Origin of the sequence: Asanoa siamensis, from assembly GCF_016862555.1 — a bacterium.
Taxonomy (GTDB): domain Bacteria; phylum Actinomycetota; class Actinomycetes; order Mycobacteriales; family Micromonosporaceae; genus Asanoa; species Asanoa siamensis.
Map to the genome: position 1 here is coordinate 1 of NZ_BONE01000028.1, position 57,671 is coordinate 57,671.

A 57,671-nucleotide genomic window follows, 5' to 3' on the forward strand; every position below is an offset into this window, starting at 1 on the left:
GGCGGCTGACCTGGCTGCGCCGCAGCCAGGTCAGCCGCCCCTTGGCACCTCGTCTGCCAAGGACCTTCTTGTGGCTGGTCCTCGGGATGAAGGTGGGCGTGTGGTGGGAGGGCCACGAACGCCACCTCACCCGCGTTCGGTTGGTTCACGGCGCGAGTCGCGCCGGAGCGCGGCATGGCCGCTGTCCGGCGTGGCGGGCTGGTTGGCCCGCGCCTTGATCCGAGCCTTGAGCGCGCTCGCGATCGTGTCGACTTCGAGCGTCTCGCCGATGGCGGCCTGCGCCTCGGCGCGCAGCGGGACGGGCCAGTCCGGGTCGTCGGCAATGGCGGCCAGTCGGGCGGCGACGGCGACTGGGTCGGCTTCGAAGCGCAGCGGGCGGGAAACGTACCGCGACCACCCGTACCTCGTGGGTCCGCGGCCACAGCCGCCGCGGTGAGCAGGTCGGGTTGGTCGCGGCCGACTGGGGGCGGCGTCGATTACTGGCCGAAGAGCAAGAGTTGATCCGGGTTCAGTCGCGACCGGTGGGCGCGGCGCAGGAGCGCGGGAGCGAGATGAACCGGCTCTGCGGGGTGTTGGCCGTTGGTGCGGTCGCGCGCGCAGGCGCGGACGGCATCTAGGGCTTCCTCGCGCCAGTGCAGGGCGTAGGCGAAACAGTTTCGGCAGTCCGTCGGGCGGCGTACGCCCGTGACGGCGTCGGGCCGGCTGAGGTGGTTGCAGCCCGGCAGCATGAGGTGTTCGTCGCGAGCGGTCTTCGACCATGCCTGGCTGTCCGCGCTGTTGAGCAGGTGACCTGCGATCCGCAACGCGTTCTGGGAAATCCCGAAGCCGTGCATGTCCAGGCCCAGGCCCAGTTCGGTGAGGGTGCCCAGGACGCGGGCCACGCCTTTTTGGGAGCCGCGGCGGCAGATGCTGCCGACGCCGACCCTGCGGCCGGTGAGGTCGACGCCGGCGCGCTGGTACATCTCGACGTGCTCGACGTATTCCCACGGCCACCAGCCCTGCAGCGTCGGTAGCCAGTCGATCATCGGGAACTCTTCGGCGAGGTAGAGGTAGGACTCCACGGTGAGTTCCTGGTGCTCGCGCACCGTCTTCCCGGTCCGCTTCAACACGGCGGGTTCGCACGGCCAGTCCTGCACGCCGACGAAGTCGGGCATCAGATCTCGGGACGAGTGACCGACTGCCTCGGCGAAGCGGACCCACATCGCGCCGTAGTCGGCGGGCCACAGGTACCAGGGGTGGTCGCGGCGGCCGCGGGTGTTGAGCATCAGGGCCGCGTAGGCGCCAGAGTCTCCGGCCCAGGGCGTGCCGAACGTCTGCACGGGCCAGTCGTCGCCCTGCTGCTCGTACCGGCTCACGTAGCGGGCCAGGGTGGTCGCGGAGATGAATAGCGGCACGGGGGAGTGGCGCAGGTGGTGAGGGTGCCCGACCCCGAGGTAGAAGGTCATCCGGCGAGCGGGGTCGGGGTGGAACTCGCTGCGGGTGTAGGGGGTGACCGGCCCCCACTGGGTGTGCCAGCGGTCGGGGCCGAGGCCGTACCGGGCGACGTGCGCGTCCCAGCGGGCGCGGCGCTGCTCGACGGTCGGCGGCGGCGGCCACTCGGTCACGCCCCGGCGGCGCATCAACTCGAGGAGCCGCGCGGCGCGCTGCGGGTCAACACCGTACGCGGCGATGGTGCGGCGCCGGATCGCGTCCAGGTCCTTGACGATCACGCCGGCACCTCGTGAGCGTCGAAGAGCGCGAGCTGCTCAACCGGCGGGCGAAGGGCCGGGATGATCTCGGCGAGGACCCGGCCCATCGCGAAGCGCAAGGCCTCGGGATTGAGGTCGCCGCCCAGAAAGCGGCGCCCTTCGGACAGGCAGGTGACCAGCGTCGTGCCGGATCCGAGGAAGGGGTCGCAGACCAGGTCGCCACGGCGGGTGGTGGATCGGACCAGGCGGGACACCAGGGCCGGGTGCAGGGCGTTGTCGTAGCGCAGCAGGCCGGGCCGGCGCTCGTCCGGGATGTCGGTCCAGACGTCGACGGCGTAGATCTGGCCGGTCCGGCCGCGCGGCATCTCGGTCGGTCGGTCGAAGACCCGCTGCGGCGAGTCGAGCGGGCCGCGGGTCATCAGGGTGACCCGGTGGTGGGCGTGAACGTAGCGGCGGGTGCTGTAGAGGCCGAACGGCCGTTTGACGGCGATGGAGTTGACGTAGGTCAGGCCGGCGATGTCCTCGGCGGCGACCTGGACTCGAGCCGCCTGCTGGGCGCCGGTGATCACGGCGAGGTAGCCGCCGGGGCGTAGCGCGGCGCCGGCGGCGGCGATCCATTCGGCGGTCCAGTCGGCGTACGCGGCCGGGTCGACGTCGATGTAGCCGCCGAGCACCTGGGAGTGGTCGCGGCCGTAGGTGCGCCGGTACGCCGAGCGGTGCTCGCCGCGCCCGAGCGCGTACGGCGGGTCCGCCACGATCAGGTCGATCGGCTCGTCGGCCTGGGCCAGCACGGTGGCCGCGGCGCCGAGCACGAGCTCGGCCTGACCCGGGTCGCCGGACAGCCACAGCAGCAGCGCCCGGTGCGGCCGGGCGGTGGTGCCCTCGATCAGCCAGGCCGCGCGCTGGTCGTCGTCCTGACGGGCGCGGCCCTGGCGGCGCAGGGACTGTAGGGCTGAGCGGATCCGCCGCTTGTACTGCTCCTGCCCGTCCTGGATGATGCGGCGTCCGTCGGCCCGGTCGGCCAGCCCCGCCCGCTCGGCGAGCTGGTACAGCTCCGGGAGGGTGTAGCAGCCGGAGTCCAGTGTGCGCAGCAGGTCCGCCGCCGTGCGCAGCTCGCGGACCCCGGTGCCTGGCTGCCTGGTCACAGCGGCACGCCCATCGCGGCGAACAGGTCTGGCGAGGGCTTGGGGTACCGGGACGGGTCGCGGTGGGCCCGCACCGCCCGGCCGTTGCGGTCGCGCTTGTAGACCTTGACGTCCTTACGCAGCGGCATGGCGTAGCGGTGCTTGCCGGGCGTGCGGCGGCGGGTCACCTTCACGTCGAGCAGGGCCTGCCGCAGCCATTCGTGCGGCTTTTCTCCGGCCCGCATCGGCCGCGCCCCGAACGACACCAGCCGCCGCTCCGCGGCCGCATGTCCGCGCTCCTGCGCGCGGATCTTTTGCATCGTGCGCTCGTCGAGGCACGTGCCGTCGGGCAACCAGATGGTGGTCGTGGTCTTGCTGGTGCCGAGGTAGATGCAGTTGAACGCCTGGTAGATGATGCCGACGTGCCCCCAGGCCGGGTCGGCGAAGGTGATCACGGCGTGCAGGCCCTCGTCGAGCAGCAGGGCCCGACACTGCCCGAGCGTCCAGGTCTCGGCGTTGCCCTCGGTCGGGCCCAGCACCAGCCGTTGCAGCACCAGCGACTGCGTGTAGGGCTCCAGGTCGGGCAGCGGGTTGGTCAGCACCTTGTCCTGCGCTGGGTTTCCGTACACCGCAACGCCGATCAGCTCGCCGTGGCGGAACAGGCCGAACTGGTGGACGGCGGCCGGGTACGAGCGAAGGTAGTGGCGACTGGTGACGAACGGCTTTGCGACGGCCTCGGCGATCGGCTGGACCTCGTAGCCGCGCGGGCTGAACCGCTCGGAGGGGTCGGCGTACGACCAGGCCGGCATCGGCTGTCCTGGCTGGGATGGGTCGCGTTCGGGCCAGCGCTGGCACCAGCGCGACGCGGTCATCGGGCCACGCCCCGGGTGTGGGCCGCGGATGGGATCATGTCCGGCTCCTCGATGAGGGCTTGGAGGCCGGCGGCCCGCGCGGGATCTGTGATCACGCACGCGGTCAGCCGGGGCCTGAGGTGGTGGTCGGGCTTCTGGTCTGGAGTCCGGGTGCCGACCCTCGCTCCGCCTATAATGATACCTTGTATCTATTGTGGACGGTAGATGAGACGTGAATTTGCCTGGGAAAACAGCTCTGCCCGACCTCCGTCGCTGCGAAGGTCGGGCAGGGGTGAGCGGGTGGGCGGTCAGCTATCGCGCTGCGCGGGCGGGTCGCCGTCGTGAGGGGTGGAGGACGCCGCCGCGTCTGCGGGGTCCTCGGCGGCTAGGTCGTAGCCGCCGAACGGGGTCCGGCCCGGCACGTGCCGGGTGGCCAGGCCGCTGCGGCGGGTGCGGATCGGACCGCCGTCGGTGAGCCATTTCGTCGGGTAGTGAGTGGCGACGCGGTCCACCCAGGCGCCGTGGCGCTTGCGGTCCTCGGGCACGCGGGGAACCACCGGCAGGTCGCGCCAGCCCGGCCACGCGTGGTCGCAGGCGTCCTCGACGGCCGCGTTCTCCTGGTTGCGCGGCTCGCCCTCCCAGTCGCACCCGCGGCACGCCCCGCGATACAGCAGGTCGCCGACGCAGCAGCAGTTGTCGAGGCAGTCGCAGCGCAGATCCGCGCTCAGCACGGTGGGTTGGCAGCGCGCGGTCGGCGTGTCGGGGCAGGTGATGTGCACCTCCCAGGCATGCGAGCGGCGGATCGAGCTCCAGTTGCCGTAGCGGGCGCGCCACGCCTCGACCTCGGCCGTACGGGCCACCAGGCCACGTGAAGGCGAGTCGTAGAGACTCGGCGCCGCCGTCTGAGGCCCGGGCAGCGGGGCTACCTCGGCGTCCAGGTCATCGAAGAGGGAGAGTTGCCCGGGAAGAACCTTGGTCATCGGGTTACCTGCCAGTCCTGTGACGTGCCGACCGGTGCGCGGATTCGGGTTCATGCCGGCTCTCTCCGAGCAGGTCCAGCCGACGGGGTGCGCTGGCCTGGCCGGCCCGCCCGAAGTCCATTGTATAATGATACCTTGTGTCTACTGTGGACGGAAGCGTTGAGAGGATCTGAGTAGCGGAAGTGGTCACCCCGCCCGAGGGTCGTTGGCTCCGGCTCGGGAGGGGTGGACAGGTGCGCTCGCGGGTTACCGGCGTGCGGCGAGGGCGTATGGGTGCAACCCCAGACCCGGTGGTTGCGGGGATCGGGCCGTGGCCTGTGCTTCTCGGCCGGCGATGACCAACTCGGCGGACGGCGAGCCGGGTGGTGGGGGTGTGCAGCAGGACCGGGCGCCGGTCTCGGCGAACGGTGCGGCAGCGGCCAGGCGCGCCGCCGAGACCGACAGTGGCGGCGCGTCCGGCTTGGTCAGCCAGCTCGCGTCCTGCGCACCAGGGAGAAGGTGAACGGCCGCTGCCCGCGCGGCGTGCTTACCGCTGGTCGTCCTGCTGGAGCCGCAGGTACCAGCGGTGCATCAGGTCCCAGGTCAGAGCTACGGCGAGCAGCGCGGCGCAGAACGAGGCGAGCAGATACAGCGCCATGCCGGGGATGGCGGCGTCACCGGCGCAGTAGATCCCTTCTTGCCAGCTGAGGCGGCACCCGTTCGGCGGCCGCCACAGGCACAGGCCGATCAACGTGCCGCAAAACGTGTTCCAGATCAGGAAGATCCAGGCCCAGACAAGGGCTTGCGAAAACGATCTCTTCACTGGTGCCGCCCCGAGGAGGTCATCGCCCGGAGCCGGTCGGCGATCTCCTGCGCGATCGCTTCCGGCTGCATGTCCGCAGGCGGGGTCCATGGCTCGGCGGCACGGCAGGTCCAGCCGTCCGGCGCCATGATCTTCAGCTCGCCGGGGTACCAGAGCCAGTTGTCGTCGTTGATGTGAACCGGCCCGGCGACCAGCCGGTGCTGGCCGGTCTCGAGCAGCGTCCCCAGGTTGATGACACCCTGGCCCTCGTCGCCCTCGTCGACCTCCGCGTACTGGCCGTGGCCGGTCAGTGCGTCAATCAGCTCGTCGGTCTGGAAGCATTCGCCGAGCGCGTGGGCTAGGTGCAGCTCACGCGCGCATTCGAAGTTGTCATCGTCGCCGATGGGGAAGTTGCCGGGCGCGTCATCGCACGCGGGCAGGTGCCTTTCGCCGTCGAGGACGAAGAGGGCCAGCTCGGCTGCGGCGATGGCGTCCTGCACGGGCGTGGGGTCGAGCAGGTCGCGGGTGCAACCGTCGGTCTGGCACTCGTGCTCACCGTCCTCGAACTCGGTGGACTCGCAGTGCCACAGAACCTCGTCGTCCGGGCCGAGCACCAGGTGCAGCCACACGTTGAAGGCCATCTTCCCGTCGGCGGGCCAGACGTCGATGACCGCTCGGCGCGCGGTCGGGAACGCCCGCCGGATCAGCCGGGCGGCCTCCTCCGTCTTCACCTCGGCAAAGGCGACGCCGGCCGAATGCCACGCCGAGATCGCGCGGTCGAAGCGGACGTCGAAATCGATCCGGTTGGTCAATGTCTTCTCCTCTCGTCTGGCCGGGTGGCCACCGTGCCGGCACGCGCGGGTCGTGCCGGCCGGAAGGTCAGCGGTCAGTCGGTGCGGGCGACAGCCCATGCGTCAGACAGCGGAGCGAAATTGCTCAGCGCCTTGTTCAGGTCCTCGAAGCCGCCGACGATTGCGAGCACGTCGGCGGGCCGAGTCGAACGGTTCAGGCGGCCAGCGCGTACTCGCGTTCGAGTTGCGCACCGGTCATGCACTCGACGAGCGCGGAGACGATCAGCTCGGCGCAGGCCGCCACGACGGCGTTGCCGTACAGGCGGACCCGGGCGCGCTGCGTCTTGGCCTCGTTGCGGTAGGAGGGGTGGAACCCCATCAGCTTGCCGATCTCGTAGTCCAGCAGCATCCGGAAGTAGATGTCGGCGAGGTCGGGCAGCTCGGTGAGGACCTCCTGTGGCGGCAGGGCTAGGCCGTACCGGTCGCGGGTGGTCAGCGCTCCGGACGGTCCGGCGGCGGGGATCGCCGACTCGGCGGCGCCGTAGTAGGGCACCAGGAGGGCGTCCTGCCAGGTCACCAGCGACTGGTGGCCCGCGGTGGTGACCGTGCGAGCCGGTTCGTCGACGGGTGTGCACATCTCGGCGCCGCCGGTGTTGTTGCGCATCAGGAACGCGGGCGGCAGAACCAGGCCGTGGTGGTTGCCCGAGGCGGTGACCGTCCCGGCCGGCTGCGTCACCGGGTACGACGCGGTCTTTGACCCGCCTCCCCGCAACGGCGTGATGAACGGCATGGCGACGCCGGTCTCCGCGCGGGTGGTCTGGGTGCGCATCGGGCCGGTCGCCGGTGCGGCCGTCTTGTCCGGGCGGCCCTCGACCGGCACCAGCAGCGGCGGCAGGTCGACGCTGTCGGACTCGCGGGTGGTCCGGGGGAGTGTCGGGGTGGTCAGCGGTACGGCGCCCTGGTCGCCGTGCCCGCGCCGGCTGGCGCCGGTCGGCACGAGTAGCGGACCCCAGTGGCGGACCTTTCCGGCCTCGATGCGTGAAGTGGTGGCGGGTTGCAGAGCCTTCATCCCTCGGGCCTCGCGGTCGCCGATGCGCACGCCCGGGTTGGACAGGTCGATCGCGCTCAGCGCGGGCACGACCTCGGGGAAGACCTCCCGGCCCCGGCAGCGCAGTTGCGGGCACTGGTAGATGTACTGGCGGCCGTAGCTGCCCATGTCCACGCCCGGCTTCTTGAACACCTGCACCGCGTCGACGATCTGGACGCAGTTGTCGCACCAGGCTTTGGGCCGCAGCCACTTGTCCCAGTCGGGGTGGCGGCCCAGCGAGCGGTGCCAGAAGCCGACGAACAGCCGGTTGCGGGACTGTCCGGCCCACGGCGCGCGGACCGGGCGGGCGTGCATCGCGTTGAACGCGATGAGCCGCACGTAGTAGCCCAGGTTGCGCAGTTCGAGGATCCAGCGGTCCCACTCGGCCCACAGACGGCACTGGACGACGTTCTCCATCATGCCGATGAGCACCGGCTCGCGTGGGTTGCGTTCGATCATGGCGCGCAGGTAGCGCGGGATCTCGTTCATCAGCAGCCGCGACCGCTTGTACTGCTTGATCCGGCGCTGCAACTGCGGGTCGTCCTGTTTGGCACCGGGCATCTCGAACAGCGCGGTCTGCTCGGCGTTGGCCTTGTCGAAGTCACGCTTGATGCCCCTCGAATCGGTCCAGCCAGGGCAAGCGGGGGAGCTGGTGAACAGGTCGACCCGCGGCATGGTCGTCATGTCGAGCTTGGTGACGTCCTGCTGGTAGTGCCGAGCGTTGGGGAAGTTCAGCTCGTGCTGTTCACAGGCGTCCGCGTCGTGGTTCGCGGCGTCGGTCGTCTCGATCCACGTGCGGAACCGATCGCCGAACCCGTCGCCGATGAAGTGGACGCCGTGGTCGGTGCCACCGAGGCCGGAGAACTCGGAATAGTGGGTGATCATCGCTGCCTTCTGTCGACGGACTTCTGGAACGTCGAGGCGGGTGCCGACCCAACCTCTGCATATAATGATACCCCTTCTAGGTTTCATTCGTCTACTGTGGACGGACTCCCACGGCCCGTGCTTTCGTTGTTAACCAACCGATAGCGGGCGGGCCAGGCGGAGATGTCGGGCGTTGCCGTGTCTGCGCCTGGCCGGCTGCGTCACCGGACTGCGAGGTCCGGGCCGAACAGGTCCAACTGCTGCTCCTCGTCGGGGGAGCCATGGGTCGGCTCGGCGCCGTCGGGGGAGGCATGCCGGACGCGCTTCGCGCCGCGGACGCCGGCGCGCACGCCGGGGGTGATGCCCAGCGAGCGGCGCAGCGCCTCGTACTCGCCGTAGCCGCCGTCGTCCAGGGCCTTGCTGAAGGCGTCGACGACCGGGATTCCCTCCGGTGTCACCATGCTCGCGAGGCCGGGGACGTTCTCCATGACGAACGCCCGTGGCCTGATCTCGCAGATCAGCCGGGCGAACTCGAAGACCAACGAGTTGCGGGGGTCCATGACGTCGCGCGCGCCGGCCATCGAGAAGCCCTGGCACGGCGGCCCGCCGGTGACCAGCGCGACGTCGCCGACGTCCAGGCCGAGCGCGTCGAGGACCTGCGCGCCGGTCAGGTTCCGCACGTCGGCGACGAAGAACTGCTCGCAGCCGTACGGGTGGGCCGGCGGACGGTTCGTGTCGGCGAGGTAGTCGTTCGGGTAGCTGCCCGGGTCGTGTGGCCGGCCGTACCCGGAGATCCAGCCGCTTCCGGCCAGCGGGCCACGGTGAACGTATCCCTCGGGAGCGACGAGATTGCCGTCGCCGTCGAGCTTGAGGCCCATCGCCTTGGCCAGGTGCCGCTCGAATGCCTCTTCCCGCTCGGGGCGGTCGAAGTGCACCTTTACCCCGGGCACGGCGAGGTTGACCATGTAGGTGGTGGCCGCGATGAGGTCCATCTCCACCGCGGCGGCCACGTGGAAGCCAGCCTGGTGCAGGCCGCAGCCGAAACCACCGGCCCCGGCGAACAACTCGACCGCCACCGGCAGCTCGTAGCGCCGGCGCGGTCGCGGCGGGACGAGCAGGCCCAGCGGGGACTTGGTCCATCCGGCGACCCGGTCGCTGCCGGGTGGTAGCGGCGATGGCGCGCCCGGCCCTCGGTGGTTGGTCGTGTGCACGATCGTGGGTCCTTTCCAGTCGTCGGACTCTGGCCCTGACTCGAGTGGCCTTGGACGCGGCGGTACGGGCCGATGAGGCGGCCGATTCGGTGTGGGCTGCTACGTCGAGTACGAGCCCGGTGCCGGGTCGCGCACGACGCGTGGGTTCGGTCGGCGGAACGCTGCGCGTCCGGCGGCGGCCCTGTCGGCACGCCGCCGGACGGCTTCCGAGCGGTCTAGGTGGTCGCGCCTGTGCGTGGCGCGGCGGCGACGCGGCTGAGTTCTGCGGTGATCCGCTTCGGGATCCGGGCCTTCTCGTAGTGGAAGTCGTCGGTCCGGCCGGGCGTGGACTCCGCGTAGTACCTGGCCCGGCAGACGACCTGGTACCAGAGGTAGGTCAGCTCGCGCGCGGCGATCGCGTTCTCCCGCCCGGCGTGCGGGCAGGCGTCGAACGCCCGCCGCCACGCGTCGGAGACCCCGCTGCGGCGGTTGAACAGCCCGCGATGCAGGGCGGGGGCGAGCGCGGCGAGGGTGTATCGCTCGGGCAGCTCGAAGTCGGGCAGCGGCAGGCAGGCCGCCGCGTCAGGGTGAACCGCGTCGATCGCGTCGCGGATCTGCTGACGCAGCGCCAGCAGGGTCGGTCGGATGTGGGTGAAGCGCGTCTGCCGGGTTGCCGCATCAACGGGCACGGGTGCCTCCAAGCTCGGACCTCTGGTGAAGAGGACGGATGCCGCCCGCCCTTTCCTCTATAATGATACCCCTTCTAAGGGTTTGAAGGTAGCTCTCGACGGCGAGGATTTGTTGAGCCAGGGCCAGGTTGGTCAACGATCAGGTCCAGCAGATCGAGCTGGACGGCGCGGGGCGCAGCGGGAACGACCTCGTGCGTCGTGGCGGCGGGCAGCGCGTCGACGACGGAGTCGTCGGTATCGGCCCCGGCGGCCGGCGGCGTCCATGCCCGGCGCGCCACCGGGAGCGCCTTGTCGACCAGGTCGCCGTCGTTGCCGCACTCCACGCACAGGACAGCCGGGTCGCCCTCCATGCCGTGGCTGTCCGGGAGCAGCGGCCAGCAGTAGGTGTGCAGCCCGAACACACCCCGGGCGTCGTTGTCGCCGTCGGCGTAGCCCCAGACCAGGCGGGGGCAGAGCATGCACCGGCCGGCGAACCGCACGAGCCGGTCCGAGCCGTGCCACGCGTCGTAGCGCACCTGCACCGGCATGGCCCGGCCCGCGCCCAGGCTGGTCTGCGGCTGCTGCACCCGCGCCGGCACCTCGTCGCCGGTGTAGCGGCGCAGCAGCCAGGTTGGCCGGTTGTCGCCGGCCGGGGGCTTGTCCAGCCACAGAACACCCACGCCGATTCCGATCCCGGGAAAGTCCGTGGAGGTCAGCGGGCGGAAGCCGCCGTGGTCGGCGGCGAGCGCGCGCACCGCCCGGAACCGTGGGCCCCGTCGGTCGGTGAATCCGGCGGGGACGATCGCGACCAGCCGGGCGCCCGGCGCCAGCAGCCCGTAGGCCAGTGTGACGTGCTCGATCCAGATCGAGTCTGCGCCAGTGATGTTGAACGGCGGGTTCATCACCACGGCGTCGAACCGGATGGGACGCTGCTCCGCGTACTCCTCCAGCGTGGTCCGTCGGCAGCTTGCGCCGGTGTCGAGCAGCGTCTCGTAGCGGGCTGCGTCCGGCTCCAGCGCCAGGACGTCCAACTCGCGGCCTGCCCGCCGGATTTCGCGCACGAGCGAGCCGTCGCCGGCTGAGGGCTCGAGTATCCGGGCGCCGGCCGGTAGCGACGCCAGGTCGGCGAACTCCGGCCCGCAGACTCGTCTGGCGAGCGCCGCCGGGGTCGGCACGTAGCCCTCGCTGTGCCGGTTGGCGATCGCCTGGCCATCGGCGAGGATGCGCCGCACGACGGGTGCGGCCGGGCCGGGAAACAGCCATCCGGACTTGCGTGGGATGTAGGTGCCCCCAGCGGTTTCCAGCACCTGTTTCGTCGCCGCCCAGGCCGGGCCGGCGATGCGCTGGGTCAGCAGCACGGCGTTGCCATCGACGGTGGCGCCGTCGAGGGCGGCGCGGGCCGCCGCGGTCAGGGTTACCGGTCTGCCACCGGGCATGGGACGTCCTCGTCTCCGCGTGCGGGCTTGTGGCCGGAGCTCGGATTGCCGTCCCTGGCTCCGTGATCCCCCGCCTGCCGCGAGGGGATGACCCGGCATCGGCCCGCCGGGTAGGGCGAAGCCGCCCGGAACCGGCAGGAGGCGGCCCGGGCGGGCTGTGCTAGTCGCCGTGGGTGACCTGCCGCCAACGTCGATGGCGGCTCGTGGTCAGCGGGTCGGTTCGTCGACCAACGGTTGACCCGCACCGCGCACCGGGTCCGGCGCCAGCAGCTCCCGGTCGCCGTCAGCGGTGCGGTGCACCAGTCGCACGGTGTGCAGGACGTTCGACGGGGCGTGGGCGGCCAGTGCGGCCACCTCCGCCGTGACGTGGGCGATCGGGGCGGCGTCGTCCATGCGCCCAGCCGAGTCGATGAAGGTCGTCGCCTCCGTCGGCTGCCCGCCGTCGCGCCGCGCGGTCTGGAGCACGATGTAGCCGGTGGTCGGCAAAGTGACCCGGGTCAGGCCCGGAGCCCCAGCCGGTCGCGGCAGCGCCTCCCACCGCTCGCCGGTCCAGACCTGGATCGCGTGCGCGTCCGGGCACTGCCGCCACATCCGAGCGGCGACCGCCGCGCGGTCGTCCGCCGTGGCGCCGGGCACGCCGTAGTACGCGTTGGCGAACGTGTCCACCACCTCGTCATCCCCGCCGGTGATGGCCGCGAAGGTGCGGACCGGCAGCGTGCCGGCCCGCACGAACCGGGCGACGTCGCCCGCGGCGCGCGCCTCTTCGAAAAGCCAGGCCAGCACGAACTCCTCGTGCATCGTCTCGCCGTGCTCGTCTCGGCAGGCGGCGACGAACGCGTCCATCTGGGCGCGGTTGAGAACGTCGCGGTCGTACCCGTACCAAACGGTGGGGCCGCCCTGGCCGCCGTTCTCGATCGAGCCGGCCGGCGTGCCGTCCCAGAGCAGTTCCGCCGTGTACGCCTCGCCATCGGAGGTGTTCATCGCCTTGAGCTTGCGCAGCGTCATCCGGGCGTGCGGCACGGTCATGCCGGTGTGCGGCAGCACGATCGGTCCGGTCTGGACCCGGCCCGCGTGCCAGTCCAGGATGGCCAGCCGGCGCAGGCCGACGCTGACGGCGTCACGCTTGATCCGGTGCCAGGACGGGTACACGATGTCCGGCAGGGTCAGGCGCCAGACGCCCGACTCCCCGTACGGCATCTCAGCCCGAGGCCGCTTCTCCACACCGATCCGGCTGTCGCGCTCGGGGATAGGCGTCTCGGCCGGTGCGACCCGCTCCGGGCCGCAATACCGGACGGGGAGACCGCCCGTACCGACCCCGAACTTCAACTGGGTGAACGTCGGGTTGTCACCCGGGCCGCCGTAGATGACGGGGCTGTCGTCGTACCACGAGATGACCGTGGCGCCAACGGCGACGCCGGCCGGTTGAGCGTCCCCCGGCGCGGTCGCTTCCCCGGTGACGGGTGGGTTGGATTGGTTGGACATGCACACTCCTTGGCTCGCGGACTTCCGGTCGGGAGGTCGGGTGCCGCCCCTAACCCCTGCCTATAATGATACCTCTTGTCCTGTGTGGACGGTAGCCGGAAGCAGCTCAGACTTGGAGAGGCGGCACGTCAGAACGCCGAAACGCCGCCCGGCCCGCGGTCGGTCGGGCGGCGTTCGGCGCGCGTGGCTTAAGCGGCGCGGGCGCTGGGCCGCTGTGCTCCGTATGGTCGGCGGCGCCGGATGGGCCGGCCGGTGGGCACGTGGGTGATCTCGGTGGCGCTGCCGGCGTCCTCGACCACCAGGGTGAGTGTCTCGTCGGTGTTGATCCGCCAGATCCGGGCAGCGAAGACGCCGTAGCAGGCGTCGAGGCAGTCGGCCAGGCTGACCGGTCGCCCGTCGCGCCACCGCTCGTAGAACTGGTTGCCCCAACTGAAGCAGTAGAGGCCGCTGGCCCCGTCCTGGCGATCGGCGGTCATCGGGCCAGCTCCGCGTGCGGCGCGGCGGCCGCGGCGGCGTACCGGGTGGTGCGGGTCTCCTCGTAGCTCAGACCGAGGTCGCGGACGTGCTGGATCACCTGGTCGAGGCCTGCGTCGGTGACGCAGCTCCATTGGCCGTTGTCCAGGCTGATGTCACGCAGCTCGCCGGGTGCGCCCTTCCATCGCCCGAACCAGGACGCCCGCAGGCCGAGCAGCGGACCCAACCCCCGGAACTGGTCCTCGCTCATGCCCAGGACCAGCAGGCCGCGCTCGGTCGTGACACCCCCGATCGGCAGGCGCTCCCAGGTCTCACCGTCGGGCCAGTGTCCAGGCCCGCTGGCGTCGACCCCGACGGCGGGGCGGCCGTCGACCAGCACGGTCAGGGTGTCATCGCCGACCACCACGAGCCGATCGGGTTGCCGCCCGGGCACCTCGATGACTACCTCCCGCCCGATGCCCGGTGAAGGGGTGTACGCGAGCGCGGCGTTGACCGCCGAGGCAATATCCAGCGCGACCAGGCGCGCGGGCGGATCGTCAGTATCGCGAGGGTCCATGGTGGAGTGCCGGAACGCGGAGCGGTCGAGGTCGGCGGGAACCAGGATCACCTGGTCGAGGGCGATCTCGATGCGGTCGCCGAGGTTGCGCGTGGCCGAGCCGCCCACGGCGTCCAGCGCTAGGGCCTCGGGCGTGTCGGCGAGCAGGTCGCCGAACCACAGCAGCTCGCCGGCCGGGCCGCGTACCGCCTCAAGGCTCACGCCCAGCCGGTCGCCGTCGAGGTCCCACGCAAAGAATATGGTCTGCGCGCCCGGCACGGCCTGCGCGACCAGGCGCGCGGCCCGGCCGGCGGCGAGGGTGAACGCCCGGTCCGTCGCGTGGGCGATCGTGGTGTGCTCACGGGCGATTGCCAAGTCGAGGGCGTCGACCGGGTCGACTCCGGGGACGGTGTCGAGTTGGGGCATGGCGCTCCTTCCACGTAGGGACTTCTGGGTGCAGCGGGTCCGGTTGCCGACCAGACCGTGCATCAATAATGATACCCCTAATCTATTGTGGACGGTAGTCGGGCCCGGCACGCAACCTGCGAAAACGGTTGCCAAGAAACGGCCGAACGCCGCCCAATCGGGGGCGGCGTTCGGTTGGGTGTCGCGGTAGCCGGTCGGCTCGGTTACTCCCGCCAGGGCTCCTCGTCCTCGCCTTCCTCGCGTGGCTTCGGGAGCCGCACGCCTGCCGTAGCGAACGCGGCGAGAATTTCCTCCCAGCCTCGCGCGGCGGCGTGGCCGGGGTTCGGGTCGTCGTCGTCGAGGGCCTGCTCGACAATGTCGAGGATCCGCTCGGTCAGGTGGGTGCGGGCATCGACCCTCAGCGCGCGCAGCGAGCGCTGGGCGTCGGTTCGGGCGGGCTTGGGCTGGTAGGGCACGGTGATCAGTCCTCCTTGTTGTTGGTCGAGGTGAAGGTCACGCCGGCGCCGGCGAAGACCCTGTCGAGGTCCTGCCAGCGGTCCGGGTTCCACTCGGTGCCAGGCTCGCCTTCGCCGTCGATGTCGCCGAACTCCATCGCCATGTAGACCCGGTCCAGCATGCGCAGCCGCACGGCGAACGGCAGGCGGGCCAACGCGCGTTGTCCATCGGTGCGGCCCGGGGGCGGCTCGTAGCCGTTCGCGTCGACGGCGGCCGGCCAGGTGGTCGCGGGCAGGTAGACGTGGGCGCGGCCGTCGACCACGGCGATCCGGTAGACGAACGGGTCGCCGTTGCCGGTGTACTCGCCGTGCAGATACCCGTCGAAGGTCCGCCGCTGCCCATCGGGAGTGGTCCCAAACGCGTCGACAATTTCCTGCACTGCCGCCGCGAGGTCGGCCGAACCGCCCTCGGTCCACCCGTCGGTGCCGACTGCGATCGCGATGCCGTGCCCGGCCGGACCGTCGCTGACGCCTAGGTTGTTCGCCGTGCCGGATGCGACCGCCAGGTAGACACCGCTGCGCATCGCGTCGCTACGGGGTCGCACCTCGGCGCACATGTCGATGTCACGCTCGGGCAAGGCAGTGATCTCGGCGGGTGTGATCGGCGGCGCGATCGTCAACTCGCCGATGATCGCGTGCGGGTCGTTCATGAAGAGGGTCCTCCTCGTCATCGATGGAGCCCGGGCTGTCCGGGCATCCTGCGGGGCGCTGCGGGTCTTTGCCGTCGTCGTCAGGTCAGGCGGCGGCGTGCCGCGTCGGCTTCCGTGTCGTCTTGTTGTCGGTCGTCGTCGGCTGGTGCTTGTTCCTTCAGAACAGGCAGCCCTGCGGGTCAGCCTGTTCGGCGACGGTGCCGCCGAAGCTTCGGTTGCAGTCCGGGCAGGCGTCGCTGCGCTTGACACGGCCCTTGCTGTCGAGCCGGACCGCGCCGGCTGCGTCGCCCAGCAGCCCGTCCGCGGTCGGTCGGTACAGGTCCCAGGCGCGATCCCACGCGGCGCACACCTTGAAGACGGCGCCGCACCTGCACGCCCACACGGGCAGCGCCCGTTCGTATTCACACTGCCACCAGCCCATGAAGTGATGGGCCAGCTCCTTCCAGTTCCAGACCGGGCAGTCTTCGCACGGTCCCGCCCGCCACAGCACGATGAGCTCGGCGAGAACCCAGTCCGGCCACTCGTCCGCCTCCGGGTCGAGGTAGCTGTGCCGAACAGCCAGGTGCTCGGCGGCAGCGTCCACAACCTCCCCGAGCGGGGTAAGCGCGTCGCTGACGGTGAGCAGTCCTGCCGGCGACGCGGTCACCGGGTTGAGGCACACGCCGGCATGAAAACGCCCGCACAGCTCGCATCCAGCCGGGCTCACCCACTCGTGAGGCACCGACAGCGGTGCGCCACTGCGAACGCGTTCGGTCCGGGACATGGTTCTCCTCCGTGCCGGTGGGCTTCCTGGATGCCGTGCCTGGGGTGGACGGCTAGATCGGTGAGTAGTCCCGGAACGCGCTCCCGATCGGCGCCTCCAGCACGATGATGTCCTCGTCAGGGTCGAGGAAGTCGCGTTCGGCGCGGGTGTGGTCGCAGTGGCGCTGCCAGGCGGCCATCATGGCGTCGCGCGCCTCTTTCTCGGTGGCTCCGGTCGTCACGAAGCGGTAGTGGCTCGTGAAGACGAGGGCCACGGCTACGGTCGGCTGGTCGGTCATGCCTCAGATCCCCTTCGCGGGCGATGTCGGCTGGTCGGGCGTGCACCGCACGGTCCGGGCCCTGGCTGATCCAAGGTCCGGGCCGCACGGATGGCGCCCGGTCAGCGCGCTGTAGGCCGGCGCCGTGGCTGGTTGCGCAGGGTTGAGTCAAAGCCGAGCGCGTCCAACTCGTCGCCGGATAGCGGCTGCGAGGGGTCGGCGCGTTGTGCCTGGGCGTCGACCAGGTCGTCGATGTCAGCAGGGGTGAGCGGCTGAAGGCCGGTGAAGGTGCCCGCGTTGGTGAGGACCGCCCGGGCCGCCTCTCGCTGAGCGGTGGTGGGCCGGCTCATCGCAGGTACGCCGTGGCGACGGTGATGGCCGCGTCGAAGACCGGGGTACCTCGGTCCTCGTTCTCGTAGATGCCGTCCAGGAGGTTCGCCAGCCGGATCAGGTTGTGGGAGACGGCGTCGGCTGCGGTCGCCTCTTGCATCGCGGCCCAGAGCGCGTTCGCCTCTTCGGCCACGTCCTCGCAGACCCGGTCGTCACCCTTGACCGCCTCGACCAACTTCTGGACCGCTGTGGCGACCTCGGCGCCGATGGGGGGTGGGGTGCCGAGGCAGCTCTCGCGGATCTCTTCCGCTGCTTGGGCGATTCCCGGCTCGGCGGTGTCGAGCTTCGGGGCCACTGCGCTGTGTTCGTCGGCCCCGAGGCCTGCTTGAGGTAGGTCCTGGGCCAAGTTCGGGTTCGCCACCTGTCGTCTCCTTCGCTCGTCCGACCGTTCACATAAAGGGTATCATTATAGGCCGCCTGCGTCGACCCCCTCCAAGAGCCGCAAAATGCCGGCTCGCTTCCCAGATGCCGGTGTGCCGGTGACTCTCAGACCCCGGGTCCGCGGCGACGATCGCGAGCACGTCTTGGATCGGGCGCGCTGAGGCCCGCTCGCGTTGGTGGCCCCCCCCGCTCGCGGCCGCGCGAGGCCAGGCGCCTCCCGCGTCGTCAATCCCGGCGGACACAGCGCTCCGCAGTGGCATGCCTCCCCAGGACCACGTGCTGCGTCACCGCTTCGAGCAACCCGCCCACGCGGTCCAGGGCCGACTCCCTGATCCGGAAGCTGCGTGAGTCCCCTGTGGTCCGTGCACCAGCGGCCTGGAGCGTCTCCCGGCTCGACCGGCTGGGGCCGGTCGCGGCGCGTCAAGATCAACCAGGCGACCGGCCCGGCTCCGCCGGCGAGCTCTCAGACTGGCCACTACTGCGGTGGCCGCCCCCATCCATCGACCCGGCTGGGCCGGGGAGCAAGTTATAGCTCCTGTAACAGGAGCTGGTCCGACCGGGCGCGGTCGGAGCCTGGAAGAGCGTGGCGCTCGTGGACCGTCAGCGAGTCCGCTAACGGTGGCAGCAACCGGTGACGACAACGCTCGGCGACATGGCGCATGGCGACACTCGAGTGCGGGAGGGTCGTGGCCGTGACCGGACCCACCTGTATCCGGGCCGGCCGCGGCGGATCGCTCCGAGCTTCACCGAACAGGAGATGGCCGACGTCCAGAAGGCGGCGGAAGACGCCGGTCTGACGCCGACCGGGTTTTTGGCCGAGGCGGGCTTGGCCGCCGCCCGGGGAACCCCGCCCGCGTCGCTCGACCGCGGCCGCGAGGGCCTGGCGCAGCTGCAGGCCGAGTTGTTCGACGCGCGTGTCGCCGTCGGTCGGATTGGCACCAACCTCAACCAGGCCGTGGCCGCCCTGAACGCCACCGGGGCGGCCCCGGACTGGTTGATACAAGCCGTCGCGATGTGCGAGCGCAGGATGCAGGCCCTCGATGAGGTGATCTCGATGGTCGACCGGCGGCTCCAGTGATCCCATCGATCCACAAGCGCGGTACCCGGGTCGGCGGGCTCATCCGCTACCTGTACGGGCCCGGTCGTCGAGAAGAACACCGCGACCCCCGGTTGGTGGCCGCGTGGGACGGCGCCGGACCGCTGTCCCGCCTCGAGCCGGTGGCGGGCCCGGGCGGCAAGCTCGATTTCACCCAACTGGTCGATCTGCTCGAGCAGCCTGTCCGGGCGGGCCGCAACCCACCGCAGCGCACGGTGTGGCACACCTCCGTGCGCAATCACGCCTCCGACCGGACGCTGAGCGACCAGCAGTGGGCGCACATCGCCAGGGAGATGGTCGCCGGCTCCGGTCTGGCGCCCCACGGCGACACCCGGGCAGTGCGGTGGATCGCGGTCCGCCACGCCGACGACCACATCCACATCGTCGCCACCCTGGTCCGTCAGGACCGTCGCACCGAGTGGGGACGCAACGACCGCTGGCGATGCCAGCGGACCGCCCGGGACCTTGAGGAGCGCTACGGTCTGCACCGGGTCGGGCCCGCCGACCGCACCGCCGACACCCGCGCCCACCGGGCCGAGGTCAACAAGGCCCGGCGCACCGGTCGCCGCGAACCCGCCCGTAACCGGCTGCGCCGGGAGGTGCGCTTCGCCGCGGCGGCCGCCGGATCCAGCGCCGAGTTCTTCGACCTGCTTCGGGCGGCGGGCCTGCAGGTCCGCCTGCGGCACAGCAGCACCGATCCCGGACAGGTCACCGGCTACGCGGTCGCCCTCGATGGGCACACCATCGCCGATGGCACGCCGGTCTGGTACGGCGGCGGCCGGCTGGCGCCCGACCTGACCCTGCCCCAGCTGCGGACCCGCTGGGACGAGACCTCGACCGGCGAGGCGGCCCCGCCACTGATCGAGCAGGCCGAGGTCTACCGGCAGGCCGCCGAGCAGGTGCGCGCCGCCGCCGAGGCCATCCGCCAGCGTGCCGCGGGTGGCCAGGGTGCCGCCGGCGCGGACGCGTACGCGGCCGCTGACGCCCTCACCGTCACCGCTCGAATGATGGAAGGCGACGACCCGCGAGGGCCGCTGCATCGCGCGGCCCGCGTGCTCGACCGAGCCACCCGCGAACCGTACCGGCGTCCGCTGCCGCGGACCCGCCGCGCCGAGGGCCTGCGGTCCATGTCGCGGCTGATGAAACTGGCCGGACAACTCAGCGACAACGCGGCCGTGTTCGAAGCACTCCGCATGGTCATGCAGATGTCGCTGCTGGCCGACGCCCTCGCCGACATGCGCGAAAGCCAACAACGCCTGCACCAGGCCCGCGCCGCCCGCGCCGCCGCCGGGCTGCTGCGCACCGCTGGCACCAGGCAGGGCACGACGTCGCCGGCCGTGGCGGACACGGGGGTAACGCCGCAGCCAACGCCACCGTCAACCCCTCCACCAACCGGCGCCCACGATCGTCGACGTCAGGCCCGGTCCACCAACACGGGCCGCGGCAGGTGACGCGACCCCGGGGAGAGGTAGATGGATCGGATCGGGCAAGACCAACACGCCGACCTGGCCGCTGAGCTCGGCCAGCGAGTCGGCCAAGGCATCGCCGTGCTCTCGACGCTCACGGAGGCCAGCGCTCGGCTGGCCGCCGAGGAGATGCGCCGGCGGGCACGACGGGAGGAGCAACAGCACACCGACGAGGACAGACGAGACCGGGATGCGCAGAGGCTGGCGGGCGAGAGCGACAAGCTGGCCCAGTACGCGGCCCGGCAGCGCGTGGAGCACGACCAACGGGTGGTCGGGCAGGCAGCCGATCCGGATTGGCTGGCTCGAGCGGACCTGTTGGACCTCGCCACGGTCTGGCGCACGGCGCGGGCACGCGAGCATGAAGGGCCCGAGTACGCCGAGGCCGCCGAGCGCGTCGAGGAGCGGTTGCGGCAGATGTATCCGCGGCCGATGGACCTCTACGACCAGAGAGTGAGCGCGGGTGTGCCACGCGCCGACGCGATGCGCACCGCGGCGCAGGAGATGGCCCGCACTCCGGTGATGCGGGCCCACGGCGGCGGCCGGGCGGCGGCCTTGCACCCCGGCGACGTAGCGATCGGAGAAGCGGCTTTCGCCGCCGCTGTCACCGACGAGCAGATCCGGTTGTCCACCGGCGTCGACCCGCGTGACTACGCCGAACAACTGGACCAGCTCGGCGCCGGCGGTGCCGCTGCCGCGCAGGCGCTGCGTGAAACCCTCGCCGCCCGAGCCGGGCAGGACCTCGCCGACGGCCGCAGCGACGCGGCCACGCCCGACAACCCGGCGACCGCCGTCAACGAACACACGACCGGCCTGGTCGACCACAAGCGCGCCACCGCGGACGGCGAGCGTGACAGTGCCGCCGCCGGCACCCGTAACGCCGCGCAGCTCGCCGCGGAGTGGTACCCGGAGGGACTCAACCACCCCGCGGCCCTGCCCGGACACGTGGCTGGCAAACGCCCGGCCGCCACCAGCCCGACGCGCACGGCAGGGAGGACCCGATGACCCACTCCGTACTCGAGGACCCGCCCGCCGCCGAACTGGCCGAGGAGCGGCAGGCTCAGCCGCCGCTGTATCCGAGCGTGGAAGCCTGGGTGGGCGGCTACTTCACCCCGATGTTCCTGCACCGAGTGCCCGGCAACCAACGCATCCGGTGGTGTCCCCAGTGGTGGCAGCACGCGGAAGCGATCGCCCGGCTCACGCTGTTGTGGAACACCTGGGAGGGCGCACGGTGGGAACCGGCAGCCAAATCCGGATGGTGGCTCGATCTGGACCACCACCTGCCGATCCTGCTCGGCATCGACGGACCGTTCCGCAACTGCCGCCACCCGGAGGGCAACCGAGCCGGCAAACACGAATCGCCGGCGGACGCCGCCATCGAACCGGCCCCGGACGGTTGGTGGGACTGAGCGGCGGGGACCGCGTTCGCGGTTATCCACAGCCTCGACGCGACTTCGTTTATCCACAGCACGACCACACCTGGCTTGCCCAACCACGGAAGGAGGCGGACAGTGCCGCCCATGAACAGTTACCGCATCGCATTGATGGACGCGACCGACCGGCTGAACAGCACGAGCAACCTCGACGGGCCTGACGCGCAGCAGGCCCTGCTGCTCGCCGCGTACGCCGGTGTCGCCCCCGATACGGCCATGCCCGCCGACTGGGACTTCTACACCGTGGCGATGACCGACGCCATCGGCGAGCTCCAGGAGGGTCTCGACCTCTCCGAGCAGGTCACCCTCACGTCCCGTCCTGTCCTGCCGGCAGCCAGCGACCCTGGCCTGAGGGAGGGGGTCACCACAGCCGTGCGTCGACTGGCCGACCTGTACGCCACCGCCGCCGGCGGCCAGGCCGGCCCGGGGTGGCGTCGGCTGGTCTGGGCCCAGGTCGCGCACCGACTCGACGACGCCGTCGCGGAGCTGACCTGACATGGACTACGGCGACTACCTCGAAACCGCGGCGGCGCAACTGGCGCGCGCCCATGCCATCCTGCGCCAACCGCGCCCGCCGGACCCTGCCGTCCGCGCATCCGCCGCCCTGGCCAGGATCCGGCTGTACCGCAGTGTGGAGCGGCAGGTCGTGGCCGTCGGTGGAGTGCGGGAGGCCGACCTGCCGCAACGCGGTGTCGTCCCGGACCGGCAGCGGGCCGGCGGCAACCAGACGGCAGCGGCGAACCTGGCGACGGCGCTGCGCTACGCGACCGCACACTCGATCACGGCAAGCGAGGGCGTCGGGAACATCCCACCCATCGGGCCCGTCGCGGTCGCGCTGCACAGCGCCCACCAGGCGTTACAGATCGCCGGCGACATCCTGATCAGCAACACCGGGCCATACACCGGACCCGGCGACGACCACCAACCGAGCACCGCAGACGGCATCGCCCTTCTCGCGGGCGTCGGCCGCGAGAACAACCTCGCCGCTGTCGCGCGCCTCGCGGCCGCCGCCGCGGACATGGACGTGCGCCTGGCCCGCTGGCTGTGGCCGGAGGAGGCGCCAGCACCGCTGGGAAGGGTGCTGGCCGCCGCCGAGCAAGACGCCTGGCAGACGAAGAACGGCTCGCTGCGGAACGATGCGCGCACCATCGTCGGCCTCGGTCACGGAGCTCAGGCGCCGGTCCGGGCCCTGGCCATCGGGCCCGCGGTCGACGACCCGCACCGGTGGGCATCCCCAGCCTCACTACAGGAATGCGTGGCAGCGGTAGACGCCGCCCGCGCGTGGCTGACCCGCCGCGGCGACGACCTGACGGTGCAGCAGGTGGTCCGCGTCGCGACCGCGGCGGTGGGCATCACCCGGTCGGTTGGGCACGTGCAAGCGCACACGACTGGGACACCCGCGCTCGACGAGTTGGCCGCGACGACCGCCCGGCCATGGCGGGGCGTACTCGAGTTCGCCAACGAGTTGCGCAGCCCCGTGCCGGATCGCGGCAACCTGAGTACGTTGACCGCTGCCATGTCCGGAGTGGCGACATGGCTGCAGGGCCAGCTTCGGCCAGCCGGCCAGTGGGCCGATCCGCCCCGGTGGGCCGCGGACGAGGCGGCTCGGTCGGCGTGGCGCACCGGCACGGCGCAGATCCTTTCCCGGATGCCGGATCTGGCCGACCAACTCCACGACGCGACGCTGCGCGCTCACGGTCGTGGCGGGGTGCTCACCGAAGCGCGGCGCCTGATCCGCCGACCCGGCCAGCTGATCCGCGCCACGCACTGGGTGACCGCGCCCCCGGAGCACCCTGTGTTCACCGAGCTGCTCGGCGGGCTGCGCGCGGCGGGCACCGCGACCCGCGCCCTGGCCGCCCGCGCGGACGTGGCGGAACGGCCCGGTGTGGGGGCAGCGGCCGCACTGGGTGCTCCGATGAGCCCGGCGAAGCTGGCCGGGCAGTGGTACCCGCAGAGCCCGGCCGAGCCGGTCGAACGGGCGAGCCGGACACGAAGCCGGGCGGCTCAGCTGCAGGGTGCGCCGCAGGTCAAGCGACGCTGAACGAACCACCGACAACGTCCGCTGATGGTGGCTCAGCTGTTGCGTTGAGCCGCCGCAGCGGCGGGCAGCGCAGCCCGCCGAGGCCGCTCACGCAACGCCGCTCTGGCAGACGCTGGCGCCGTCGTCGGCCCCTGATCCTGGCGCGCCAGCCGCGCGGCGTTCATGGCGTCGCGGACACGGTCCGGGCGAGGCCGCACCACCAGCACGGCCGCCGCCGGGCCCCCGAGCCGGCTGAGGGCGGCCGCACCGGCGGCGGGCTGCTGGCGCTCCAGCGCCTCCCGCAACTGCGCCGGTGTCGCGGCGGACAGCGACCGGCCGGACAACACGATCCGCGTCACCGGCACATCGATGCGGTTGACGCCGATGGCCCCACCGCGTACCGATGCGGTCAACGCGCCGTCCCCCGGGCGGGTCGGGGCGCCGGGACCGGCCCGCCCGCGCAGCGTGTGGTCAATCGTCAACGGGCCTATCCATCGGGGCGTCATGGCGTAGGCGCGGGCATCTCCGGCCCACGCGACGGTGAACCTCTCGCGCCCCGCGACCGGCCGGTCGCCGTCGAACGAGGTGAGCACCACGATGCTGGCGTTGCCCTGGTGTGCCGCGCCGAGGGCGGCAAAGTGGGTATTGACCGCCGTGCGGGCGATCTCGACGGCCCGCCGCGCGCCGACCAGGACCGCGACCCGGCCGGCGACCTCGCCGGCCAGAGCAGCGGCGTCGCGGTCAGCGGCGGTGTCGCCGGCGCCTTCGGCGATCACCCAGGCGGTGTGGCCGGTGCCCGGGTCGTGTTCGACCCAGGTCGCGGCCGCGCCCGACGAACTGGTCCGGGCGTACTGGTGTCCCACGGCCTCCGGGTCGGGAAACCCGGCGCCGCTCATCGGCGTGGCCGCTCCGGCGGCGGACTCGACCGCAGCCGCATCCGGCGCAGGGGCCTGCCCCGGATCGCCGATCAGGTCGTCGTCCCCGGGCGGGTAGATCGCCTCGAAGACGGTCAACGGGTTGAGGTCCAGTCGTAGCGTCACCTGGTGGGTCAACCGCGCCGCAGCCACCGCATCCCGGTCGCCTACCTCGGCCAGCAGCGGCGCCACGGCGCGCAGTGCGTCCAGGCGTATCTGAAACGACTCCGAGGACGGGTCCCGACCGAAACGCGCGAGTTCGGCGAGCCGTTGACGGAGCCGGTCCAGGTGCGGGGTCATCCGGTGCTCGGCGACAACGTCGACCAGCGGCGTGCGAGCCAGCGCGAGAGCGGCGACCGCGGCCATTGACCCGTCGGCGATCAGTGACGCCGGATCCGACCCGGCCGGAAACGACATGGCCTCAACCGGCCCTGACCAGTCGCGCAGCAACTCGTAGGACTTGTCGATCGCACCCTGCCCAGCGGCGTCGGCGTCGAATGCGGCAGCGATCGGGGTGCCGGACGGGACCGCGTCGGCCAGCAGCGCGACTTGCTCGGCGGTCAGCGCGGTGCCGCACGGAGCGACCGCCACATACGGGCGGTTGCGGTCGGGTAGCGACGGGCGCAGCCCGGCCACCGCGACCACGTCCGCGGGACCTTCCACGATCATGACCAGGTCGGGCTGAGCTCCGTCGCGGAGTTGCTCCGCGAGTCCGTACAGCACGGCCTTCTTCGAATAGATCGCTGTGCTGGTGGTGTTGCGGTACTTCGGAGTGCCGGGCCGTCCGGACACGTCACGGCCGGTGAAGGCGACGACCTGGCCGTCTGCATCGCGGATCGGGAACATGACCCGGTCACGGAACACATCGATCAGGTTTCCGTTGCTGGTTTTGGTGATCAGCCCGGCGTCGAGCAACTCCGAGTCAGTGAACCCGGCAGCCCGAAGGTGCTCTCGCAGAACCACCCAGCCGCGTGGCGCGTAGCCGATGGTCCACGGCGTGTCCTGGGCGGTCGCCGCCACGATTCCGCGGCTGCGAAGGTACGCCAGTGCCCGGGGTTGGTCGGTCAGGTGGGAGCGGTAGAACTCGGTGGCTATTTCGTGCGCGGCGATGAGTCGCCGCGGGTCGGGGTCGGTGCGTCCGTTCATGGCCGCCGTGCCGAGCCGCGGAAGCGCGGCATCCGCGACGTGGTCGAGTGGATCGAGTCGACGGGCCCGCCGGAGCTGTCGGCCTCGCCGGTTCCGTCTGCTCCCGAGCTCTCCCGCAACGGCGCAGGCTCAATGCCGGCCGGGGTCCCAGTGCTCGGCTGAGGTGCGCGCTCGATGACGGTCGGGGACGCGAGCGCAGGCAGCTTTACTCCCTGGGCGGACAGGTCGCTGATGAGTCGTTCCTGCTCGGCGGCGTCGGAGATTTCGGCGATCGCGGCGGCGGTTTCGGCGGTGAGCGTGGCCGCGGCGGGCTGGCGGTACCACGGGCTGAGTTCCAGCATGGCCGGCCGTGCGCCGGAGGCGAGCAGGATCGCGTGGCCGCGTTTGAGCGCCCGAACGTCCTCGGGGCCCAGGATGCGCTGCCGGCGGACGCTGATTTGGCGCGACATGGTGCCGGAGCCGTCGCGGGTCATCGATAGCGTGGCGACGTCGTGCTCGCCGACCAGAGCGGATACGTCGGCGGCGAACCGGGGGTCGTCTGCGCCGGCGCCGATGAGCTTTACGGTTGCGGCTCCCCACAGGGTGCCCATGCCCCGGTCGCCCCACACCGTGGTGCCCTGTTGATAGGTCTGCAGGATGGTGACCAGGATGATGCCGCGGCCGCCGTAGTGGCTGTAGAGCTGCGGCAGGTCGGCCAGGGGGCAGATGTTCGCCGCCTCGTCGAGCATGCACAGCATGGGTGGGTCGAGACGGCCGCCGCGTGCTTCGGCGCGACGCACACCGTGGCGCATGACCTGGTCGGTCAGGGCCGCCACGAGCGGTCCGCTGGAGCCGGCGCCGTCCTTGGACAGCAAGTACAGGGTGTCGCGGCTGAGGGGGAACAGGTCCGGGTTGAACTGGTCGAGGCCTGTCTCGGTGCCGGGTTGGTTGACCCAGGCCATGATGCGGGGGTCTTGGAGGCATTTTGCCGCCGTACGGGCGGTCTCGTAGATGCCGTCCCTGGTCTCCGGCGCACCGTTCTGCCTGCCCCGCAGCGCTCGGGCCACCTCGGGAAATCCGCCTTCGAACAGCAGGCCGACAGGTTCGTCGTCGCCGGCGTCGGCCAGCCACGCCTGCACGTCGCTCATGCCGGCGCCCCTGGCCGCGGCGGCGAGGAAGAAGCTGGTCAGCAGGTCCTCGGCGGCGAGCAGCCAGAAGTCCTCGCCCTTGTCCCGCTTGATGGGCTGCACGAAGTGCGACGCCATCCGCGAGGCGTCTTCGACCGAGCTGATGCTGCTCAGCGGGTTCCACCACCAGCCTTGTCCGGTGCGGGTGATGCCCTGTGGGTCGAACACCCAGTTTCGGCCCACGCGGGCCCGGGCCGCGCGGGTCGTTGCCCACACGTCAGCCCGGTTGGAGGTCGCCACTACCGCGCCGGGGGCGTCGAGGATCAACGGCACCGCCAGCGAGGTCGTCTTTCCGGCCCGCGGGCCCATCACCGCGAGCACGCCGTCCTCCCAGGAGGCCCGCAGCGTCGGCCCGCGCCGGCCGGGGAGCACCATCGTGCCCAGCGCGACGCCGAGGTCGGCGCCGGCGAGCTTCTTGACCGGGGTGTCGCCGAGGCTGGGCCGCAGCTGCAACGCCCGCTTGGTCACCCCGGCGGGCGTGAGGTCGGCAACCTCGCGAGGACGGGCCATCGACGGCAGCGGGTCCCCGGCGTGCGTGCGCCGACGCTCCCAGATGACCCAGCCGGCCGTCACGGGCGCCGCGGCGGCCGCCACCAGCGCGCCGTAGACGCCTGCGACGGCGGTGTGATTGACGTGCGGATACAGCACGGCCCATTGGCCATGGAGCAGCCCGTCGACGAATGCCGCGCCGAAGGCTGGCCCGCCGGGCTGGTTCGTCATCGCCGAGGTCAGCGCACCGGCGGCCCACGCCAGCCATGCCAGCGCGATCGCCCCCCACGCCGCGGCGAGCAGCAGGAACGGCGTCAGCGGCATGGTGCCGGCGCTGGAGCGGGGTTGCACCGGGTGTTGGGACAGGCTCATCGCTGACCACCCGCCCGGGCCACCGACCGCACATCGGTTCCTCGTACCGCCATGTCCGTGTCGTACAGGTCCCACTCGTCGCCGACCAGTGTCAGCGCGACCGGAAGCCCTGGCCTCTCCCCGGTCTTGATCAGGTATTTGCCCCGGCCGGGGTGGACGCTGCCGGCGAACAGTGCCTCCGGTGCGGCCCAGGAGGACACCATTTCCCGCTCCGGCGCGGACAGGCGGGTGATCTGGCTGATCCGGTCCAACTCCCGCCCTGGCAGCGCCGCCATCACCTTGATCGCGGCCCTTTCGAAGAAGCCCCTGGCCTTGGCCCGGTCCTCCTCTGTTGGCAACGCTTCGAGGTCGTCGAGACTGTGCGTGATCATGAGCGAGGCCATGCCGCGCTGACGGTTGAGCCGGGTCAGGGCGTCGGCGTGGTCGACAAGGCCGGGGGCGCCGCGTAGTGCTCTCCAGAGCTCGTCCATCACGCCGAAGAACTGCCGCCGTGGCGCGAGGCCCTGCTCGGCAAGCACGGCGGCCGCGTCGACCACGCCGAACGAGTACGCCCAGGTGCACAGCATCGCCGCCGCGACGAGTTGGTCGCCGGCGGCGGCGACGTGGGAAATGTCCACCGACACCGCTGGTGCGTCCAGGTCGATCGGGGTTGTGGTCTCGGCGTCGAACACGCCCTTGAGCGAGCCTTCGCACAGCAGCGCCAGGGTGGGGATCAACTCAGCGACCCGCCGCTGGTACTCCGCCGCCGAACCGGCCCGGGCGGCGGCCCGCAGCTCGTCCGGTCCTTCTTCGAGGAGCCCGAGAACGTCGGGCACGGTGGGCTCACGGTCCAACCGGGCGGTCAGCACGTCTACGGTGCGCCCGAGAATGACCTCCTCCGGGTTGGTGACCCGGCCGGCGCGCACGAGGGTGCACAGCGCGAGGAGCAGTGACAGCCGGCGGCCTCGGATCTCCAGGCGCAACCGGTCAGCGTCCGGTCCGCTCATCCGCGCCAGCGCGCGTCCCAGCGGCCCGGAATCCAGCGGGTTGATCCGGTCCAAGCCGCGCCCGACCCGGATCACCTGGCCGCCCAGGTGGCTGACGAGCCGGGTGTAGTCGGGTTTGGTGTCGCCGAGGACCAGGGCCTGCGTGCCGTATCCGACCAGACCCGTGATGAGGCGTTTTGCCAACGAGCTCTTGCCCACCCCTGGTTGGCCGAGGAGGAACATGCCCGGGTTGGTCACCAGACCGGCGTTCAGCCAGGCCAGCGGGTCGAGGCAGAGGACCTCGCCCCACAACATGTGCCTTCCGATGGGCACGCCGAGCATGGGTGAGCCGGATCCGGCCACGAAGGGGTACATCCCGCACAGCTGCACGGTCGTTCCCTGGTATTCCATTCCCGGCGCGAGGTGGCTGACTCGGCCGGCGCCGGGCACGCGGAATCCCCATGACGGGGCGACCGGCCCGCGGGAGGGCGCGTCCACCGCGGAGTCGTGTGTGGTCATCGGTAGCTCCTCACACCGGTCAGCGGGGCCACTGGGTGGCCAGTTGCGGTGGGCAGATTCCGCACGGCAGGGTGGTCACGAACCCCGCGGCCTGGCTGGCCCACAGCCGCCGCAGCCGGATCTTGGCGACCTCGGCGCGGGACTCGACGTCGGCGATGGCTCGACCGAGCTCGGCCTTGTCGGTCACGGTGACCGTGACGAACATCGACATCAGCCCGACGCCTGAGCCGGCGGCTTCCTCCTGGGCCGCGCGCAGTGCGCGGTCCTTGTCCGCGCGGTCGCGGGCGTTCTCGTCGCGCTTCTGGGCCGCTCGCAATGCGTCGCGGAACGCCGCGGCGTTGACCTCCCGCTCGACGATGTTGGCCGCCTGCCCGGCGGAGAACGGGCGGTATACCAGGCTGACCCGCTTGGGATAGGGGCCGGGGGCGAGCAGCCGGGACAGTACGTCGGCGTGTACTTGCGCCCGCGGGGCCTCGTGCCACGCCCACGACACGCTCCAGCCCGAGTCGTGCTGGTAGTGGTCGTAGTGCTCTTCGGCCGCGACCGGCCCGGCCGTGTCCCAGTCCAGCCAACGGCCTGGATTCGAGTCGCCGTCGCTGACCAGCCGTGCCACGTCGCCACGCGCCAGCGGGTCGTAGGCGGTGCGCACGGTCGCGGTGAGGTCTTGGGCGGTGGCCCGACCCAGCACGGTCACCCCGCAGCTGCCGAGTGAGTCCATCAGACCCGGCAGGGTCCGGCCGATCTCCGCGACGGACTCGTCGAGGTTGCGGGGCCGGGCAGGGGAGTGGGCGGGGTCGAAGGTGATCGTCACCCGGGTCTCGACATCGGCGGCCGCCGCCGGGCTCGTCTCGACCAGCTGTGCGAGCACCCGCCGGGCGGACGCTGGAGCGTTCGGCGCGACGCGCCGGGCGACGTAGTCAGCCAACCGCGACCCGGACGCTGGCGCGGTGTCCACCGTGATCGTCACCCACCGCACGATCGGCAGATATCCGAGCGAGGACAGCCACCCGCCCCAGTTCGACACCCACGATGTCGCCTGATCCCGGTCGACCAGCCACGTCGACGTCGCCGCCGTCCGAACGGTGGCCGTCATCGTGCCGACTCTCTTGTGCCAGACGAGCCCGAAGTCCCCGGCAGGGTCGGTGACGGCGAGCAGGGTGGTGGGGGCCAGCAGCCCGGGTAGCCGCCAAGCCTGGGCATGAGCCACCGTCACACCGGATCGATACGACGTGTAGCCACGTGCTGACCCCCACCCCCAGCGGACCCGCTGCAGCACTCCATGCAGCAGCGGTACACCATCCCAACGCAGGACGGTTCCACCGATGATCAACAGTGCGGGCCCGGCCGCGATGGCCAGAGCGGTCGGACTCAGCGAGGCGGAGATGATCAGTACGGTGAGGGCGATGAGCACCATCAGTGTCTGCCCGGAGCCCAGGCCCATCAGGCCCATACCCCGGCTGCGTCGCCACCCGCCGTACGTGCGTACCTGGCCGTCAGTTGACGTCATCGGATCCTCACCCGTCCTTCGTGGAGGTGGACATCGCGCCAGCGGCGCTGTCGGCGGCGGCGCGAGATGTCTTGGCGGCCGCGCCGACCGCGACGACCGCGCCGGCGACGATGGGGGCCGCCGGGCCCGTCGCGGCGGAAGCCGCGACACCCGCGCTGGTCGCGGCGCCAGTGCTCGCTCCCGCGCCGGCGCCGGCAGCCGCGGCGCCCGTCGTGGCCCCGGTCGTGGCTGCCGTGCCTGAGCCGCTGGCAGACGTGACGCTGGCGACCTTGCCGGAGCTGACATCCCCCTGGAACACCGGCGGTCTCGCCCCACCGCCGGTGCCAGAGATTGGCCCCGGGCCAGGGCTCGGGGCAGATGACGGACCGAGACCCGAGCCATTGCCCCGGTCGAAGGTGTCGCTGAGGTAGCGGGCGTGCTCATTGACGCCCGAGCCACCACCAGAGCCGCGCATTGAGGCGGCGGCGTGCATACCGGCCGCGCCGGCAGTGGCAAGCATGCCCAGCCCGCCGCCCCCGCTCTGGAGCGATCCGACAGTCCAGTTGAAGAACCTGAGCAGCACCGGGAGCGCCACCAGGGCGGCGACCATCATCGCCAAGCCGAACAGGAGAATGCGCGGGTCATTGGAGTTGTTCTCGCCCGTCATCCAGATCATCACCGCGTAGGTGACGGCGGCGAAGTCCTTGTAGAAGATCAAGGTGAGCATCCAGGCCATGACCTTGGGCAACCAGCCGTTTGTGGCGTTGGTGAAGCTGCCGGAGGCGGCCAGCGGAGTCAGCGCGGCGAGGATCAGGACCGCGCCGTCGCGGAACAGCATGAGGATTGCCTGGATGAAGGCGCAGATCATCGCGATGAAGCTGATCAGGATGACGAGCCCGATCGGCATGCCACCGGCTGGCAGGCCGCCGGGGAGAAACGCCGGTAGGAGCAGACCTCCGAGTCGCTTGCCGAGGCTCGGCTCGCCGACCGAGCCGAGCGCGAGGTTGATCACATAGGTGGCGAACCCATCGGTGCCGGCAAGCAGCAGGTTCGTGCCGAACACCCCAACGGCCGACCACAGTGCGGTGTTCCACAAGCCGCGCAGCACGTTGACCAGCGGGGCCGGCTTGCGTGAGAGCACCATCAGCAGGCCGTTCCAGAGCATGCCGCCGGTCGCGATGATGACGGTGATCGGCAGGATGAGCGCCCGCAGGTTCGCGACCGAACTGATCGTGGCCGCGTAGGGGTCGGTGTTGCCGCGATCCGGGTACAAGCTGATCGAGGGCACCATCACCCACCAGCTCGCGGAAAGGTTGATCAGCCACTGCGCCGCAGCGACGAGCATCTGCCCCACCTGTGCGAACATGCCGTTGGCGACGGTGTTGGCGACCTCGGCGGCGATGCACGTCGTGTCCCACGGGGTGCACATGTCAGCCTCCGTCCGCGAATCGTTTGAACCCTGCGGCGTCGGTGACCACCGAGGTCTCCGTCGACCAGTCGCCGTCGGCCGGAGCGACCAGCGCCCAGTCGCCGTCGACCCACTGCAGTTCGGAGACCAGCGAGACCAAGACGGAGCCGCCAGATGCGCCCGGGCCCTCGATGAGCAGCCGTACGGTGGGTCTGTCGATGGACTCGACGTCGACCTGGTAACCGCGGATCGTGGAGTAGAGCCGGCCGGCTGGCTCGCCGTGTGGCAGCCCGAGCTGTGCCCGCGCCTGCTGGTAGTCGTCCTCTACCCGGTCCGCGAGGGCTGCGGCATCCGGGCCGACGACCTGGTCGCGCAGGGTCGGCTCGAACACCGCGGGGCCGGCCTGCGGGCTCAGCCGCACGCTGATGTGCGCCGCGGCGAGGACCGCGCCAAATGGTGTCCGGGCGAAGCCGCGTGCCCGGCCGCCCGCGCTGTCGGCCGGGCCGGCGGTCGCGGAGACCGGCACGCCGGCCCCCGCGACCGTGGTCCAGGCCACCGTGCTGGACGGTGCCGTCGACAGCGGCACCGGGTCTGCCGGTTCCGTCGTGACGTGCGGTGCGCCGGGGCCGGCCGTGCCGGGACCGCCCTGACCCGCGGCCGGCGCCCCGGTTCGACCATTCAGCGCGACGACCAGCCCGGTCACGCCGGCGGTGATAGTCAGCAGCACGATGCTGGCCACGACCCCGATGGCGCGGGTGCGGCGGCGGGCACGCAGTGCGATGTCGTCGGTCATCGCGTCACAGCACTGTGGATACGACGGTCGCCCCGATCGCGGCGATGGTCAGCCCGCCGAGGACCCAGGGGATGCCGGTGGCGCCGTCCACCGCCGTGGCGGACCGGTTACGTCGGCCGAGGATCATCATGCCGCCGCAGATGAACATGCCCAGCACGCCACCGACGAGCAGCGCCCATTTGCCCCAGCCGAGGAACATGTCGGCGACCGGACCCAGCCCTGGAATCTCGGCGGGCGCTGGGTTGGGGGCCTCGCCGGGGTCCGGCGCGGCCAGATAGGCCTGTGCCGCGTCGACAATGTGGGCGATCAGCATCTCGCACTCCTTCAATCCGGGTAGCTGGCCCGTCCTGCGGCGAGCCCGTGACCTGGACGATGTCCGCTGGTCGATAGCGGGGGAGTTGGCGACGACGTAGGTGCTGGCGCTGATGGCGTTGCGGGTAGCGCTGCCGCCCACCCTTGCCGGGTTTCGTGAGGCGATCACGACCTTGCAAGGAGGTAGGTATGCGCGCGCTGCCCCGCACGGCCGCGGTCACGGCCGCGGTCGCGACCGCGGTGGTGGTCGTCGTCGCGGCGATGGCGCTGGTGCTCGGTCCCGGCGGCGTCGACGACCGTCCGCCAACGGCCGCGACCGATCCGTCGCCAACGCCGTTAGTAAGCCCACCGATCGACCCCGGCGCCGACTACGGCGACCCGACGCAGGTGTGCCTGCGGTTCGCGGGCGCGTTGTACCGCCACGACACCGGTATCGACGCGAGCGCCCGGGCCGCGCACCAGCGGGCCATGGCGTACGCGACAGGACGGCTGGCCTCCGCCGTCGATGCCCAGCCGGACCGATCCGACGCCCAGTGGTCGACCTGGCAGAGCCACCGCGCCGTGACCGACCCGACGGCCGCAAACGTGATCGACGCCGATGAGCAACCCGCAGACGGGCCCGTCGACGCCTACCGAGCGGCCCGGGTCACCTTCACCCCGGTCGGCGCCGACGGATGGTACGGCCCCGCCGAGACCTGGGTCGTCTTCTGCGTGTTGCACCGTGACGAGGGCGGCTGGCGGGTCGCCCACTACGACCTTGACGACCTCGGTCAGGCAGTTCAATGAGCGGCGACCGCGAGGCCGGCCCACCGCGGGGCCTGATGCTCCTCGCCATCGGCGCGCTGGTGGTGGTCATGGTCTGCAGCTCGGGCCTGCTCGTCATCGGCGGCGCGGTCGGTGGCGGCCTGACGGCCACACCACCGCCAACCCAGGGCACGCCCCTACGACCGGACGCCCCGGTCCCACCTCAGTACCTGAGCTGGGTGCTGAAGGCGGGCGCGCTGTGCCCAGAGCTCGGCCCGGGCGAGATCGCCGCGCAGATTGACCTCGAGTCCGGCTGGAACCGCGACGCCGTCGCCCACAACCCGGCCAGCCGCGGCGGCGACGCCATGGGCATCGCGCAGTTCCAGCAAGGCACCTGGGCCAGCTGGGGCGGGGACCGGGACCAGGACGGACGAAACTCCCCCTTCGACGCCGAGGACGCGATCCTCGCGATGGGGCACCTCATGTGCGACCTGGCCGAATGGGCCAGCCAGAACGTGGAGGCGCAGCACCTGCGCGGGGACCTTCTCGACTTGGCCTGGGCCAGCTACTTCTGCGGCCGCGGCTGCGTGCTCGCCGCCGGGGGCGTGCCTGCCGCCGGCCTCGCTCACGACTACCCGGGCAAGGTCCGTGAGCGACTCGCGAAATACGGCGCGCCCAACGCTGGTGGAGTACCGGTCGGCCCGGGCGGCTGGACCCTTCCCCTCAAGCCCGGCACCTACAGCGTCGGCAGCGGCTTCGGCAACCGCTGGGGCAGGCTGCACGCCGGCGTCGACCTGATGGCCAAGACCGGCACCCCGATCTACGCCGCCGCCGCCGGCACCGTTCTCGACGCCGGCTGCACCAGCGCCTACTGCGACCGTCCCGGCAGCCTCAACCTGCCCGGCTGCGGGCTGCGCATCAACCTCGGCCACGCCGGCCGGATCGTCACCCGCTACTGCCACGCCGTGCGGCTCAACGTCCGCGAGGGCCAGCGGGTCGCCGCCGGGCAAATCATCGCCTGGGTCGGCTCCACCGGCCACTCATCGGGACCACATCTGCATTTCGAGGTCCACCACAGCGCACCACCGGCGAGCAACGACAACGCCGAAAACCCGATCACCTTCCTCCGCAAGGCCGGACTGCGGCCATGACGACCACCCCGTTGTCCCTAGCTACGCCGGCAGGAGTGACACCAATGACGGCAACGCAAACCTTCCCCACGGCATACGCCACCGCCCGCGCCGTGGCGGCCGGCAACTGGTCACGCCGTTCGTACCTCGCGCCATCGGACCGGTTTATCCTGGCCGTCGACACGATCTGGGCGGTGGGCTACACCACCGGCTACCGCGCCGGACACCACTGCGTCACCCGGCAGGTTCACACATCCGCCCGCGCGGCTGCCCCGCAAACCCCGGCCGGCGAGCCACGCCGGTGCGCCGCCGCACTCGTCGACGCTGCAGCCGAGGTGGCCGAGCGGTGCACCCCGCTCATCGCGCCCACGCCAGCCGCCATCCTTGCCGCAGCCGAGGCCACCACCGACCCCCATCCGAACCCGGCATTGTCCTCGTGCAGCAGCGTCGTGTGGACACAGGCGCTGCGTGCCGGCGCTCTTGCGGGCATCGCCACCGCCGCCACCGACATCCTCATTGACTTCAGGATCGGCGTCGGACTCCGCGCCCTGGGCCGGGTCCGCGTGGCGGACCTGACCGCCGCTGAATGGGCGGCCGCCGTCCTCATCGACGCCAATCGGACCGCCGCGTCCACGCCCTGGATCGCCGGCGCCACCAACCCCCTGAAGTCCAGTCGGCGAGCCGACCCGACACGGGCGTCGAAGACCACGAGTATGAAGGGCGCTCTGTAATGGCACGGCGCCGCCGGGAGGAGAATCCGAACCAGCTCTCACTGGACTTCCTGTGGGGAGCCGAACCCGAGCAACTGCACCGAGCGGAGAGGAAACCAGAACCGGATGAATCAGTACGGCCGCAGGGCGCAGACGTACTGGCAGCAGCACCTGCCGACCCAGTACGCCCAGATCGCGAACCCGACGAGTTTCTTCGAGGAGATGGGGGAGGCGCTAGCCCAGCAGATCGACGAATTGGCGGACGCGATCGCCAACCGGACCCCGTCGACAGGGGACTTCATGGCCAACCTCGGCCGGCTGAACGGAGCCAGGCAGGAAGCCGAGATGGAGGTGCTCCGGGAGATGCTGCCCCAGCCGGAGACGACGGCAGCTCAGACGGACGAAGCGACCGTGAGTTAATCGCGGCTGTCGCGGAACAGCGACTGCCTCATCCCAACCCGCATTCCTGTACGCACTGCACCAACCGGGCCACGCTGCAGCTCACCCTGCCCACGGGCGACCAGGTCACCGTGTGCCGGCCACACGCCAGGCTCTATCGCGTCGACCCGGCGGTCGCGCCGCTCACCTCACCGGCCATCGACTCCGCGCTCACGCCGGCGTTACTCCCCAGCCCCGAACCCACGATCGCCGACTGGACCGATCCGGCCATCAGACTCGCGCCCGACGCGGGGGCGGGCATGGGGCCCTCGAGCGGCGCCCCGGCGCCAGGCCTCGTCGCAGACCAGCATGTCCCTGCAGCCGTCCCCGGGTTCCGGCCCAGGAGCCAAGACGACCTAGCCCCGTCGGGCGAGATGGCTCGTATTCGAGCCAATCTCGCCGCCCTGCGGACCCTGCGGGCCATTCAGGCCGATCAGCGGCCGGCCACCGCCGAGGAGCAGTCGGTGTTGGGCCGCTGGTCGGGATGGGGCGCCGTTCCCGCCGCGCTCGATCCGGACAACGAGAAGTTCGCGTGGGTCCGCGAAACGTTGGGTGAGTTCCTCGACGAGCGTGAGCTCGCCGCTGCCCGACGCACCGTCATCAACGCCCACTACACCGACCTTGCCCTGGTCCAAGCCGTCTGGGACGGCATGGCCCGCCTCGGCTTCGCAGGCGGTCAGGTGCTCGAACCCGGCTGCGGCGCCGGCAACTTCATCGCCGCTGCCCCGGACGCGGCCGAGATCACCGGCGTTGAGCTCGATCCGACCACCGCGGCGATCGCCGCCGCGCTCCACCCGCGGGCCCGCGTCCTGGCCGAGAGTTTCGCCGACACCCGCGTGACCACCGGCAGCTTCGACGCCGTGGTGGGCAACGTGCCGTTCGGCGACGTGCGGCTGCACGACAAGCGCGACAACCTCGGCAACCACTCCATCCACAACCACTTCATCCTCAAGGCGCTCAGGGCCACCCGCCCGGGTGGTCTCGTCGCGGTGATCACCTCGGCGTACACCATGGACGCCGCAAACCCAGGCGCCCGCCGGGAGATGCAGCAGATGGGCGATCTGGTCGGCGCCGTCCGGCTGCCGAGCAAAGCCCACGCTCGGGCCGCCGGCACCGACGCGCTGACCGACGTGCTGGTGTTCCGTCGCCGGGAAGCCGACCGGTCAGCGGCGCCATTCGACTGGGAATACACCAACCCGCTCGACGTCGACGGCACCACCGTGCGCATCAATTCGTACTTCACTGACCACCCCGAGCGAATCCTGGGTCGCATCGTGGTCGGCGACGGCCTGTACCGGCGCGACGAGGTTGCCGTTAGCGGCGACCCGGCGACGGCACCGTTCCAACTGCGCGACGCGCTGGCGCAGATCGCCGAGCAGGCCAGCGACACCGACCTGACCATGAGCCCTGGCTCCAGCGCGCCCGTAGAGGTGCGCGCCGCCGCCCAGCTTCCCGACTCCGTTACCCGTCCCGACGGCTACCTGCGCGCCAACGACGACGGCACCTTCAGCCGGCTCGACGACGGCGCGTGGGAGTCCTACGCCCCGGCGAAGACCCAGTCCGCTGAACTGCGGGCCCTGATCGGGCTGCGCGACACCGCCGTGAGCCTACTCGAAGCCGAAGCCGCGTCGCTGGACGACACCCCGCAGATCGACCGGCTCCGGGGCCTCCTCAACTACCGCTACGACGTCTACCAGGCCAGGTTCGGGCCGATCAACCGGTTCACAGACTCGCCGCGACGGCGCAAGGACAAAGACACCGGGAAGATGGTGCCGGCGCTCGACGAGGAGACCGGCGAGCAGCTGATGAACCGCAAGCGGCCTCCGCAGGGCGGCTTTCGGCATGACCCGTTCGCGCCGGTCGTGCGGGCGTTGGAGGTCTTCAACGAGGAGACGCAGACCGGCGAGAAGGCCGACATCTTCCGCCAGCGCGTGGTGTCGCCGCGGCCGCCGCGCCTGGGCGCCGACACCCCGGCGGACGCCTTGGCGATCTGCCTCGATGAGTACGGCGAGGTGCGGCTGGCGACGGTGGCATGGCTGCTCGGCGTCGACGAGGACGAGGCCCGCCGCGCCCTCGGGACCCTGGTCTACGACGATCCGGCCACCAACCGGCTCGAGCCGGCCGCGGCGTACCTGTCCGGCGACGTCAAGACCAAACTCGCCACCGCGCGCAACGCCGCCGACGAGGACGAGCGGTACGCGGTCAACGTCCAGGCTTTGACCGACGTCGTGCCGCCCGACCTGACCGCGGGGGAGATCAGTGACACCGGCGCGGTCAAGATGGGCGCCCCCTGGATCGGTGACGAGTACGTCCAGCAGTTCCTGCAGGAGATCCTCGAAGACCCGACCGTCAAGGTCGAGCACGGCGGCGGCGGGATGTGGACCGTCCACTCCGACAACAACAACTCGGTGCTGGCCCGCTCCACCTGGGGCACCGACCGCAGATCGGCCGCCGAGATCGCCCAACACATCCTGGAGCAGCGCGAGTTCGTCATCAAGGACACCGTCAGCCGCAATCCCAAGCGGACCGTGGTCAACCTCGACGCGGTCATGGCGGCCACGGAGAAAGCCGTCGAGATGCGGGAGCGGTTCGCCGACTGGGTCTGGGAGGACCCGACCCGGGCCGCCACGCTCGTAGCCCGCTACAACGACATCTTCCAGCGGTACGTCCTGCGCAACTACGACGACCTGAAGCTGTCCCTGCCCGGACTGGCGCACGCGTTCAAGCCCGACGCGCACCAGGTCGCCGGCGTCGCCCGCATCATCCACGAGCCGGCCGTAGGCCTCTACCACGCCGTCGGCGCCGGCAAGACCGCCACCATGATCATGGGCGCGATGGAGCTACGTCGCCTCGGCTTGGTCCGCAAGCCCGTGGTGGTCGTGCCCAACCAGCTGCTCGACCAGTGGACTCGCGAGTTCCTGCGCCTGTACCCCCAGGCCAAGATCCTCGCCGCATCGACCGAGGATCTGGAGAAGGACCGCCGCCGGCTGATGGTCGCGCGGATGGCCACCGGCGACTGGGACGCGGTGATCCTCACCGAGAGCGCCTTCGAGATGCTGCCGATGAGCGCGGAAGCCGAACAGGCGTACATCGATGAGCAGATGGCCCAACTCGACGCGCAGATCAGCGAGGCCCGCGAGAACGGCCAAGAGCTTACCCTCAAGCGGCTGGAAACCAAGAAGGCCAACCGCGAGCAGCGACTGGAGGAGCGGCTCGACAACGACAAGGACGCCGGGATCTGGTGGGAGCTCACCGGCATCGACTACATCTTCCGAGACGAGTCCCACCGCGACAAAAACCTGCGGACCGTCTCCAACGTCCCCGGGATGTCGATCAAGGGAAGCCAGCGGGCCACCCAGATGGACATGAAGCTCGGGTGGCTGCGCGACCACAACCCGCGCTGGGGCACCCGGGCCACCGGTACTCCGCTGGCCAACTCGATCGTCGAGATGTACACCGAGTTCCGTTTCCTGCGCCCGGACCTGATGGAACAGCAGGGCATCATCGACGTCGACTCGTGGCTGGCCACCTACGCCGAAGGCAAGGTGATCATCGAGGTCACGCCGGACGGCGGTGGACTACGCAACAAGACCCGCCTGGACTTCGTCAACCTCGACAAGCTGGTCACGTCGCTGCACGTGTTCGCCGACGTCAAGACCAAGGACGACCTCAACCTGGCGCGCCCGCCACTGGCGTTGCGCGCCGACGGGCAGCGGCTGCCTGAGATGGTGGTCGTGCCGCCCAGCGACGCACTGCTGGAGAAGGTCGCCGAGCTGGTCGACCGCGCGGCCAAGCTCAAGGGCAAGCGACCGGAAAAAGGCGACGACAACATCCTGAAGATCGTCGCCGAAGGGTCGGCGGCGGCTCTTGACCTACGGCTGGTCGGACTGACCACCGACGAGATTCAGAAACTCGACGTGGCCGCCGACCGGGTGGCCGGCTACTACCACGCCAACAAGGACCGGATCTACCTCGGGCCCGACGGTGAGCCGCACCCGAACCCCGGCGCCCTGCAGCAGGTCTTCTGCGACCTCGGAACCCCGAGCAAGAAAGACCCCACGCGGTGGACGGCGTACGGCGCGCTGCGGCAGAAGCTCGTTGACCGCGGCGTCCCCCGTGAGGCAATCCGGTTCATCCACGAGGCGGAGGACGACCGGGCCCGGGCCGAGCTGTTCGCGAGTTGCCGCGACGGCCGCACCGCCGTGCTCATCTCGTCCACAGAGAAGGGCGGCACCGGCGTCAACGCTCAGGACCGGATGCTCGTCCTGCACCACCTGGACACCCCGTACCGGCCATGTGATCTCGAGCAGCGTGAGGGCCGCATCGACCGGCGGGGTAACCAGAACGAGGAAATCCGCATCGAGCGGTACGTCACCGAGCGGTCCCTGGACGCCTTCAAATGGCAGAAGGTCGCCTACAAGGCCACCCTCGCCGAGCGCGTCCTGACCGGGCGCGCCGGCCCCCGCACCGAGGACATCGGCGACGTCACCCTGTCCTACGAGGAAATGAAGGCCGCCTCCACCGGCAACCCGCTCCTGGTCGACCACGCCAAGGCGAAGGTCGAACTGACACGGCTCGACCGCCTCGAGCGCGGCTACCACCGCTCCCAGTCCCAACTCCGCTGGACTATCACCAAGAACCGGCAGGACATCGTCATCAGTCGAGCGACGATCACCGAGGTCGACGCGGCGATCGAACGGCGAGTAGACACCCGCGGCGACGCGTTCGCCATCACCGTGCGCGGCACCCGATACACGAAGCGAGGCGAGGCCAACGAGCGGCTCAGGAACGTGCTGGGACTGGTCCTCGCCGATCCCCGCAGCCGGTCGGGACCGGCGGTCGAGATCGGAGAGATCAGCGGTTTCGCCATCACCGCGACCGTGACGAAGATTGTCGTTGGGGATGGCCGCAAGGAACTCATCCATTACGAGGACGCGGTATATCTGCAGCTCACCGACGTCCCTTCCTCCGGCATGAACATCACACAGGATGCCCTCAAGAAGGGCGACATCGTCGCCCGACTCGAGAACCGGCTGGGCAGACTGGAAGCGGTGCGGTCTGACGCCGAGGCCAACATCACGCGGTACGAAGCCGAGATCCGCCGCGCCGAGGACGACCTGGCCAAGCCGTTCCGGCACGCGGCCGCGCTGGATGAGGCGCGAGCCCGGTTCCGCCAACTCGACATCGAGGTCGTCGCCTTCGCGGCCGCGTCGGAGGCAGAGGCCAACTCGGCTCCAGGCGACGACAGCGACGATGACAGCGACGGCGAGGAACAGGCATCCGAGGAACCTGCGGAGGATGCCGGGCGCGCTTACGGGCCAGGTGTCGGCGCCCGCGGATCGGCGGTGTATGGCCGCGGAGGCGGGCCGGGCACATCGCCAGGCCCCCGCCACCAGCCGACGGCACCGAGAACCGGGCCGGGCATGGACCGGTCGGGCGAGAACGCCAGCCACGCGAACACCGAGGCAGCGGCCAGCGCCCCACCGTCGCTGCCGCAGGTTCTGGCCGACCCCGTCCTGACCGATGCGGATCGGGAGTGGATCACCGAAAAGCTCGACCAGGTCGTCACCAACCAACAGGTCGTGGACGCGGCCCGAGCCAACGCGTACGACAACTTCGCGCTGGTCGTGAAAACCCATCTCGACGATCTGATGATGGATGCCGTCGACAGCGGCATGACCGATCTGGGACGGCTGTACTTCGCGTCCCCCAGCGACGACGCGCCGTTCCGGCCGGCCTTCCTGGCCACCGCCGGGAGGGCGCTCTACGACCGAGTTCGCGCCACGCCGCCCACCGCTCCCGCAGCGGATACCCGGGCAACGCCCGCATCGGCGCCACCTGCCGGCGAGATCCGGGCCGAACACTCAGGCGCCCCCTCGGACCCGCAGCCGACCGCAGCGTCTGAAAGCGTGCCGGTCGGCAGGGCCGCAGCCCGGCCAACACCGCCGCAGACGAGCGCGCCGGCACTGGAAGAGACGCATCGGCGGCGCCGAGGGCACCCCTTCTACCCGCCCGCCAAACTCGCGGCCACCATTCCGCCGCTGTACGCCACCGAGAAGCTGGCCGACGGCGACAAGGTCGTCCACCTGCACTACTTCGGTGGCAGCAACGACTTCTGGCTCGTCGAATACGACCCGGCCACAGGGGAGGGCTTCGGGTACTCCTGCGTCGGCGGCGACACTGACATGGCCGAATGGGGCTACATCGACCTGCCTGAACTCGAGCGGATCAACAAGGGCCTGCTCATTATCGAGCGCGACCTCCACTGGACCCCCAGACCAGCGCGTGAACTGAACCTTCCCGGGTGGCGAGCTGACACCGAGCCGACCCTCACGCCTGCTGACGAACCCGCGGACGCGCCGGAGGAATCGACACCCACCCCAGAAGCACCGCCGCCGGCGCCACGAACTGAGCACAACGCCGACGCGGTAGCCGCCGACGGGCGAGAACCGGCGATGGACGCCGAGCCGACCCGTGTGAGCGACGGGCCGGTCGAGACAGCTGCTCCGGTGGTTGAGGAGCCGGCCACCGGCCCGGCCGTTCACACCTTCGCCACGACCATCGAGGCGTACGACGACACGAACTCGCAGCGCCGCGAGGACATCAGAGACGGCGACGTCCTGGTGATCGAGTCGGAGGGTGTCGTCGGGTTCGTGCTGGCTGCCTGGCCGGTCGCGGTCACGGTCGAGCGCGGCGAGCTGCACAAGACCGACGGCCCGGCCCGGGAGCACGAGGGCGGTCGTTACGCCGCGAGCGTCGACCTCGCCGCGGAGGCCGCACGTGAGAAGGGCTTCGCGCTCGACCCGGCCGTCATCCCGCCGGCCGTCGCGGTCGAGCCGGCCACCCCAGTCGAACCTCCTGCTCCTGGCGACCTGGCGGCCGAGTCTGTGATGCCCGGCGACGAAGCCGAGCCGTCCCCGCCGAGTCCGACGCCCACGTGGGTCGACCAAATCAAGATCAAGGTCGGGCCTCCCACGGTCGTCACCGGCACCACCGGGCACCCCCGCGAGGAAGGCCTGCGCGGCCTACTGAAACAGCACCGTTTCCAGTACCGGGGCGGTCAGTGGCGTTACACCGGTCGCTGGGCCGACCGTGACGCCGCGGTCGCCGATGTCCAGCGCTGGCTGGCCGCCAGGGCCAAGACCGAATCAGGCGCCGTCAAGCTGGCGACCGCGGCCAAGTTTCCGCCCACAGCCCAGCAACAGCGCATCATCGACGCCTACCTTGCCGGACAGAACATCGTGGTCCAGGCTCTGGCCGGCACTGGCAAGACCAGCACCCTGCAGATGCTCGCCGCCGCCCGGCCCGCGCGCATCGCGTACATCGCGTTCAACCGGCCCATCGCCGACGAGGCCGCCGCGAAATTCCCGGGCAACGTGGTCGCCGACACCAGCCACGGGTTCGCCCGCGCAGGCCTGCGAACCAGCCCGCTGCGGAACAAGGTGGCGCGCGTCAACCAGGGCGCTCGTTGGCCGGAGGACTGGGCGCGGATCCTCGACATCCGGGACATCCCACAGGGCGACGACGTGGTCGAGGCCGAATCACAGGCCCACATGGTGATGGCCACCATCAAGAATTTCCGGGAGAGCGCGGCCGGCACCCTCGGCCCTCAGCACCTGCCGGGGAACCTGCGTGAACCGGGCGCCGGCCCGCTCGGCGACAGGATCCTCGAGTACGCGCGTCGCGCCTGGGCGGACATCACCGATCCCGACGGCGAGCTGCTGTTCGAGCACGACGACTACCTGAAGATCTGGGCACTGGGCAACCCCCGGATGCCCTACGAGGTGATCTTCTTCGACGAGGCCCAGGACATCAACGACGTACTGCGCAAGGTCATCCAGGACCAGCCGGTTCCGACCGTCGTGGTGGGCGACTCCAACCAGTCGATCTACGGGTTTAGAGGCGCGATCGACGCGCTGAGCCGCTGGCCCGGCGACATCACGCTGCCACTGACTCAGAGTTGGCGCTTCGGCCCGCAGATCGCCGCAGTCGGCAACGACTTCCTCCGGCTGCTCAAGTCGCCGTACCTGCTGACCGGCAACCCTGGCATGACCAGCACGGTCGGGTTCGTCGACCAGCCCGACGCGGTACTCGCCCGGACCAACGCCGGCGCAGTCGCCGCGGTGTTCGACGCCTTCGACGACGGCCGCCAGGTCGCCCTCGCCGGCGGCGGCCGCGAGATCCGCGACATCGCCAAGGCCGCCCAGAACCTGCAAAACGGGCGCCGCACCACGCACCCCGAGTTGTCGCGGTTTCCCGACTGGGACGCCGTCCAGGAGTACGTCGAGAACGACGAGAACGCCCAGTCGCTGCGAGCTTTCGTTCGCCTCATCGACCGGCGCGGCGCCGCCCAGCTCATCCAGATGGCTGGCGACCTGGTCCCGGAAGAGGCGACCCGGGCGGACGGCACACCGGCGTACGACGTGATCGTCTCGACGGTGCACAAGAGCAAAGGGCGGGAGTGGCCACGAGTTCGGATCGCCGAGGACTTCCCAGCGCCGGAAGAGGACCAGAGCACCGGCAAGGTGCGCCTGCCTGACCCCGAGGAACTGCGGCTGGCGTACGTCGCGGCCACGAGGGCCCGCGAGACGGTGGAGCTCGGCGGACTGTCCTGGATCCGTGACCTCCCACCCGAGCTCACCGATGCCCTCAGCAAGCGACCGGCGCGCCGCGAGGTGCACACGGTGCCCGCCACCACGACAAGTCAGGGCCCAGAATCCAACCCGCTCGCGGCAGCGGCGGCGCCGATCGTCCAGGCCAGTGAGTCGGACGTCCTTGATCCGCAGCCGGCCAACGCTCCCCGCCCGAGCCCGGCCGCACCCGCCGCCGCGGCAACTCAGGAGTCGCTGTTCGACAGCAGCGCGGAGGCCCGCCTCCTGCAACGCGTCGCCGCCCGGATGCCCGCGAACCCCGTCACCCGAACAGACGACAACCAGCCGGCAGTGCTGCTCACCGCCGTGGCGACCGGCACCTACGGCCAGGTGCACGGCGTCGACGGCAACGGCCAGCCGATCACCGGCGAAGGATACGTGCTGGACGCTAAGCCCTGGCGCGGCGGCATCCGCGGCCGGGGCGACGACCGGGCCGTAGTGGTGCGGCTGGCTGACCTTCCCGACGGCCCCGAGGCGACCACTGTCCAGACCGATGTGGACGGCCGGTTGATCGTCCTGCAGCCGCCGGAAGGCAAACCGGCCGGCGAGGCCGAGCCATGGACGCGGATGCCCCAGGAACAGCAGATCCTCGCCGCCCGATCGGTGCTCGGGCTCGCGGTCCAGGTCATCGACGGGCCGCACAACGAACTGTGGCGAGTCGAGGGATGCCCGGAGCAGATCGGGGGAGAGGTCGCGTGGTGGCTGTTCGGCGGCCGCTACGGATCCTGGGAAGGCAGGGCCCGGCCAGTCTTCCAGCAGCGACGGATCGACGAGGCCATCGCCGCCGGCCGCCTGGCCGCCGATTGGTCAGCGTCAGCGGCTCAGAGCACGGCAGAACACGAATCTCAGGCCACCGAGCCGTCGGCTGCCCTGGCCGACGATGCCGGGACGGAGGCGAGTCTGACCAACGAGCCTACGGCGCCGGACGAAGAGGTCAGCGCTGCTCGCCAGGCCCGCCTGGCGAAGGCGCTCGACGACTTCGGCCCCCGCTACACCAGCACCACAACCAAGGGTTACCTCGGCGACGGGTCAGTCGTGCGCTATGTCATCGACGGGCACATTGAGGAGCGGGTCAGCGAGGCGGAACGCCGTTGGATGAAGGAGTACCTCGACGCTCACCGCGAAATCCTGACGGCAACGCCGCTGCGCCCCGAGGACCTGGACGCCCGAGACCGGGCCGCCTCCGACTCGCTAGCCGAGCGCGCCGCCCGGGCGGTCGAGGAAGGACGCTTCGAGGAAGCCCTGAACATCATCGACGAGGCCGAGCCGCTCTACAGCCACGTCGACGAGTGGCCCGCATACCGGATCTGGGTAACTGAGGCGGCTGCAGCGGCGGAGCAATCCGACGAACCCACGCTCGAGGCGCCCGGGGTCGGCGAGCCAGCGTCTGACGGCCCCGACAACGATGAACCGCCAGCGGTGCCCGTCGCGCCACCGCTCGTAGAACTCGTTGCCCCAACTGAAGCAGTAGCTGGAATGACCACGATGCAGCGGTACGCCGCTAGCACCCTGGCGCAGGCGCAAACACCGTACAGCCGTCCGGAGTCGAGGCTGAGCGTCTATTGGCAGATTCCGGCCAGCGAGGTGGCCGGGTTGCCCGATGAGGTGCGCAACGGGTTGCTCGCCGACCTGCAGGGCATCATGGCGTCCGGCGAACCGCGCCAACGGTCCGCCGCACGTCGGCAACTCGACCGCTGGACGGGTGTCGATGCTGGGCACAGCGAGGCCCAGGCGGAAGCACTGGCGAGCGCCGGGAGTACGTCGCATCGGAAGGACTCCGCCAGGGTGGATGCCTACGGACGGATGTCGGCGGCCGAGTACGCGGCGCTGGAGCCGGTACACCGCGACGCAATCGAGGCCGACCTACAGGCGATCGCGGACAGCGGCGCCACCCGGACGATCCCACACAACCGCACCAGCATGGGCACGACGATACGAGGCGTGACCGCGAACCACGTCCACGCGGCCAAGGTCATCCTGGGCCGGATCACCGCCGGCCCGAAGCCCTTCACCAGCAACGCCTCGATGGTCGGCAAAGGCGTCTTCGCCACGAACCTCAATCCCGGTGACCGCGTTGTGCTATCCGGCAGGGAAGTCACCGTCGACCGGGTCGGACTCGACGGCAAGGTGTACCTCCGCGGCGGACGCACGCTGCCCGAACGCAGCCACAAGCTGGCCGAAGCCGGTCCTGATCCGGTCGCCCCACCCGCCGCTTCCCAGCGAGACCAACCGGCCAACCAGGCCGGTGAAACGAACCCCCACTCGGACGGGCCAGCAGAACAGCCCGACCACGGCGACCGCAACCCCGAGGAACCGAACGGCGAACCCGTCGAACTCACCGCCCGGGAACAGGCCATCATCCGCAACGCCGTGGCCGACCACGCCGCCGGCTACTACGGCGGCCCGCTCGCGTTGCCGCGCTCCGATGTGCCCCGCCACATCGCCGACGGACACCTCGAGGAGCTGGAGGCCGTGCACGGTCGGGACCTCATCTGGGAAGCCGTCGCGGCGGTGATCGACTCCGACACCACCGTGCTGCACCGCACCCATGATGAGCGGGAACAGCGCCGCCTCGGACGGCAAGCACAGGCAGAAGACTTCTCCCGACAGGCGCTGGCGGCGTTCAAGCAGGAGGACTACGACCAAGCCATGGCATTAGCCGAACAGGGCGAGATGATCGACCCGCTCTACCGACCTAGCCGAAGCGAACGGCGTCCCAACGGGATGAGCTGGACCGACATACGCAGCGCGATCAGCCGCCGCCGCGGCGGACAGCCGCAGCCGCCCGCGCCTGGCCTGGAACATCCAGCCCTTGCCGATGCTCCAGCAGCGCCGGCGACCCCGTCGCGGCTGGCGCGGCTGGACACCGCCACGGCCGTGCCCTCCGGGCCGGTCACGCCAGCCCGGCAACTCGGCGCGCACTCGAGTTGCGCATCGACAGCGGTCGGACGGAGTGGGCCGAATGTCTGAGCGTCATCACCTCATGGCCCGACGGCCACAGAAAGGCGGCAACCCGGCGTCGCCCCGGCCGGCAGGCTGGGCGCCCCGCCCAACGGTCAGGGCAGCAGACTGGCCGCGATCAATGCGCCGGCAACGAGGCCCGGCCCGAGAATGACCTGGTCGCCGCGATGGCGCCGCCGAGCCAACGCCCACACTGCAGCCAGCAGGAACGCCAGCCACACGCCGGCGTACACGGCTGTCCAACTCACCCAACCGGTGACGAGCCCGGTGGAGAAGGCGAGCTTGACGTCGCCCCACCCCATCATCCTTGGCCGCACCAGCGCGACCAGACCGAAGACAGCCGTGACGAGCACGCCGGCCAGCGTCCCCCGTATCCAGTCGGCACCACGATCCTCGACGAGCGCCACGACACCAAGCGCGGCTAACAACCCGCCCGCAGTCAGCCCCGTCAGGACATTCGGCAATCGACGCACGACACCGTCAACCGAGGCCAGCATCACGCCGAGGCCCGCGAACCAGACGTAGGCCGCAAGCTCCCACCCCGCACGATGAGAGACGTACAGGACGATGCCAGCCGCCAACGCGGCCAACTCCACCGATCCGGCTGGCGCGCCGACCCGCTCCCGACAGGAGGGGCAGCGGGCCGAGGGAAGGAACGCGGTCGATCGCCACGGGTACGCCAGCGGGTGCGCGCAGTGGTCGCAGGAGCGGCGCCAAGGTTCGCCGACCGGGACCGCGAAGAACGCTACCGCCGCCCGCAACGGTGGCGTGATCGCCGCCACCAGCCACCACGATGCCGGCAACCTGGCCCTTCGCTCGGCCATCCGAACATTTCCATCTTCCAGTGCCATTCGCGCCACCCCCGGACGCGCAAGCCTAGATACCCGAGGTAGACGGCGCCAAGCAGCGGCTCGGGCGTTCTACACGCAGGGTTGGTGCAAGGAAAAACGGCCCCGCAAGGGGGCCGTCGGGCCAGGGCATAAACCCTGGCGGGGTAACGACACGATAGCACTTTGGCGCGGCGCGGAACAAGCGCGTTGAGCGGGTCCCCGCTGGCTCTTTGGGTTACCGGACGCCGACGTGCATGCGCTCGGGCATCAGCTCGCACAGGAGTTGGTAGGTGTCCTTGTCCAGGTCCTCCGGGACCTCGGCTTCCCGCACGCGGATGAGGTCGCCGAGGATCTGCTCGAGCTCGGCAATGTTCCGCTCTGCGTTGGCCACCCGCAGGAGGTCCCGCCAGGTGATGTCGCTGGTCCGGTCCGGATCGGCCAGCCACGCCTGGTCGACCGCCCACCGGGCGCCGGTGATGTCGCCGCCGTCCAGGCACAGGTCGACCAGGCGGTGGGCGGTGTCCACCACCCCGGAGGTCAGGTGATGCGGCTGGATGTCAGAGGTGGGTAGCCAGGTGTACGGGTTTCGGGCAACTGCCGAGTAGGCGATGTCTGCGCCGGCGAGGGGCGCACCGCGGATCAGGGCGAGTGCTTGACGCAGATCTCGGGCGCCGGCTGGGCCTCGGCTCTCGCCTCGGCTGCGCAGGCGCCGGAACAGGTGCCAGTCGAGTAGGTAGCCCTCGCGCAGACGGTACCGGCGGTCGGCGGTGGCATCGGGCAGCCACGGCTCGCCATCATCGGTCTGGCCGAGCCAGCGCCGTGCGCGCGACACGTCGACCCGCCTGCTGGCCGGTTTGACGTGCTGGCCGGGCCATAGCGCGTCGTCGAACGCGTCAGTCGTGGCGCCGCGCTCGCCGCGGGCCGCCAGGTAGGTGATGATTTCGGCGTAGAAACGGACACGCTCGGATGGGACGCGCCCGGGGGCCTCGACGGTGACTGGTCCGAGGATCGCGATACGCGGGCTTGTGGGGTCGCCTTCGATCCACCGGCGCACGTCGGCGTCCAGACTCGGGTCGTTGTGCCGACGCCGGATCGGCGACGTCACGCGTCGGCGTGTGCGCAGGGGTAGGGATGGCAGGGCGACGATAGCCGGTACCTTGGCCGCGTCGGCTCCCGCCGCGTTGACGTCGGCGGAGTCGGGCACGGGGCCGAGGCCAGCGGACAGAACCGCGGCGACAGTCTCACCGGAGGCAGGTTCGTCGGGTTGGTCGGCCCGGTTCGGTACGGATGCATCGCGGTCCTCGGTCGCAGTGGGCGCGTGCGGCTCGTCGAGCAGGCCGCCGGCGGCGTCGGCGCCCTCGGCCCAAACCTCCGGCTCCGGCGCGGGCGGGACCAGCGGCCAGTCGTCATCGACCGCCGCGGCCGGCGTTGGGTCGGCGTTGCGGGTGCCCTGCCGGGCGGTGGTGAGAAGGTTGGCGAGGTCGCCCAGTTCGCCGCGGGGCAGTCGGGCAGCGATGAGGCTGGCATCGCTGCCGCTCAGGCCAAGAAACTCGACCGTCAAACGGCCGTTGGCGTCGATCGAGACCGGCCAGCGCCCGACCTCTCCGTCAGTTACGACAGCGACAGCAACAGCGCAGCGACCCGCAGCGGTGAGATCGTCGTCCAAGGCCTGGAGTGCGGCGATCTCGTCCGGGTCCGGCTTGTGCGCCAGGAGGACGTGCGGCATCCACGCATCGGCGGCGATGTCCGCGACTCTGCCGGAGAGCGGGTCGTCGGCCCCGAGATGGTCGAGTGACTGCACGACCTGGGAGGCGCGTCGACGGATCCGGTCGATAGCGACCGCGACGCTCGGAGCGGCATTGACTCGGTCGCCAGCCAGGGCGATGAATTCGCCCGTCTCGGTGGCGTCGAATCCTGCGACGGTGACCTCGACATGGTCGCTCCAGGTGTTGCAGGAGAGTTCAGCAGCGAGGTAGCGCAGGAGGTCGGCGCTGCGCTCGGGATGACCGGTGATGGACACGACCCCGAGTCGCTCCAGGTCGAGCAGCAAGTGGACCCCGGGGCGGGATGCGACCGTGACCAGGGTCGGCAGCGGCGCGATCTGGCCGTCGACGTCCAGGAGCTCCACGTCACCGGGCAGCGTCCATGTCGTCTCGTCACCGATCCACGGCGCGGTCGGGTTCGGGCAGGCCCTGGTGAGAAGGAGGTTGACCGTATCGCCGGTCAGCCACGCGCCGACGATGTCGGGCATCTGCTCGGCGGGACGATCGACCAGCGCCTTGGCGAGGACTCGCAGCGCCCGGTCGAGCCGGTCCACCGCGATCGGTTGCGCGACCACCCGCAGTTCCTCCTCCACCTCCGGCCTAACGGGCTCGGGCAGCCGCCGGCCGACCGGGCGGTGCTGCTCCTGGCGGCGGCGTCGCCGCCGCAGCGTGGTGAGAGTTAGCGCCGCGAGCAGGCCTGCGCTGATAAGCGGCACGCCCAGCAGAAGTGTGGTGTCGCGAGCGTCGCCGCCTGTCTCGGATTGGTCATCGGTGAGAGCAGACTGCACCCTTGGCCTAGGCGTCGGGCTCGCGGGTGCGGTACTCGGGGTTGACGTTGGCTCGGCCGCCGCGCCCGTCGCATTTGGACTCGGGGCGACAGGGTCGGTCGCCGCCCCGGAGCCTGCGCTCGCTGGAGTGGATGTCGGCGCGGCCGTCCGCGTAGGTCCAGGCCCTGCACCATCGTCTGCGGCGGCGCTGGCCACCTCGGGGTCGTCTGCGGGGACAGCGGGCTGGTCCACCGCCGGATCACGGTCGACGAGTTTGCCGGTCGCGTGTGGTCGTGCTCCCCGCTCGACGGCGCCCTTCGGGAGCTCAATAACCTGGCCCGAACGGATTAGGTCCGGATTCCGCAGGTCGTTGAGGCGGGCGAGTTCCGGGTAGCGATCGAAGTCGCCAAGGTACCGGTCCGCGATGCCGCCAAGGTAATCACCCTTCGCGACGCGGTACTCGTCGCCGTCAGGTGACTCAGCGCGGGCATTGGGGTCGGCACTGATCAGCACGGTCCCCGTGTTGGCCGTGAGGTCGACCGAGACGACCGCCGCCGACGACGGCGTTGCGGTGGCGGGCGCCGGCGCTGCGGTGGCGGAGATGGCCGGCCCGGCCACCAGCAGGCTGACGGCTGCGACCAGCACAGCCGCCACTCGCTGCTGGGGTCCCAGCACAGGTAGGCGACGGGCGACTCGGCCGCGTACGTGCGCCACAACCTCCCTGACCACCGACACGGCGAACGACAGCCAGGCCAGCCAGCCGACGACCGCGACCGCCGCGATGAACAGGGCGCCGCTCTCGTCTGGTCTGATCATTGCCTGGCCTGCTTCGGCCAGGGTGGGAAGCCGGTCCGGCATGGCGGCGAGCTGCACCAGCGCGATTGGAATACCGACCAGCAGTCCTAACAGCGTGACCAGTGCTGCGACGCCAGACGCGATCTGGCCAGCGCTACGGACGGGGCCTCGCATCACGCACCTCCTCTCTCGCCAAGCGCGAAAACCCTTATCCCATCACCGATCCGCGCGCGCAGTGAACCGGGCGCACCCGCTGGACCCTTCACCCGGTGAGCAGCTGCGCCGTGCTTTGCCCAGTCACGGGGAGCTCGCCTATACCGATCAGCGACAACATCTGAGTCTGGTAGGTGATGGTGACGGTTACCGTCACGCTCTGCCCGTCCGCGCTGGGAGCTACCTCGCCGTCCGCCCCGGCGGCCGCGAGGTAGCTCTCACCGGCCGCGATGGCCGCTGCGGGATCGACGATCTTCTCGCCGCCCGGCACGGCGAGCTGAAGCTGGATCGACTGACCTGCCGCCCGTGCCGCCTCCATCGCGATGGAGTCGGCCCGCTTGAGGGCACGCATCTTGCCGCCGCCATCCACCGCTAGTCCGATCATCACGAGTACGCCGAACGCCAGCACCAGGACGAGCAGGGCGACCCGCCCGTCATCGCGGGCAACGGCACACAGGCGGCGTCTCCTCGGCGCTTCAAGAATTTTGAGGTTCTTCTTGGCCAGGCTGTCTTGAGATGCCGCAATCACCCTGTTCATCGGGGCCCTCCGGAGCGCCGGTGGGAGCCCGGGCTCATCACAGGCCACCCGCGCTCAGACTTGCAGCAGAGCCCGATTCGGTAATCCCGAACGCGAGGGATCTTGCCCGGTACCAGTCGATGGGCGAGGTGAAGGATGCCTCAACCGTTCTCGCCCCCGGCATGCCAGGCGCCGCGATGTCCGCGAAGCTCACCCTGCAGGTGATATCGACACTGACGGCCGCAGGCGTTCCGACCTGCCGCGCGAACTGAGCGGTGTTAACCACGACCACCGGGTCGCACGACAGCCCCTGGTTGGACAGGGACTCGTTCGCGGTGGCCTCGGCGTTAGCCTGCGCTTCAGCCGCCGAACGCGAGATCGACGCGGCGCGCGCTGCATTGTGTGCTGCGGTCTCGATCGCGCCGGCGGCGACCTCGATGCGCATGCCAATGACGGCGAGCGCGAGGAAGGCCAGCAAGGGCGGGGCGAGGATCACCGTCTCCAGCGCCGCCGACCCGTCATCGGCGGACCGCAGCGCACGCCACCGAGCGCTAATGCTGCTCATCGAGTGAACCGTTCGACAGGCCCGGTGGCGGTTTGGCTGACATTCCAACCGGGGATCCAAGGCACCAAGGACGGACTCATGCCGGTCACGGTCACGGTGACCTGCTCGGGTCCGGCGTTCACCCGGACGTTGGCATCTGAAAGGCTGCTACCGGCGGCCTGGTCGACAAAATCGCTGGCTGCCTCAAATGCCCCGCCCGGGCCCCCGGTGTAGGCCCGGCCGGCGTCGACGCCCTGCTGCGCCGCGGTCAGTGCGATCGATCGCGCGTAGGAATACTCGGCGATCTGGATCGCCAAGAACAACAGGGCGAGCACCACCGGGGCGATGATCATGTACTCGACTGCGGCTGCTCCGTCGTCGGCGCGCAGCCGCGCGCCAAGCTGCCTGCACCGCTGCGGTACTGGCATTCTCGGCGCGTGGCCATCGTTGCCCATGGTCAGACGATCGAGGGGAGCCGGTTGGTGACGGCCAAGGTGATCGCGCCCGCGACCAGGCCGGCGATCAAGAGGGCCAGGATGGCGAAGATCGCCCATTCGATTGCGGTCGCGCCTCGGTCGTCATTGACCTCGGCGGCTCGGGCCCGGATGTATCCGACCAGGATCTCGATGAGGGGCATGCGGTGTCTCCTTTCAGGCGGTGACGAGGCGGATGAGGAACGGGTAGCCGGCCACCACGAACAGCACGAGCACGGTGAGGCTGGTCGGTACGTAGAGCCAGGTCGTCGCGGTGTTGGCCCGGTCCTGCTCTTTGGTGCGCAGCGCCACCCGCAAGGACTGGGCGCGGCTGATCAAGGTCTGGTACACCTGGGCGCCCTCTGTCCCGGAAAGGCGCATGATGTCGCCGACGTCGCCGAGCTCCGGCACGTTGATCTCTTCAGCGACCTGGCTGAGGCCGTCCCAGGGCGGGATGGAGGCGAACCGGGCGCCGTCGAGCGCAGCCTGGATTCGCTGGAACACCCAGCTGTCGCTGACCCGCGCGGCCCGTTCCAACGACTCGACCGGCCCGTGGGAGGCGGCGCGCTCAAGGGCGACCAGGTCGAGGTACGCCGCGACCGCGCGGGTGAACTGCTCGCGGGCCGCGGCGGCCTTCTGCTTGATGCTGACGTCGACGAGGAGGAAGAGCAGCACGGCGAGGGCGATGGACGCGATCGCGGGGATGACGATCGGCAGCGCGAGGCCGAACATCGCCAGCATGAGGGTCATCAGCGGCGGGAAGAGCAGCCCGACCGCGGCGTATCCGACCTTCTCGAGCACGTACCGTTCCACACTCTGTCCGATGAGCTGCAGTTCCTGCTGCGGCGGGCGAAGTCGGGAGCCGAATCGGGTGGCGACCCACTGGGCCAGCCGCCCGTCCTCGACGCTGGTCGTGGTCGTGGTGCTGGTCATGGGTGGGTGCATGCGCTGCAGGGCTGGCCCGAGCGCCGGGACCGTGGGCAGGACGCCTCGGACTACGAGGTAGGCACCGAAGCCGGCGAGTCCGCCGAGGACCATCGTTACGGCGATTCCTGTGCTCACGGCGCACCTCCGTCCGCGGGAGCGAGCAAACGGGGCACTCGGGTGGGCTGGCTGAGCCGGCGAATCCATACGAGCAGGCCGATGAAGACGGTGATGGACAGCAATAGCACGAGCTGGCCGAGGACTGTTGCGAACGGCGCCATGTAGGTCCGGTTGGAGAAGAGCAGCACGAGGGTGGCCACCGAGAGAACGGTCATGAACTTCGTCGTCAGGCGGGGGTCGGCCCGGTCGGCCCAGATCTCGCGCCGCATCTCGACTTCCTGGGCGATACCGGCGCTGATCCGCTGCAGTACGTCGGTGAGACGTGGCCCCCGGTCGGTGGAGTGCAGCTTGAGCCTGACCAGCACCTCGTCGGCGCTGGCATCCGCGAGCTGGGCACCGAGCCGGTCAAGGGCGTCGCTAGTGGGAACGCCAGCACGCAGGTTCGCGGCTAGGTCGCTGAGTTCGTCAGCCAGCGCGGGCGGCGCGTCGCGGGTGCTTCGGATGATCGCCTGGGTAAGGCCGACGCCGGTACCGACCAGGTCGTGAAGGCGCCGGGTCCAGACCTCGACCGCGACGAGCCGATCGATGGCCCGCTGTTCTTCGCGTCCAGCGGTGAACAGCCACGGCACACCGATCACGGCCACGGCGGCGATGAGCGCGGCGATCGGGATGCCGGTGTAGAACCAGACCGCCACCGCCGCGGCGGCGGCGGCCCACTGCGTGGCCTGGCGCCGTTGACGTTGCTTGGCAGACAGCCCGTCTCCCAACCACACGCGACGTATGGCTTGCCCGAACCGCGACGGTGGACGGGCCGGTCGTCGGGTACCCACGATCCCGGTGGCGAGCGCAAGGAGCCCGCTGACGAGGGCGGCGGCGGCGAGCGAGGCCAAGAGCTGCAGCATCAGCGGCCGCCCCACTGCTGGTGTCCACCGAGTAGTTGCAGGTCGAAGCCTCCGTAGGCAAGGGCGTCGCCGACCCGGCCGCTGGGCATGACGTGGGTGGGCATTGCGACGGCGCCAGGCTGGGGCGGGGCGAACAACTCGCTTCGGGCGATGGTCCCGTTTTCGGCAACCCCGTTGATTTCCAGGACGTGAGAGACGTACCTCAGCGGCGCCATTCCGGGCCTGCGCTCCATGTTCACGAACACCACGAGGTCAAGCGCGTTGGCGACGGTCAGGTAGGCGCCCTCCCGGTTGCGGCTGGCGCCGTAGCGCATGAGCAGTTCGGCGAGTCGGTCGAACACGGCGTGCGGATGGCGGGCGTGGATGGTGCTGAGGCTGCCATGGGTGGTGTTCATGGCGTCGAACATGGGCACGATCTCCTGGCTGCGGACCTCGCCGACGATCACCCGGGTCATCGACATGCGCAGCATGTGCGGGAAGAGGTCGGTGAGCGAGATCTCGCCCTGGGGCCGGCCGTCTGGTCCGAGTTCGCCGTGGCCCTCGCGCTCCTCGAACGGTACGACCCACGGATGGGTGCCGTGCTCGTGCAGGCCGAGCTCGTAAACCGTCTCCAAGGTGGCGAACCACTCGTCCTGCGGTATGCCGCTGGCCATGGCGCGCAAAAGGGTCGACTTACCGGAGTTGGGCAGGCCAGCGATCATCACGTTGAGGTACCCGCGCACCGCGGCGGTGAGGAATGCGGCGAGTTCGGCGGTCATCGCGTGCCGGGCGACCATGTCGTCCAAGGACACCTTGCGGATCCGGTGCCGGCGGATAGCGACCGCTGGCCGTGGCGTGACCACGTAGATCACCGTCAGTCGGGCGCCGTCCGGTAGCCGCAGGTGCAGGATCGGCTTGGAGGTGGACAGTGTCCGCTCGGTTGCGGAGGTACGCGAGGCCGACCGCTGGAAGTGGTCGATGAGTTCGTCGTCGCTGTCTGCCGCCGAGAAGCTCTTCTCGTCGACGCGGCCGTCGGCGTATTCGACACGCACCCGGTCATGCCCGTTGACCTGGATGTTCTCGATCTCGGGGTCTTCGACCAACGCCTGAAGTCGCGGCCCGAGACCGAGCAGATAAGCAACGATCGCCGTGAACAGCTGTTCTTCAAACCCGTCGGGTAGGTGTTCGCCGGCACCGTGGCGGTTGTCGGCGTGCTCACGCACCAGGGTGCGCGCCACCTCGATCGTGACCTTGCGCTGCTCCTCGTAGCCCGTCTCCCGACCGCGCAGGTGTGTCCCGACCCGCTCACTCACCAACGCCTGTAGGTCGCGTACCAACGCCTCGTCGATGACCGGGGCCTCCGGCGACTCGGCGGGTGGGGCCCAGATACGAGGCTCCAGCGAAGGCGCCGCGGGCTCTGCGGTTGGTAGGTCGACGGGCGTGAGCCGGCGCGGTCGTCGTCCGTTGGCCTGCTGCTCTGGTGTCCAGCCGGGCTGGAAGACCGGGGTGTTACTGGGCACGTCCGGCCTCCGTGAGCTCGACGGCGGCCTCTCGCCGGACCTGGATGAGCTGGTTGATGGGCTCCTGCATGGATCGGGCCGCGCGCAGCAGGTCTGCGTTGTGACGTGGCGTACCGTCCCCGCGGCTGAGAATCCGCGCAGTCCGTTCGTCATGCGGCAGATCGGCGAGCACAGGCCCCTGCAGTTGCTCGGCGATCTCTTTGCTGCTGTACGGGCCACGTCCGCGAACCAGCAGGCGCAGCACGCCCACGCCGTGCTGCTCGAGTTCGCGTTGCAGCATCAGCACTCGCGGGCGGGCAGAGGAGATGGCCTGCATCGTTCGCTCGACTACGAGCAGGACGACCTCAGCGTGGTAGATCAGCCCGAGGGGCGCGTTGAGCGCCGGGATCCGGCCGCAGTCAGCGATGGCGTCAAACGCCGGGTCGCTGTCCTCGAGCCCGGCCAGATAACCGCCCAGTCGAGTCCACATCGCCGGCGTGACGCTGCCGGCCTGCGCCGGATCGGAGAGGCCGGGCAGAAGCCATCGGTGATGCTGTTGGGAGTCGACGCCGAGGTCGACCAGCTGGGCGCCGACGTCGGCGCCCAGGCGTCCATGCCGCTCGGCGATGGCCAGCCGGGCCAGCCCTTTGTCGGCGGTCATCTGGCCGGCCAGGTAGCCAGCCTGGATGGTGCCGCCGGCGGGGTCGCACTCGGCCAGGATGACCGATCGCGGCCACGCCAGGGTGAGGGCGAGGCTGGTGACAGTGACTCCGGGCGCGCCCTTTGCGGACGCGATCGCGATCAGGGCCATGTCTTCA

48 protein-coding genes (1 of these 48 running past the window's edge) are annotated in these 57,671 nt (G+C 70.7%); 11 read left to right on the forward strand and 37 right to left on the reverse strand.

From position 1 onward, the window contains the following. Positions 1-476: 476 nt before the first annotated feature. The 19 genes from Asi02nite_RS18380 to Asi02nite_RS18470 all read right to left on the reverse strand — a co-directional run bounded on the left by Asi02nite_RS18380 (position 477) and on the right by Asi02nite_RS18470 (position 17,291). On the reverse strand, positions 477-1,709 hold the full coding sequence (locus tag Asi02nite_RS18380; RefSeq protein WP_203714588.1) for a deazapurine DNA modification protein DpdA family protein: 1,233 nt from the start codon (positions 1,707-1,709) through the stop codon (positions 477-479). Next, positions 1,706-2,833, reverse strand: a complete 1,128-nt coding sequence (locus Asi02nite_RS18385; RefSeq protein ID WP_203714589.1) for a DNA-methyltransferase — start codon at positions 2,831-2,833, stop codon at positions 1,706-1,708. Before Asi02nite_RS18385 ends, Asi02nite_RS18380 begins: the two co-directional genes overlap by 4 nt. Continuing rightward, a complete protein-coding gene (locus tag Asi02nite_RS18390; protein WP_089255352.1) occupies positions 2,830-3,621 on the reverse strand; it encodes a Mom family adenine methylcarbamoylation protein in 792 nt (263 codons plus the stop codon). Before Asi02nite_RS18390 ends, Asi02nite_RS18385 begins: the two co-directional genes overlap by 4 nt. A gap of 350 nt (positions 3,622-3,971) precedes the next feature. Then, positions 3,972-4,643 carry a DUF6349 family protein gene (locus Asi02nite_RS18395; protein WP_089255353.1) on the reverse strand — a complete coding sequence of 224 codons (672 nt, stop codon included), beginning with the start codon at positions 4,641-4,643 and terminating at the stop codon, positions 3,972-3,974. Between the two features lie 526 nt (positions 4,644-5,169). Further along, positions 5,170-5,445: a hypothetical protein gene (locus Asi02nite_RS18400; RefSeq protein WP_089255354.1), complete on the reverse strand. Its 276-nt coding sequence runs from the start codon at positions 5,443-5,445 to the stop codon at positions 5,170-5,172. Then, positions 5,442-6,236: a hypothetical protein gene (locus Asi02nite_RS18405; protein WP_089255355.1), complete on the reverse strand. Its 795-nt coding sequence runs from the start codon at positions 6,234-6,236 to the stop codon at positions 5,442-5,444. Before Asi02nite_RS18405 ends, Asi02nite_RS18400 begins: the two co-directional genes overlap by 4 nt. A 193-nt stretch (positions 6,237-6,429) precedes the next feature. Then, the gene (locus Asi02nite_RS18410; protein WP_089255356.1) at positions 6,430-8,187 is read right to left on the reverse strand and encodes a DNA cytosine methyltransferase; all 1,758 of its coding nucleotides are present in this window, start codon (positions 8,185-8,187) and stop codon (positions 6,430-6,432) included. A 200-nt stretch (positions 8,188-8,387) separates the two neighbouring features. Further along, entirely contained in the window at positions 8,388-9,377 is a 990-nt protein-coding gene (locus Asi02nite_RS18415) for a DNA cytosine methyltransferase (RefSeq protein ID WP_203714590.1), read from the reverse strand. Between the two features lie 215 nt (positions 9,378-9,592). Beyond that, on the reverse strand, positions 9,593-10,045 hold the full coding sequence (locus Asi02nite_RS18420; RefSeq protein ID WP_203714591.1) for a hypothetical protein: 453 nt from the start codon (positions 10,043-10,045) through the stop codon (positions 9,593-9,595). 74 nt (positions 10,046-10,119) lie between these two features. Beyond that, positions 10,120-11,460: a hypothetical protein gene (locus Asi02nite_RS18425; protein WP_203714592.1), complete on the reverse strand. Its 1,341-nt coding sequence runs from the start codon at positions 11,458-11,460 to the stop codon at positions 10,120-10,122. Between the two features lie 207 nt (positions 11,461-11,667). Continuing rightward, entirely contained in the window at positions 11,668-12,942 is a 1,275-nt protein-coding gene (locus Asi02nite_RS18430; protein WP_203714593.1) for a hypothetical protein, read from the reverse strand. Between the two features lie 188 nt (positions 12,943-13,130). Then, positions 13,131-13,418 carry a hypothetical protein gene (locus Asi02nite_RS18435; protein ID WP_089255360.1) on the reverse strand — a complete coding sequence of 96 codons (288 nt, stop codon included), beginning with the start codon at positions 13,416-13,418 and terminating at the stop codon, positions 13,131-13,133. Continuing rightward, positions 13,415-14,377 carry a hypothetical protein gene (locus Asi02nite_RS18440; protein WP_089255361.1) on the reverse strand — a complete coding sequence of 321 codons (963 nt, stop codon included), beginning with the start codon at positions 14,375-14,377 and terminating at the stop codon, positions 13,415-13,417. Before Asi02nite_RS18440 ends, Asi02nite_RS18435 begins: the two co-directional genes overlap by 4 nt. 203 nt (positions 14,378-14,580) lie before the next feature. Further along, positions 14,581-14,832, reverse strand: a complete 252-nt coding sequence (locus Asi02nite_RS18445) for a hypothetical protein (RefSeq protein WP_089255362.1) — start codon at positions 14,830-14,832, stop codon at positions 14,581-14,583. Between the two features lie 5 nt (positions 14,833-14,837). After that, the gene (locus tag Asi02nite_RS18450) at positions 14,838-15,521 is read right to left on the reverse strand and encodes a DUF6205 family protein (protein ID WP_089255363.1); all 684 of its coding nucleotides are present in this window, start codon (positions 15,519-15,521) and stop codon (positions 14,838-14,840) included. A gap of 157 nt (positions 15,522-15,678) precedes the next feature. After that, complete coding sequence (locus Asi02nite_RS18455; protein ID WP_144022943.1) at positions 15,679-16,284, reverse strand: hypothetical protein; 606 nt, start codon at positions 16,282-16,284, stop codon at positions 15,679-15,681. 52 nt (positions 16,285-16,336) lie between these two features. Continuing rightward, complete coding sequence (locus Asi02nite_RS18460) at positions 16,337-16,561, reverse strand: hypothetical protein (RefSeq protein WP_089255365.1); 225 nt, start codon at positions 16,559-16,561, stop codon at positions 16,337-16,339. A gap of 101 nt (positions 16,562-16,662) precedes the next feature. Beyond that, positions 16,663-16,890 (reverse strand): hypothetical protein, encoded by a 228-nt coding sequence (locus tag Asi02nite_RS18465; RefSeq protein ID WP_089255366.1) that lies wholly within the window; start codon positions 16,888-16,890, stop codon positions 16,663-16,665. Beyond that, complete coding sequence (locus Asi02nite_RS18470) at positions 16,887-17,291, reverse strand: hypothetical protein (protein ID WP_144022944.1); 405 nt, start codon at positions 17,289-17,291, stop codon at positions 16,887-16,889. Before Asi02nite_RS18470 ends, Asi02nite_RS18465 begins: the two co-directional genes overlap by 4 nt. 651 nt (positions 17,292-17,942) lie before the next feature. Here Asi02nite_RS18470 and Asi02nite_RS18475 point away from each other — a divergent pair. From Asi02nite_RS18475 to Asi02nite_RS18500, 6 genes are all read left to right on the forward strand, one after another. Next, complete coding sequence (locus Asi02nite_RS18475) at positions 17,943-18,389, forward strand: hypothetical protein (RefSeq protein ID WP_239126808.1); 447 nt, start codon at positions 17,943-17,945, stop codon at positions 18,387-18,389. Beyond that, positions 18,386-19,858 (forward strand): relaxase/mobilization nuclease domain-containing protein, encoded by a 1,473-nt coding sequence (locus Asi02nite_RS18480; RefSeq protein WP_089255369.1) that lies wholly within the window; start codon positions 18,386-18,388, stop codon positions 19,856-19,858. The genes Asi02nite_RS18475 and Asi02nite_RS18480 overlap by 4 nt, the downstream gene beginning before the upstream one ends. Before the next feature lie 21 nt (positions 19,859-19,879). After that, positions 19,880-20,875 (forward strand): hypothetical protein, encoded by a 996-nt coding sequence (locus tag Asi02nite_RS18485; protein WP_089255370.1) that lies wholly within the window; start codon positions 19,880-19,882, stop codon positions 20,873-20,875. Next, the gene (locus Asi02nite_RS18490; RefSeq protein WP_203714594.1) at positions 20,872-21,279 is read left to right on the forward strand and encodes a DUF4913 domain-containing protein; all 408 of its coding nucleotides are present in this window, start codon (positions 20,872-20,874) and stop codon (positions 21,277-21,279) included. The genes Asi02nite_RS18485 and Asi02nite_RS18490 overlap by 4 nt, the downstream gene beginning before the upstream one ends. Positions 21,280-21,390: 111 nt before the next feature. Further along, the gene (locus Asi02nite_RS18495; RefSeq protein WP_203714596.1) at positions 21,391-21,798 is read left to right on the forward strand and encodes a hypothetical protein; all 408 of its coding nucleotides are present in this window, start codon (positions 21,391-21,393) and stop codon (positions 21,796-21,798) included. Between the two features lies 1 nt (position 21,799). Then, on the forward strand, positions 21,800-23,344 hold the full coding sequence (locus Asi02nite_RS18500; protein WP_203714597.1) for a hypothetical protein: 1,545 nt from the start codon (positions 21,800-21,802) through the stop codon (positions 23,342-23,344). Positions 23,345-23,376: 32 nt separating this feature from the next. Here Asi02nite_RS18500 and Asi02nite_RS18505 read toward each other — a convergent pair whose 3' ends face one another. The 7 genes from Asi02nite_RS18505 to Asi02nite_RS18535 are packed head-to-tail and all read right to left on the reverse strand — an operon-like array spanning position 23,377 to position 32,894. Beyond that, positions 23,377-25,383, reverse strand: coding sequence for a toprim domain-containing protein (locus Asi02nite_RS18505; RefSeq protein ID WP_089255374.1), 2,007 nt, complete (start codon positions 25,381-25,383; stop codon positions 23,377-23,379). Continuing rightward, positions 25,380-27,362 (reverse strand): type IV secretory system conjugative DNA transfer family protein, encoded by a 1,983-nt coding sequence (locus tag Asi02nite_RS18510; RefSeq protein WP_203714600.1) that lies wholly within the window; start codon positions 27,360-27,362, stop codon positions 25,380-25,382. Before Asi02nite_RS18510 ends, Asi02nite_RS18505 begins: the two co-directional genes overlap by 4 nt. Positions 27,363-27,406: 44 nt before the next feature. After that, entirely contained in the window at positions 27,407-28,894 is a 1,488-nt protein-coding gene (locus tag Asi02nite_RS18515) for a putative type IV secretion/conjugal transfer ATPase (protein ID WP_203714602.1), read from the reverse strand. 19 nt (positions 28,895-28,913) lie between these two features. Beyond that, positions 28,914-30,401 carry an SCO6880 family protein gene (locus Asi02nite_RS18520; protein WP_203714604.1) on the reverse strand — a complete coding sequence of 496 codons (1,488 nt, stop codon included), beginning with the start codon at positions 30,399-30,401 and terminating at the stop codon, positions 28,914-28,916. A gap of 7 nt (positions 30,402-30,408) precedes the next feature. Next, on the reverse strand, positions 30,409-31,809 hold the full coding sequence (locus Asi02nite_RS18525) for a hypothetical protein (RefSeq protein ID WP_203714606.1): 1,401 nt from the start codon (positions 31,807-31,809) through the stop codon (positions 30,409-30,411). Position 31,810: 1 nt separating this feature from the next. Beyond that, entirely contained in the window at positions 31,811-32,581 is a 771-nt protein-coding gene (locus tag Asi02nite_RS18530; RefSeq protein ID WP_203714608.1) for a DUF8175 domain-containg protein, read from the reverse strand. Positions 32,582-32,585: 4 nt separating this feature from the next. After that, on the reverse strand, positions 32,586-32,894 hold the full coding sequence (locus tag Asi02nite_RS18535) for a hypothetical protein (protein ID WP_239126809.1): 309 nt from the start codon (positions 32,892-32,894) through the stop codon (positions 32,586-32,588). 188 nt (positions 32,895-33,082) lie between these two features. On the opposite strand from Asi02nite_RS18535, the gene Asi02nite_RS18540 reads away from it, so the two are divergent. The 5 genes from Asi02nite_RS18540 (at position 33,083) to Asi02nite_RS18560 (ending at position 47,536) form a co-directional block, all read left to right on the forward strand. Next, entirely contained in the window at positions 33,083-33,679 is a 597-nt protein-coding gene (locus Asi02nite_RS18540) for a hypothetical protein (protein WP_203714609.1), read from the forward strand. Then, complete coding sequence (locus Asi02nite_RS18545; protein ID WP_203714610.1) at positions 33,676-34,788, forward strand: peptidoglycan DD-metalloendopeptidase family protein; 1,113 nt, start codon at positions 33,676-33,678, stop codon at positions 34,786-34,788. Before Asi02nite_RS18540 ends, Asi02nite_RS18545 begins: the two co-directional genes overlap by 4 nt. 44 nt (positions 34,789-34,832) lie before the next feature. Next, on the forward strand, positions 34,833-35,498 hold the full coding sequence (locus Asi02nite_RS18550; RefSeq protein WP_203714611.1) for a hypothetical protein: 666 nt from the start codon (positions 34,833-34,835) through the stop codon (positions 35,496-35,498). A 105-nt stretch (positions 35,499-35,603) separates the two neighbouring features. Continuing rightward, positions 35,604-35,897, forward strand: coding sequence for a hypothetical protein (locus Asi02nite_RS18555; protein WP_089255383.1), 294 nt, complete (start codon positions 35,604-35,606; stop codon positions 35,895-35,897). A 392-nt stretch (positions 35,898-36,289) separates the two neighbouring features. Beyond that, a complete protein-coding gene (locus Asi02nite_RS18560; protein ID WP_203714616.1) occupies positions 36,290-47,536 on the forward strand; it encodes a helicase-like domain-containing protein in 11,247 nt (3,748 codons plus the stop codon). Positions 47,537-47,622: 86 nt separating this feature from the next. Here the strand turns inward: Asi02nite_RS18560 and Asi02nite_RS18565 are convergent, their stop codons facing one another. The 11 genes from Asi02nite_RS18565 to Asi02nite_RS18615 form a co-directional block, all read right to left on the reverse strand. Next, the gene (locus Asi02nite_RS18565) at positions 47,623-48,378 is read right to left on the reverse strand and encodes a prepilin peptidase (RefSeq protein ID WP_089255385.1); all 756 of its coding nucleotides are present in this window, start codon (positions 48,376-48,378) and stop codon (positions 47,623-47,625) included. A 214-nt stretch (positions 48,379-48,592) separates the two neighbouring features. Continuing rightward, entirely contained in the window at positions 48,593-51,856 is a 3,264-nt protein-coding gene (locus Asi02nite_RS18570; protein WP_203714618.1) for a LysM peptidoglycan-binding domain-containing protein, read from the reverse strand. Between the two features lie 88 nt (positions 51,857-51,944). Further along, the gene (locus tag Asi02nite_RS18575) at positions 51,945-52,433 is read right to left on the reverse strand and encodes a pilus assembly protein TadG-related protein (RefSeq protein WP_203714619.1); all 489 of its coding nucleotides are present in this window, start codon (positions 52,431-52,433) and stop codon (positions 51,945-51,947) included. Between the two features lie 37 nt (positions 52,434-52,470). Continuing rightward, positions 52,471-52,977 carry a hypothetical protein gene (locus Asi02nite_RS18580; protein WP_089255387.1) on the reverse strand — a complete coding sequence of 169 codons (507 nt, stop codon included), beginning with the start codon at positions 52,975-52,977 and terminating at the stop codon, positions 52,471-52,473. Further along, on the reverse strand, positions 52,974-53,411 hold the full coding sequence (locus tag Asi02nite_RS18585) for a TadE/TadG family type IV pilus assembly protein (protein WP_203714620.1): 438 nt from the start codon (positions 53,409-53,411) through the stop codon (positions 52,974-52,976). The genes Asi02nite_RS18580 and Asi02nite_RS18585 overlap by 4 nt, the downstream gene beginning before the upstream one ends. Before the next feature lie 2 nt (positions 53,412-53,413). Further along, the gene (locus tag Asi02nite_RS18590; RefSeq protein WP_089255388.1) at positions 53,414-53,593 is read right to left on the reverse strand and encodes a hypothetical protein; all 180 of its coding nucleotides are present in this window, start codon (positions 53,591-53,593) and stop codon (positions 53,414-53,416) included. A 13-nt stretch (positions 53,594-53,606) separates the two neighbouring features. Next, positions 53,607-54,491, reverse strand: a complete 885-nt coding sequence (locus Asi02nite_RS18595; protein ID WP_179266553.1) for a type II secretion system F family protein — start codon at positions 54,489-54,491, stop codon at positions 53,607-53,609. Beyond that, positions 54,488-55,375 (reverse strand): type II secretion system F family protein, encoded by an 888-nt coding sequence (locus Asi02nite_RS18600; RefSeq protein WP_144022947.1) that lies wholly within the window; start codon positions 55,373-55,375, stop codon positions 54,488-54,490. Before Asi02nite_RS18600 ends, Asi02nite_RS18595 begins: the two co-directional genes overlap by 4 nt. Then, positions 55,375-56,667 carry a TadA family conjugal transfer-associated ATPase gene (locus Asi02nite_RS18605; RefSeq protein WP_203714621.1) on the reverse strand — a complete coding sequence of 431 codons (1,293 nt, stop codon included), beginning with the start codon at positions 56,665-56,667 and terminating at the stop codon, positions 55,375-55,377. Before Asi02nite_RS18605 ends, Asi02nite_RS18600 begins: the two co-directional genes overlap by 1 nt. A 196-nt stretch (positions 56,668-56,863) precedes the next feature. Continuing rightward, the gene (locus Asi02nite_RS18610) at positions 56,864-57,664 is read right to left on the reverse strand and encodes a CpaE/TadZ family protein (RefSeq protein WP_179266555.1); all 801 of its coding nucleotides are present in this window, start codon (positions 57,662-57,664) and stop codon (positions 56,864-56,866) included. 4 nt (positions 57,665-57,668) lie between these two features. Further along, positions 57,669-57,671: the 3' portion of an SAF domain-containing protein gene (locus Asi02nite_RS18615; RefSeq protein ID WP_203714622.1), read on the reverse strand. The gene runs 594 nt beyond the window's last position; the window shows 3 of its 597 coding nt (coding positions 595-597); the start codon falls outside the window, past its right edge; it ends in the stop codon at positions 57,669-57,671.

Bases quoted from the DNA above. Each gene is read 5' to 3' on its own strand.
- Asi02nite_RS18395 (WP_089255353.1), bottom strand. From the start codon at position 4,643: ATGACCAAGGTTCTTCCCGGGCAACTCTCCCTCTTCGATGACCTGGAC.
- Asi02nite_RS18455 (WP_144022943.1), bottom strand. From the start codon at position 16,284: ATGTCCCGGACCGAACGCGTTCGCAGTGGCGCACCGCTGTCGGTGCCT.
- Asi02nite_RS18600 (WP_144022947.1), bottom strand. From the start codon at position 55,375: ATGCTGCAGCTCTTGGCCTCGCTCGCCGCCGCCGCCCTCGTCAGCGGG.
- Asi02nite_RS18440 (WP_089255361.1), bottom strand. From the start codon at position 14,377: ATGCCCCAACTCGACACCGTCCCCGGAGTCGACCCGGTCGACGCCCTC.
- Asi02nite_RS18430 (WP_203714593.1), bottom strand. From the start codon at position 12,942: ATGTCCAACCAATCCAACCCACCCGTCACCGGGGAAGCGACCGCGCCG.
- Asi02nite_RS18550 (WP_203714611.1), top strand. From the start codon at position 34,833: ATGACGGCAACGCAAACCTTCCCCACGGCATACGCCACCGCCCGCGCC.
- Asi02nite_RS18390 (WP_089255352.1), bottom strand. From the start codon at position 3,621: ATGCCGGCCTGGTCGTACGCCGACCCCTCCGAGCGGTTCAGCCCGCGC.
- Asi02nite_RS18535 (WP_239126809.1), bottom strand. From the start codon at position 32,894: ATGCTGATCGCCCACATTGTCGACGCGGCACAGGCCTATCTGGCCGCG.
- Asi02nite_RS18485 (WP_089255370.1), top strand. From the start codon at position 19,880: ATGGATCGGATCGGGCAAGACCAACACGCCGACCTGGCCGCTGAGCTC.
- Asi02nite_RS18465 (WP_089255366.1), bottom strand. From the start codon at position 16,890: ATGAGCCGGCCCACCACCGCTCAGCGAGAGGCGGCCCGGGCGGTCCTC.
- Asi02nite_RS18570 (WP_203714618.1), bottom strand. From the start codon at position 51,856: ATGCGAGGCCCCGTCCGTAGCGCTGGCCAGATCGCGTCTGGCGTCGCA.
- Asi02nite_RS18565 (WP_089255385.1), bottom strand. From the start codon at position 48,378: ATGGCACTGGAAGATGGAAATGTTCGGATGGCCGAGCGAAGGGCCAGG.
- Asi02nite_RS18575 (WP_203714619.1), bottom strand. From the start codon at position 52,433: ATGAACAGGGTGATTGCGGCATCTCAAGACAGCCTGGCCAAGAAGAAC.
- Asi02nite_RS18425 (WP_203714592.1), bottom strand. From the start codon at position 11,460: ATGCCCGGTGGCAGACCGGTAACCCTGACCGCGGCGGCCCGCGCCGCC.
- Asi02nite_RS18530 (WP_203714608.1), bottom strand. From the start codon at position 32,581: ATGACCGACGACATCGCACTGCGTGCCCGCCGCCGCACCCGCGCCATC.
- Asi02nite_RS18580 (WP_089255387.1), bottom strand. From the start codon at position 52,977: ATGAGCAGCATTAGCGCTCGGTGGCGTGCGCTGCGGTCCGCCGATGAC.
- Asi02nite_RS18590 (WP_089255388.1), bottom strand. From the start codon at position 53,593: ATGCCCCTCATCGAGATCCTGGTCGGATACATCCGGGCCCGAGCCGCC.
- Asi02nite_RS18500 (WP_203714597.1), top strand. From the start codon at position 21,800: ATGGACTACGGCGACTACCTCGAAACCGCGGCGGCGCAACTGGCGCGC.
- Asi02nite_RS18460 (WP_089255365.1), bottom strand. From the start codon at position 16,561: ATGACCGACCAGCCGACCGTAGCCGTGGCCCTCGTCTTCACGAGCCAC.
- Asi02nite_RS18495 (WP_203714596.1), top strand. From the start codon at position 21,391: ATGAACAGTTACCGCATCGCATTGATGGACGCGACCGACCGGCTGAAC.
- Asi02nite_RS18585 (WP_203714620.1), bottom strand. From the start codon at position 53,411: ATGGGCAACGATGGCCACGCGCCGAGAATGCCAGTACCGCAGCGGTGC.
- Asi02nite_RS18540 (WP_203714609.1), top strand. From the start codon at position 33,083: ATGCGCGCGCTGCCCCGCACGGCCGCGGTCACGGCCGCGGTCGCGACC.
- Asi02nite_RS18450 (WP_089255363.1), bottom strand. From the start codon at position 15,521: ATGAACGACCCGCACGCGATCATCGGCGAGTTGACGATCGCGCCGCCG.
- Asi02nite_RS18520 (WP_203714604.1), bottom strand. From the start codon at position 30,401: ATGACGTCAACTGACGGCCAGGTACGCACGTACGGCGGGTGGCGACGC.
- Asi02nite_RS18435 (WP_089255360.1), bottom strand. From the start codon at position 13,418: ATGACCGCCGATCGCCAGGACGGGGCCAGCGGCCTCTACTGCTTCAGT.
- Asi02nite_RS18410 (WP_089255356.1), bottom strand. From the start codon at position 8,187: ATGATCACCCACTATTCCGAGTTCTCCGGCCTCGGTGGCACCGACCAC.
- Asi02nite_RS18525 (WP_203714606.1), bottom strand. From the start codon at position 31,809: ATGTGCACCCCGTGGGACACGACGTGCATCGCCGCCGAGGTCGCCAAC.
- Asi02nite_RS18610 (WP_179266555.1), bottom strand. From the start codon at position 57,664: ATGGCCCTGATCGCGATCGCGTCCGCAAAGGGCGCGCCCGGAGTCACT.
- Asi02nite_RS18555 (WP_089255383.1), top strand. From the start codon at position 35,604: ATGAATCAGTACGGCCGCAGGGCGCAGACGTACTGGCAGCAGCACCTG.
- Asi02nite_RS18545 (WP_203714610.1), top strand. From the start codon at position 33,676: ATGAGCGGCGACCGCGAGGCCGGCCCACCGCGGGGCCTGATGCTCCTC.
- Asi02nite_RS18490 (WP_203714594.1), top strand. From the start codon at position 20,872: ATGACCCACTCCGTACTCGAGGACCCGCCCGCCGCCGAACTGGCCGAG.
- Asi02nite_RS18505 (WP_089255374.1), bottom strand. From the start codon at position 25,383: ATGAACGGACGCACCGACCCCGACCCGCGGCGACTCATCGCCGCGCAC.
- Asi02nite_RS18510 (WP_203714600.1), bottom strand. From the start codon at position 27,362: ATGCCGCTGACGCCGTTCCTGCTGCTCGCCGCGGCGTGGGGGGCGATC.
- Asi02nite_RS18515 (WP_203714602.1), bottom strand. From the start codon at position 28,894: ATGACCACACACGACTCCGCGGTGGACGCGCCCTCCCGCGGGCCGGTC.
- Asi02nite_RS18560 (WP_203714616.1), top strand. From the start codon at position 36,290: ATGGCTCGTATTCGAGCCAATCTCGCCGCCCTGCGGACCCTGCGGGCC.